Source organism: Streptomyces sp. CC53, assembly GCF_001865245.1.
In the GTDB taxonomy this organism is placed as follows: domain Bacteria; phylum Actinomycetota; class Actinomycetes; order Streptomycetales; family Streptomycetaceae; genus Streptomyces.
Genome location: NZ_MKXB01000151.1, coordinates 108,809 through 166,479 on the forward strand (window position 1 = coordinate 108,809; position 57,671 = coordinate 166,479).

At 74.9% G+C, this 57,671-nt stretch carries 48 protein-coding genes and 1 pseudogene (1 of these 49 cut by a window edge); 23 read left to right on the plus strand and 26 right to left on the minus strand.

Annotated elements, in window-relative coordinates; all coding sequences use genetic code 11:
• Positions 1-236 precede the first annotated feature (236 nt).
• The 6 genes from BJP40_RS16830 (at position 237) to BJP40_RS16855 (ending at position 11,637) form a co-directional block, all read left to right on the plus strand.
• On the plus strand, positions 237-668 hold the full coding sequence (locus tag BJP40_RS16830; protein WP_226962540.1) for a hypothetical protein: 432 nt from the start codon (positions 237-239) through the stop codon (positions 666-668).
• A 252-nt stretch (positions 669-920) separates the two neighbouring features.
• On the plus strand, positions 921-1,520 hold the full coding sequence (locus BJP40_RS16835) for a DUF1449 family protein (protein WP_071281138.1): 600 nt from the start codon (positions 921-923) through the stop codon (positions 1,518-1,520).
• A 112-nt stretch (positions 1,521-1,632) separates the two neighbouring features.
• Positions 1,633-3,720, plus strand: coding sequence for an SPFH domain-containing protein (locus BJP40_RS16840; RefSeq protein WP_071281052.1), 2,088 nt, complete (start codon positions 1,633-1,635; stop codon positions 3,718-3,720).
• 90 nt (positions 3,721-3,810) lie between these two features.
• Positions 3,811-8,784 (plus strand): DNA repair ATPase, encoded by a 4,974-nt coding sequence (locus tag BJP40_RS16845; protein ID WP_107416794.1) that lies wholly within the window; start codon positions 3,811-3,813, stop codon positions 8,782-8,784.
• Between the two features lie 152 nt (positions 8,785-8,936).
• Positions 8,937-10,808 carry a prolyl oligopeptidase family serine peptidase gene (locus tag BJP40_RS16850; RefSeq protein ID WP_071281140.1) on the plus strand — a complete coding sequence of 624 codons (1,872 nt, stop codon included), beginning with the start codon at positions 8,937-8,939 and terminating at the stop codon, positions 10,806-10,808.
• A 22-nt stretch (positions 10,809-10,830) separates the two neighbouring features.
• The gene (locus BJP40_RS16855; RefSeq protein ID WP_071281053.1) at positions 10,831-11,637 is read left to right on the plus strand and encodes an SURF1 family protein; all 807 of its coding nucleotides are present in this window, start codon (positions 10,831-10,833) and stop codon (positions 11,635-11,637) included.
• Positions 11,638-11,954: 317 nt separating this feature from the next.
• Here BJP40_RS16855 and BJP40_RS16860 read toward each other — a convergent pair whose 3' ends face one another.
• The 7 genes from BJP40_RS16860 to BJP40_RS16890 all read right to left on the minus strand — a co-directional run bounded on the left by BJP40_RS16860 (position 11,955) and on the right by BJP40_RS16890 (position 19,344).
• On the minus strand, positions 11,955-13,247 hold the full coding sequence (locus BJP40_RS16860) for a hypothetical protein (protein WP_177204407.1): 1,293 nt from the start codon (positions 13,245-13,247) through the stop codon (positions 11,955-11,957).
• A complete protein-coding gene (locus tag BJP40_RS16865) occupies positions 13,244-13,924 on the minus strand; it encodes a SigE family RNA polymerase sigma factor (RefSeq protein ID WP_371258650.1) in 681 nt (226 codons plus the stop codon). The genes BJP40_RS16860 and BJP40_RS16865 overlap by 4 nt, the downstream gene beginning before the upstream one ends.
• A gap of 256 nt (positions 13,925-14,180) precedes the next feature.
• Positions 14,181-15,374 carry an aspartate-semialdehyde dehydrogenase gene (locus BJP40_RS16870; RefSeq protein ID WP_079171244.1) on the minus strand — a complete coding sequence of 398 codons (1,194 nt, stop codon included), beginning with the start codon at positions 15,372-15,374 and terminating at the stop codon, positions 14,181-14,183.
• A gap of 19 nt (positions 15,375-15,393) precedes the next feature.
• Positions 15,394-16,665, minus strand: a complete 1,272-nt coding sequence (locus BJP40_RS16875; RefSeq protein WP_071269078.1) for an aspartate kinase — start codon at positions 16,663-16,665, stop codon at positions 15,394-15,396.
• A gap of 866 nt (positions 16,666-17,531) precedes the next feature.
• Complete coding sequence (locus BJP40_RS16880) at positions 17,532-18,197, minus strand: DUF5063 domain-containing protein (RefSeq protein WP_071269077.1); 666 nt, start codon at positions 18,195-18,197, stop codon at positions 17,532-17,534.
• Positions 18,190-18,789, minus strand: a complete 600-nt coding sequence (recR, locus tag BJP40_RS16885; protein ID WP_071269076.1) for a recombination mediator RecR — start codon at positions 18,787-18,789, stop codon at positions 18,190-18,192. Before recR ends, BJP40_RS16880 begins: the two co-directional genes overlap by 8 nt.
• A 216-nt stretch (positions 18,790-19,005) precedes the next feature.
• On the minus strand, positions 19,006-19,344 hold the full coding sequence (locus BJP40_RS16890; RefSeq protein ID WP_071273580.1) for a YbaB/EbfC family nucleoid-associated protein: 339 nt from the start codon (positions 19,342-19,344) through the stop codon (positions 19,006-19,008).
• 435 nt (positions 19,345-19,779) lie between these two features.
• On the opposite strand from BJP40_RS16890, the gene BJP40_RS16895 reads away from it, so the two are divergent.
• The gene (locus BJP40_RS16895) at positions 19,780-20,502 is read left to right on the plus strand and encodes an SLATT domain-containing protein (RefSeq protein ID WP_371258651.1); all 723 of its coding nucleotides are present in this window, start codon (positions 19,780-19,782) and stop codon (positions 20,500-20,502) included.
• Between the two features lie 45 nt (positions 20,503-20,547).
• On the opposite strand, the gene BJP40_RS16900 is transcribed toward BJP40_RS16895, so the two are convergent.
• Positions 20,548-21,198 (minus strand): hypothetical protein, encoded by a 651-nt coding sequence (locus BJP40_RS16900; RefSeq protein WP_071274305.1) that lies wholly within the window; start codon positions 21,196-21,198, stop codon positions 20,548-20,550.
• Positions 21,199-21,456: 258 nt separating this feature from the next.
• Here BJP40_RS16900 and BJP40_RS16905 point away from each other — a divergent pair, with 258 nt between their 5' ends.
• Entirely contained in the window at positions 21,457-22,029 is a 573-nt protein-coding gene (locus BJP40_RS16905) for a 1,4-alpha-glucan branching protein (RefSeq protein WP_071281055.1), read from the plus strand.
• A gap of 373 nt (positions 22,030-22,402) precedes the next feature.
• Here the strand turns inward: BJP40_RS16905 and BJP40_RS16910 are convergent, their stop codons facing one another.
• Positions 22,403-23,836 (minus strand): glycosyltransferase 87 family protein, encoded by a 1,434-nt coding sequence (locus tag BJP40_RS16910; RefSeq protein ID WP_079171245.1) that lies wholly within the window; start codon positions 23,834-23,836, stop codon positions 22,403-22,405.
• A 113-nt stretch (positions 23,837-23,949) separates the two neighbouring features.
• Between BJP40_RS16910 and BJP40_RS16915 the strand changes: the two genes are divergently transcribed.
• From BJP40_RS16915 to BJP40_RS16925, 3 genes are all read left to right on the plus strand, one after another.
• On the plus strand, positions 23,950-25,149 hold the full coding sequence (locus BJP40_RS16915) for a molybdopterin-dependent oxidoreductase (RefSeq protein WP_079171246.1): 1,200 nt from the start codon (positions 23,950-23,952) through the stop codon (positions 25,147-25,149).
• The gene (locus BJP40_RS16920) at positions 25,146-25,628 is read left to right on the plus strand and encodes a hypothetical protein (RefSeq protein WP_071281056.1); all 483 of its coding nucleotides are present in this window, start codon (positions 25,146-25,148) and stop codon (positions 25,626-25,628) included. The genes BJP40_RS16915 and BJP40_RS16920 overlap by 4 nt, the downstream gene beginning before the upstream one ends.
• Positions 25,629-25,934: 306 nt before the next feature.
• Positions 25,935-29,057: an FG-GAP-like repeat-containing protein gene (locus BJP40_RS16925; protein WP_143065961.1), complete on the plus strand. Its 3,123-nt coding sequence runs from the start codon at positions 25,935-25,937 to the stop codon at positions 29,055-29,057.
• Positions 29,058-29,185: 128 nt separating this feature from the next.
• On the opposite strand, the gene BJP40_RS35655 is transcribed toward BJP40_RS16925, so the two are convergent.
• The 6 genes and pseudogenes from BJP40_RS35655 to BJP40_RS16955 form a co-directional block, all read right to left on the minus strand.
• Positions 29,186-29,863: a bifunctional 2-polyprenyl-6-hydroxyphenol methylase/3-demethylubiquinol 3-O-methyltransferase UbiG gene (locus BJP40_RS35655; RefSeq protein WP_071281058.1), complete on the minus strand. Its 678-nt coding sequence runs from the start codon at positions 29,861-29,863 to the stop codon at positions 29,186-29,188.
• Complete coding sequence (locus BJP40_RS35660) at positions 29,860-30,528, minus strand: DUF2064 domain-containing protein (RefSeq protein ID WP_226962541.1); 669 nt, start codon at positions 30,526-30,528, stop codon at positions 29,860-29,862. Before BJP40_RS35660 ends, BJP40_RS35655 begins: the two co-directional genes overlap by 4 nt.
• Positions 30,525-31,256, minus strand: coding sequence for a glycosyltransferase family 2 protein (locus BJP40_RS16940; protein ID WP_071263716.1), 732 nt, complete (start codon positions 31,254-31,256; stop codon positions 30,525-30,527). Before BJP40_RS16940 ends, BJP40_RS35660 begins: the two co-directional genes overlap by 4 nt.
• A gap of 46 nt (positions 31,257-31,302) precedes the next feature.
• Positions 31,303-32,366, minus strand: a pseudogene (locus tag BJP40_RS16945) (NAD-dependent epimerase/dehydratase family protein).
• Between the two features lie 317 nt (positions 32,367-32,683).
• Positions 32,684-33,388, minus strand: a complete 705-nt coding sequence (locus BJP40_RS16950; RefSeq protein ID WP_071263712.1) for a GntR family transcriptional regulator — start codon at positions 33,386-33,388, stop codon at positions 32,684-32,686.
• Positions 33,389-33,458: 70 nt separating this feature from the next.
• A complete protein-coding gene (locus BJP40_RS16955; protein ID WP_071281059.1) occupies positions 33,459-34,826 on the minus strand; it encodes an aspartate aminotransferase family protein in 1,368 nt (455 codons plus the stop codon).
• A 110-nt stretch (positions 34,827-34,936) separates the two neighbouring features.
• On the opposite strand from BJP40_RS16955, the gene BJP40_RS16960 reads away from it, so the two are divergent.
• Both BJP40_RS16960 and BJP40_RS16965 read left to right on the plus strand, forming a co-directional pair.
• Positions 34,937-35,554 (plus strand): DJ-1/PfpI family protein, encoded by a 618-nt coding sequence (locus tag BJP40_RS16960; RefSeq protein WP_071281060.1) that lies wholly within the window; start codon positions 34,937-34,939, stop codon positions 35,552-35,554.
• Positions 35,554-36,357 (plus strand): putative protein N(5)-glutamine methyltransferase, encoded by an 804-nt coding sequence (locus BJP40_RS16965; RefSeq protein WP_071281146.1) that lies wholly within the window; start codon positions 35,554-35,556, stop codon positions 36,355-36,357. Before BJP40_RS16960 ends, BJP40_RS16965 begins: the two co-directional genes overlap by 1 nt.
• Before the next feature lie 75 nt (positions 36,358-36,432).
• On the opposite strand, the gene BJP40_RS16970 is transcribed toward BJP40_RS16965, so the two are convergent.
• Positions 36,433-36,888, minus strand: coding sequence for a hypothetical protein (locus tag BJP40_RS16970; RefSeq protein WP_371258652.1), 456 nt, complete (start codon positions 36,886-36,888; stop codon positions 36,433-36,435).
• Positions 36,889-37,044: 156 nt separating this feature from the next.
• Here BJP40_RS16970 and BJP40_RS16975 point away from each other — a divergent pair, with 156 nt between their 5' ends.
• From BJP40_RS16975 to BJP40_RS17000, 6 genes are all read left to right on the plus strand, one after another.
• Complete coding sequence (locus tag BJP40_RS16975; RefSeq protein WP_071281148.1) at positions 37,045-37,881, plus strand: helix-turn-helix transcriptional regulator; 837 nt, start codon at positions 37,045-37,047, stop codon at positions 37,879-37,881.
• Positions 37,878-38,180 carry a DUF397 domain-containing protein gene (locus tag BJP40_RS16980; protein ID WP_071281061.1) on the plus strand — a complete coding sequence of 101 codons (303 nt, stop codon included), beginning with the start codon at positions 37,878-37,880 and terminating at the stop codon, positions 38,178-38,180. The genes BJP40_RS16975 and BJP40_RS16980 overlap by 4 nt, the downstream gene beginning before the upstream one ends.
• Positions 38,177-38,407 carry a hypothetical protein gene (locus tag BJP40_RS16985; RefSeq protein ID WP_071263700.1) on the plus strand — a complete coding sequence of 77 codons (231 nt, stop codon included), beginning with the start codon at positions 38,177-38,179 and terminating at the stop codon, positions 38,405-38,407. The genes BJP40_RS16980 and BJP40_RS16985 overlap by 4 nt, the downstream gene beginning before the upstream one ends.
• A complete protein-coding gene (locus BJP40_RS16990; RefSeq protein WP_107416797.1) occupies positions 38,404-38,652 on the plus strand; it encodes a hypothetical protein in 249 nt (82 codons plus the stop codon). The genes BJP40_RS16985 and BJP40_RS16990 overlap by 4 nt, the downstream gene beginning before the upstream one ends.
• Positions 38,653-38,981: 329 nt before the next feature.
• Positions 38,982-39,284 (plus strand): hypothetical protein, encoded by a 303-nt coding sequence (locus tag BJP40_RS16995; RefSeq protein WP_071263698.1) that lies wholly within the window; start codon positions 38,982-38,984, stop codon positions 39,282-39,284.
• Between the two features lie 298 nt (positions 39,285-39,582).
• Positions 39,583-40,488, plus strand: coding sequence for an alpha/beta fold hydrolase (locus BJP40_RS17000; RefSeq protein ID WP_071281063.1), 906 nt, complete (start codon positions 39,583-39,585; stop codon positions 40,486-40,488).
• Positions 40,489-40,650: 162 nt separating this feature from the next.
• Here the strand turns inward: BJP40_RS17000 and BJP40_RS17005 are convergent, their stop codons facing one another.
• The gene (locus BJP40_RS17005; RefSeq protein ID WP_071281064.1) at positions 40,651-41,550 is read right to left on the minus strand and encodes a glycoside hydrolase family 19 protein; all 900 of its coding nucleotides are present in this window, start codon (positions 41,548-41,550) and stop codon (positions 40,651-40,653) included.
• Positions 41,551-41,888: 338 nt separating this feature from the next.
• On the opposite strand from BJP40_RS17005, the gene BJP40_RS17010 reads away from it, so the two are divergent.
• A complete protein-coding gene (locus BJP40_RS17010) occupies positions 41,889-43,817 on the plus strand; it encodes a serine/threonine-protein kinase (RefSeq protein ID WP_071281065.1) in 1,929 nt (642 codons plus the stop codon).
• Between the two features lie 210 nt (positions 43,818-44,027).
• On the opposite strand, the gene BJP40_RS17015 is transcribed toward BJP40_RS17010, so the two are convergent.
• Positions 44,028-45,311: an adenylosuccinate synthase gene (locus BJP40_RS17015; RefSeq protein WP_071270067.1), complete on the minus strand. Its 1,284-nt coding sequence runs from the start codon at positions 45,309-45,311 to the stop codon at positions 44,028-44,030.
• A gap of 174 nt (positions 45,312-45,485) precedes the next feature.
• On the opposite strand from BJP40_RS17015, the gene BJP40_RS17020 reads away from it, so the two are divergent.
• Complete coding sequence (locus BJP40_RS17020) at positions 45,486-46,343, plus strand: diacylglycerol kinase (protein ID WP_071281066.1); 858 nt, start codon at positions 45,486-45,488, stop codon at positions 46,341-46,343.
• A gap of 600 nt (positions 46,344-46,943) precedes the next feature.
• On the opposite strand, the gene BJP40_RS17025 is transcribed toward BJP40_RS17020, so the two are convergent.
• Positions 46,944-47,450 (minus strand): GbsR/MarR family transcriptional regulator, encoded by a 507-nt coding sequence (locus BJP40_RS17025; protein ID WP_071281067.1) that lies wholly within the window; start codon positions 47,448-47,450, stop codon positions 46,944-46,946.
• Between the two features lie 101 nt (positions 47,451-47,551).
• Between BJP40_RS17025 and BJP40_RS17030 the strand changes: the two genes are divergently transcribed.
• Both BJP40_RS17030 and BJP40_RS17035 read left to right on the plus strand, forming a co-directional pair.
• A complete protein-coding gene (locus BJP40_RS17030) occupies positions 47,552-48,448 on the plus strand; it encodes an ABC transporter ATP-binding protein (RefSeq protein ID WP_071281068.1) in 897 nt (298 codons plus the stop codon).
• Entirely contained in the window at positions 48,445-50,046 is a 1,602-nt protein-coding gene (locus tag BJP40_RS17035; protein ID WP_071281069.1) for an ABC transporter permease, read from the plus strand. Before BJP40_RS17030 ends, BJP40_RS17035 begins: the two co-directional genes overlap by 4 nt.
• 249 nt (positions 50,047-50,295) lie before the next feature.
• On the opposite strand, the gene BJP40_RS17040 is transcribed toward BJP40_RS17035, so the two are convergent.
• The 7 genes from BJP40_RS17040 to BJP40_RS17070 form a co-directional block, all read right to left on the minus strand.
• Positions 50,296-51,501: a cytochrome P450 gene (locus BJP40_RS17040; protein ID WP_071266011.1), complete on the minus strand. Its 1,206-nt coding sequence runs from the start codon at positions 51,499-51,501 to the stop codon at positions 50,296-50,298.
• A gap of 362 nt (positions 51,502-51,863) precedes the next feature.
• A complete protein-coding gene (locus BJP40_RS17045; RefSeq protein WP_071266013.1) occupies positions 51,864-52,526 on the minus strand; it encodes a response regulator transcription factor in 663 nt (220 codons plus the stop codon).
• Positions 52,523-53,824 carry a sensor histidine kinase gene (locus BJP40_RS17050; RefSeq protein WP_071281070.1) on the minus strand — a complete coding sequence of 434 codons (1,302 nt, stop codon included), beginning with the start codon at positions 53,822-53,824 and terminating at the stop codon, positions 52,523-52,525. The genes BJP40_RS17045 and BJP40_RS17050 overlap by 4 nt, the downstream gene beginning before the upstream one ends.
• A gap of 194 nt (positions 53,825-54,018) precedes the next feature.
• Positions 54,019-54,906: an alpha/beta hydrolase gene (locus tag BJP40_RS17055; RefSeq protein ID WP_071281071.1), complete on the minus strand. Its 888-nt coding sequence runs from the start codon at positions 54,904-54,906 to the stop codon at positions 54,019-54,021.
• A gap of 108 nt (positions 54,907-55,014) precedes the next feature.
• Positions 55,015-56,334: a kynureninase gene (gene kynU, locus BJP40_RS17060; protein ID WP_177204409.1), complete on the minus strand. Its 1,320-nt coding sequence runs from the start codon at positions 56,332-56,334 to the stop codon at positions 55,015-55,017.
• Positions 56,327-57,154 (minus strand): tryptophan 2,3-dioxygenase, encoded by an 828-nt coding sequence (locus tag BJP40_RS17065; RefSeq protein WP_071281072.1) that lies wholly within the window; start codon positions 57,152-57,154, stop codon positions 56,327-56,329. Before BJP40_RS17065 ends, kynU begins: the two co-directional genes overlap by 8 nt.
• A 126-nt stretch (positions 57,155-57,280) precedes the next feature.
• On the minus strand, positions 57,281-57,671 hold the end of the coding sequence (locus tag BJP40_RS17070) for a DUF3152 domain-containing protein (RefSeq protein WP_071281073.1). The gene runs 497 nt beyond the window's last position; the window shows 391 of its 888 coding nt (coding positions 498-888); its start codon lies off the right edge, out of view; its stop codon occupies positions 57,281-57,283.

Consider the following 57,671-nt stretch of genomic DNA (forward strand, 5'->3'; position numbering starts at 1 on the left):
CCTGTCCGCCCGTCCGCCCGTCCGCCTGTCCGCCCGTCCGCCCGTCCGCCCGTCCGCCGGTTCGCCGGTTCGCCGGTTCGCCCGGACGGCCCCCACCGGTCGCCGGGCGCATCCCGCCGCCGCAGGCTGGCTCGTACGCGTACGGCGAGAAGGGCGTGGAGCGGGCGATGAGTGAGCGCGGCGGACACGAGAGCGGTTCCGGTCGGCAGGGGCCCGGCCCCGGAGGGGCGCATGACATGGCGCCCGGGCACGCCCACGCACACCACGAGGGCGGCCCGCCGGCCGCGTCGCCGCCCGCCGGCACCGGATGGGCGTCCGCGGGCGTGCTGTTCGCCGGCGTGCTGCTGCTCGTGCAGGGCGTCCTCGGCATGCTCCAGGGCATCGTCGGCATCGCGGAGGACGACGTCTACGCCGTCATCGGCGACTACGTCTTCGAGTTCACCACCACCACGTGGGGCTGGACCCACCTGGTGCTGGGCGTGCTGCTGGCGGCCATCGGGTGGGGGATCCTCGCCGGGGCGTCCTGGGCCCGGGTGGGCGGTGTGGCGGTCGCCGCCCTGGCCGTCGTGGCGAACTTCCTGTGGCTGCCGTACCAGCCCCTGTGGGCCCTGGTGTCGATCGCGGTCGGGGTGCTCGTCATCTGGGCGCTGTGCGCCGCCGCCGACTGATGACACATCAGTAGCGGGCGTCCGAGTCGGCATCAAGACGTCATAAAGATTGCCGGAATCCGGCAATGCGTGGGCCATGCATCCCTTGCCAAGATGCATCACAACGGAAACGGGGGTCACCGAGCCGGTGCCGGGATGCGGCAGAACATGTCCGCTCCCGGCACCGGCGCGGTGTCCGGCTGCCCGCGTCCCCGGTTCATGGCGTCGCCCCGCCGTGTCCCGTACGTCGCCACGCTCGGAGGGAGCATCGGAATGCGCGAGTTCACCACTGCCGCCACCGGGTTCCCGACGCTCCTCCTCACCGCCGCGCTCGTCGTCGTCGTGGCGTTCTGGCTGCTGGCGCTGGTCGGCGCCGCGGACCGCGACGCCTTCGACGGCGACCTGCCGCTCACCGCACTCGGCCTGGGCGGTGTGCCGGCCGCGGTGGCCGTGTCCGTGCTGGTCCTGACGAGCTGGCTGACGGGCGTCACCGGGACCCTGGCACTGCACCGGCTGACCGCCCCCGGGCTGTCCCGCACGCTGCTGTCCCTCGCGGTGCTCGCACTGGCGCTCCTGGCCGGCCACCAGTCGGCCCGGCTGCTCGTACGGCTGCGCAGACGGCTGCGCCCGCACCCCCAGGAGCCGGCCCGCCCCGACCTCGTGGGCCGGACCTGCACCATCCGCACCGGCCGGGTGGACGACGGGTTCGGCCGGGCCGAGGTCGCCGTGCGGGGCGCCGCCCCCGCCGTCGTCCGGGTACGGCAACTGGGCGGTGAGCCACCGCTCGGCCGCGGCAGCCGGGCCCTGCTCTACGCCTACGACGACAGCGGCGGGTTCTTCTGGGTCACCCCGCAGCCCCTCGCGGCCGCCTGAACCCGCAAACCTCCCGCACGACACCACCCACCGCGCCCCGGGCCCGCACGAGACGGTCCGCGGCCCAGCCCGCCGCGGACGCGTGCCCGCGCCTCACCCGCAAGGAACTCCCATGGACGCCTTCCCCTGGGGCATCGGCGTGCTCATCGCCGCTGTCCTGCTGATCACCGCCACGGTGCTCCTCGTCGTCACGAAGCTCTTCCGCAAGGTGGAGCAGGGCAAGGCGCTCATCGTGTCGAAGATGCGCAAGATCGACGTGACGTTCACCGGGCAGGTCGTCCTGCCGGTGCTGCACCGCGCCGAGGTCATGGACATCTCGGTGAAGACCATCGAGATAGCCCGCACCGGCCGCGACGGCCTGATCTGCCGGGACAACATCCGCGCCGACATCCGCATCTCGTTCTTCGTGCGGGTCAGCAAGACCGCCGAGGACGTCATCAGGGTCGCGCAGGCCATCGGCACGGCCCGGGCCAGCGACAAGGCCACGTTGCAGGAGCTGTTCAACGCCAAGTTCTCCGAGGCGCTGAAGACCGTCGGCAAGCAGATGGACTTCACCGACCTCTACACCAAGCGCGAGGAACTGCGGTACCGGATCATCGAGGTCATCGGCGTCGACCTCAACGGCTACCACCTTGAGGACGCCGCGATCGACTACCTGGAGCAGACCCCGCTCAGCCAGCTCGACGCAAACAACATCCTGGACGCCCAGGGCATCCGCAAGATCACCGAGCTGACCGCCATCGAGCACATCCGCACCAACGAGACCCGCCAGCACGAGCAGAAGGAGATCACCCGCCAGAACGTCGACGCCCGCGAGGCCATCCTGGAGCTGGAGCGCCGCGAGGCGGACGCCGAGATCAAGCAGCGGCGGGAGATCGAGACGGTGCGGGCCCGCGAGGAGGCGGAGACCGCGCGGGTCGTGGAGGAGGAGCGGCTGCGGGCGCAGAGCGCCTTCCTGCGCACCGAGGAGCAGCTCGGCGTCCAGCGGGAGAACCAGGCGCGCGAGGTGGCGGTCGCGGAGAAGAACCGCGAGCGGGTCATCGCGATCGAGGACGAGCGGATCGAGAAGGACCGCCAGCTGGAGGCCATCGCCCGGGAGCGGGAGACGATGCTGACCCGGATCGCCGCCGAGCGCGAGGTGGAGGCGGAGCGCCGCGACATCGCGGAGGTGATCCGCGAGCGGGTCGCCGTGGACCGCACGGTCGCCGAGCAGGAGGAGTCCATCAAGCGGCTGCGGGCCGTCGAGGAGGCCGAGCGGGAGCGCCAGGCCGTCGTCATCGCGGCCGAGGCGGAGGCACAGGAGCGGCTCGTCAAGGACATCAAGGCGGCGGAGGCCGCCGAGCAGGCGGCCGTGCACCGGGCCGCGGAGGAGCTGACCCTGGCGGAGGCCCGGCTGAAGGCCGCCGACCTGGACGCGCAGGCCAAGCTGCGGCTCGCCGAGGGCGTCAAGGCCGAGCAGGCCGCCGAGGGCCTGGCCGCCGTGCGGGTGCGGGACGCGGAGGCGGACGTCATCGGGAAGGCCGGCCGGGCGGAGGCCGAGGCCACCGAGGCCCGGCTCAAGGCGGAGGCCGAGGGCGCGCGGACCCTGGCCCTGGCGGAGGCGGAGGGCCGGCGGGCGCAGGCGCTCGCCGAGGCCGAGGCGGTCGCGGAGCGGCTGAAGGCGGAGGCCCGGGGCATCCACGAGAAGGCCGCCGCGATGGCCGCCCTCGACGAGGCGTCGCGCGGGCACGAGGAGTACCGCCTGCGCCTGGAGGCGGAGAAGGACGTGCGGCTCGCGGGCCTCGACGCCCAGCGGCAGATCGCCGAGGCGCAGGCCACGGTGCTCGCGACCGGTCTGGAGAAGGCCGACATCAGCATCGTCGGCGGGGAGTCCGCGTTCTTCGACCGGATCGTCGGGGCGATGTCGCTCGGCAGGAGCGTGGACGGGTTCATGGACCAGTCGAAGACCGCGCAGGCACTGGCCGGGCCGTGGCTGGACGGGTCGGCGAGCTTCACCGAGGACCTGACGAAGGTGCTGGGCTCGCTGTCGACGGCCGACGTGCAGAACATGACCGTGTCGGCGCTGCTGATGAAGCTGATGGGACCTGCGGGCGGCGGGCAGGCCGGCCCCGAGCTGCGGAAGCTGCTCGACGCCGCCGAGCGGCTGGGGCTGTCCGAGACGCCGCTGACCGCACTGAACGGTACGCCCGCCGCCGCCTGACGGCGGATCACGCAGGCGTACGGGCCCGGAGCTGCCGTCACGGGGGGCAGCAGCTCCGGGCCGTTTCATCGATGAGGGGAACCCGCGAGGATGAGCACGCAGACCGGCACCGCCGCCCCGGGCGACGCACGCACCGCGCCCGGCACACGCACCGCAGCCGACGCACGTACCGCAGCCGCGGTGGGCGCCCCGGCCGGCACGCGTACCCCCTCCGACCCCGGCGACGGCCCCGGTGCCCCGGGCGGCCCGCGCGCCGGGATCGACGCCACCGCCTACGACGTGCTGCGCGGCCGCCTCGCCGCACAGGGGGCCGAGCTCGCGCGCCGGGCCGAGGAGCTCAACGCCCGGCGCGTGGCGGTCTTCGGGTCGGGTGAGCTGCGGCTCGCCGGGACGGAGCGGCTGCCCACCGCGGCCCCCGCGGTGGCACGGGACGTGGTCGCCGTCGGCGACGCCCTGCTGTTCGGCTACACCGGCCGCCCCGCCGCGCAGGAGGTCGAGGTCGGCGACGTCTTCTCGCTGCACGCCCGCGACGGACTGGCCGCTCTGCCGTACGACGCCCGGCCCGGACTGCTGGACGACCCCGCGTTCGTCCGGGAGTTCCAGGGGCTGCACCGCTACTACCGGGGCGCGCGGCTGCTGCGCCTGCGCGTCACGGACGGCAGGCTGCTCGCGGTCTTCCGGACCGGCGACACCGCCGCCGACATCCGCGTACTGCGCTGGCGGCTGCACGCCGACGGGGGCGTGGAGTTCCTCGACGCGCGGGGCGAACGCGACCACGTCCTGCCGGCCGCGCAGGACGTGGCGTGGACCGCGGCGACCCGCGAGGACCACAGGACCGTCGACGGCACGCCGTACGTACGGGTCCCCGGCGACGTGGAGCTGCTCGTCGGGACGACGGGCGGCACGCTCACGGTGCGGGCCGACGGCGCCGAGCCCTACACGGAGCCGGTCGCCGAGCCGCTCCAGTCGCTCGCGGACGCCGACATCGCCTACGCGCGCGTGGGCACCCTCGTCCTGCTCAAGGTGCGGCCGTACAAGGAGGACGCCGACCGGTACCTGGTGTGCCACGTCCCGAGCCGGGGGGTGGTCAGGCTCGACGGGATCGGCAGCGCCTGCCGCCGCCTGCCGGGCGACCAGGGCGTCGTCTTCCCCGGCGGCTACTGCCTGGCGACCGGCGCCCACAAGGTCTTCGACCTCGACACGGACGGGCTGGAGTTCGAGCGGGCCGCCGCCTCCCCCAACGGCGAGGACGTGCTGTACGCCTTCCACGCGCGCGAAGGGGGCCGCACGCTGCTGCTGCCGTACAACCGGGTCCGCGCGTCCGTCGCCACACCGGTCACCGGGCGGGGGTACGCGCTGTTCGACGACGGCACCCTCCACGTCCTGCGGTCCACGGCCGACGGCGACCACGCGCGCGTGCACCCGCTCCAGGTCTGGGACACCCCGTTCTTCTCCGACACCCACGCGGCCGCGCGGCCCGTCGGCGGCGGCCGGCTGGAGCAGATCGGCAACCCGGACCTTGTGCGGGGCGTGTCCGACTGCCTGAACCTCGCCACGACCGCCACCGCCGTGTCGTCGGGGCCCGCGACGGCCCAGGCGTACGAGGAGCTGCTCGCCGGCTGCGCGCGGGCCCTCGACGCCCACCACTGGCTGGACGACCCGGAGGTCGGCGGCGGCGTGCCGGAGCCGCTCGCGGGCGTGCGGGAGACCGCCGCGCAGGTGCTCGCGGAGCTCGCGACCGTACGGGACCTGAAGCGGCAGGCGGCGGAGGCACTGGAGGCCACCGCCGCCCGGGTCGCCACGCTGGTGCGGCGCACCCGCGGCGAGACCCCGCGCACGGCACCCGAGTGGGTGGAGCGGCTCACCGCACTGCGGCGCGCACAGGGGAGGCTGACGACTCTGAAGGAGATGCGGTACGCCGACACGGACCGCATCGACTCCCTCGCCGCGGACGTGGAAGGCAACCTCGCGGCCTTCGGCGGGCGGGCGGTGGAGTTCCTGTCCCGGGACGACGCCTTCACGTCGTACGACGAGGAGGTGGAGCGGCTCACCGCCCAGGCGGAGGGCATCGCCACGGCAGCCGAGGCCGGGCCGCCGGCCGGGCGGATCGACGCGCAGGCCGACGGGCTGCGCGCGGTCACGGAGGTCGTGACCGGCCTCGACATCGGCGACGCGACGCTGCGGACCGCCATCCTGGAGCGGATCTCCGCCGTGCTGGGCGGGATCAACCGGGCCCGGGCGACCCTCGACGCGCGCCGCAGGGAGCTGGCGGCGGGTGAGTCGCGGGCCGAGTTCGCCGCGGAGACGGCACTGCTCGGACAGGCCGTCACGGGCGCGCTCGCGGCCGCGGACACCCCGGAGGCGTGCGACGAGCAGCTCGCCGCACTGCTGCTGCGGCTGGAGGGCCTTGAGGCCCGCTTCGGGGAGTCCGACGAGGCCCTCGCCTCGGTGGCCGCCAGACGCGACGAGGTGTACGAAGCGTTCGCGTCCCGGAAGCAGGCGCTCCAGGACGAGCGGGCGCGGCACGCGGAACGGCTCGCGTCGTCGGCGGGACGCGTCCTGGAGACGGTGGCGCGGCGCATCACGTCGCTCGCCGACGCGGACGCGCTGCACACGTTCTTCGCGTCGGACCCGCTGGTGGCGAAGGTGCGCAGGTCCGCGCAGGAGCTGCGGGCGCTGGGCGAGACGGCGCGGGCGACGGAGCTGGAGGGCCGGATCACGGCCGCCCGGCAGGAGGCCGCGCGGGCGTTGCGGGACCGCGCGGACCTGTACGCGGACGGCGGGACGGCGATCCGGCTCGGCCGGCACCGGTTCCCGGTGAACACCCGGCCGCTGGACCTGACGCTGGTGCCGCACGGCGAGGACGCGCTGGCGTTCGCGGTGACCGGCACCGACTACCGGGCCCCGGTCGAGGACGAGGCGTTCGCCGCGACCCGCGCCTTCTGGGGGCAGAGCCTGCCGTCCGAGGACGCGGAGGTGTACCGCGGCGAGTTCCTGGCGGTGCGGCTGCTCGCGGAGCACGGCCCGCAGGCCCTCGCGGACGCGGAGGACCTGCCCGCCCTCGTACGGGAGGCGGCCAGGGAGGCGTACGACGAGGGGTACGAACTCGGCGTGCACGACCGGGACGCGGCGCTCCTCCTGGCCGCGCTGCTGCCGCTGCACGCGGACGCGGGGCTGCTGCGGCACCCGGCACGCGCGCGTGCCGCGGCGCAGGAGTTCTGGGCGGGCGCGGACGAGGCGGCGCGCGCGGGGTGGGCGGTGCGGGCGCGATCGCTGGCACGCGCGCGTGCCGCCTTCGGGGCGGCGCCGGGGCTGGACGCGCTGCGGGACGAGCTGGCCGCGGCGGCGGGGGACGAAGAGGTCGCCGCCTACCTGGTGGAGGAGCTGTCCACGGCGCCGGAGGGCTTCGTCACGGGCCGGGCGGCGCGCGCCCTGGTGGAGGGGTTCCGTGGCGCGGTGGACGCGGAGGCGTACGAGCGGGACCTCGCGGGGGTCGCGGACCCGGGGTCCAGGCGGCTGCTGGTCGAGTCGTGGCTGTCGGCGTACGCGGCGGCGACCGGCCGCCCGGCGGCCCCGGGGGACCTCGCGGAGGCGGTCGCCCTGGAAACCTGCCGGGAGCTGCCGCGCTACGACCGCGACGCGGAGCTGACGGCGACCGTGCACGGCTTGCTGGGCTCACATCCGCGGATCTCGGGGCGGTCCCTGACGGTGCGGCTGGACGAGCTGCTCGCGCGTGTGGGGCACTTCCGGCGGCACACCGCGCCCGCGTTCCGGGCGTACCGCAGGCGGCGGTCGGCGCTGGTGGCGGCGGAGCGTGCACGGTTGGACCTGGACGCGTACCGGCCGCGCGCCCTGGCGTCGTTCGTGCGGGGCCGGCTGGTCGACGAGGTGTACCTGCCGCTGGTGGGTGACAGCCTCCACCAGCAGATGGGCCCGGGCAGCCACGGGCTGCTGCTGCTCCTGTCACCTCCGGGCTACGGCAAGACGACGCTGATGGAGTACGTCGCGGAGCGGCTCGGCATGCTGCTGGTGAAGGTGGACGGCCCGGCGCTGGGCCATGAGGTCACGTCGCTGGACCCGGCGGAGGCCCCGCACTCGGCGGCCCGCCGCGAGCTGGAGAAGATCCGCTTCGCGCTGGCCGCGGGCAGCAACGTGCTCCTGCACGTCGACGACGTGCAGCACACCTCGCCGGAGCTGCTGCAGAAGTTCATCCCGCTGTGCGACGCGACCCGGACGCTGGAGGGGCACGACCTGCGCGGCAAGCGGTTCGCGGTGTGCATGACCGCGAACCCGTACACGGAGTCGGGCAGCCGCTTCCGGATCCCGGACATGCTCGCCAACCGGGCGGACATGTGGAACCTGGGCGACGTCCTGACCGGCAAGGAGGACGCGTTCGCGCTGAGCTTCGTCGAGAACGCGCTCACCGCGAACCCGGTGCTGGCGCCGCTGGCCGGCCGCGACCCGGGCGACCTGGACGTGCTCGTGCGGCTGGCGGCCGATGATCCGGCGGCGCCGGGCCCGGACCGGCTGAGCCACCCCTACACGGCGTCCGAGCTGGCCGAGGTCCTCGCGGTCCTGCGGCACCTGCTGGCCGCACGGCGGACGGTGCTCGCGGTGAACGCCGCGTACATCGCGTCGGCGGCCCGGTCGGACGAGGCCCGTACCGAACCGCGGTTCCAGCTGCAGGGCTCGTACCGCGACATGAACAAGATCGCGGCGAGGATCTCACCGGTGATGAACGAGGCGGAGCTCGACGCCGTCGTCCACGACCACTACACGGCCGAGGCCCAGACGCTGACGTCCGGCGCCGAGGCGAACCTGCTGAAGCTGACGGAGCTGCGGGGCACGCTGACGCCGCAGCAGGCCGACCGCTGGGCGGCGCTGAAGGCCGCCCACACCCGGGCCCGGGCGTTGGGCGGCCCGGAGGAGGACCCGGTGGTGCGGGCGGTGGCGGCGCTCGGGCTGCTCGCCGACCGCGTCGCGGCGATCGAGGCGGCGATCACACGGGCGGCGGACCCGCGGGCGGCCCCGGCCGGCCCGCGCGGCCGGCACGCGTCCCGCTGAGCTGCCGGGCGGGAGCCGTCCGCCGAGCGGGGCCGAGCCCCGGGTCGGGGTCGGGGTCGGGGTCCAGGTCCGAGCCGCCGGGTCGGGGTCCGGGTCCGGGTCAGGCCGGAGTTATCCACAGGCTCGGCGGGATGTCGGTCGCCCGGAGCATCATGGACGGCATGACTGATCCGAAGGACGTACAGACGACGAACCCGGCCGCCGTCGGCACGGACTCCGCCGCCGACGGCCCGGCCGCGGTGCCGGACTGGGAGCTGCGGTTCCGGGCACCGCGGGTCTCCCTGCCCGACTGGGCGGAGGACGCCCCCGATCGCGCGCTGTTCGAGTCGAACGCGACCGGGACGTACGAGCTGTACGCCTGGGACCGGACGACCGGGGAGCAGCGGCAGGCCACCGACCGGCCGAACGGCACGACCGAGGGCACGCTGTCGCCGGACGGCGAGTGGATCTGGTGGTTCGCCGACACGGACGGCGACGAGTTCGGGGTGTGGATGCGCCAGCCGTTCCGCGGCGGGCCGGACGAGCCGGCGGCGCCCGGTCTCGCCCCGTCGTACCCGGCGGGGCTCGCGATCGGCCGGGACGGCACGGCGGTGGTGGGCAGGTCCACCGACGAGGACGGCACCACGATCCACGTGGTGCGGCCCGGGCACACGCCCGTGGAGATCTACCGGCACCGCGAGTCCGCCGGGGTCGGGGACCTGTCGCGAGACGGGACGCTGCTGGCGGTCGAGCACACCGAGCACGGGGACGCCATGCACTCGGCGCTGCGGGTGGTGCGGCTCGACGGTTCGGCCGTGGCGGAGCTGGACGACACGAAGGGCGGCACGAAGGAGCTGGGCCTGGCGGTGCTCGGCTTCGCGCCGGTCGCCGGTGACACGCGGCTGCTGGTGGGGCACCAGCGGCGCGGCCGCTGGGAGCTGCTGCTGTGGGACGTGACGTCCGGCGAGGAGCGGGAGCTGCGGCTGGACCTGCCGGGCGACCTGAGCGCCGAATGGTTCCCCGACGGTTCCGCGCTGCTGATCGCCCACGACTTCGAGGCGCGCGGCGAGCTGTGGCGGTACGAGCTGGCCACGGGCGCGCTGGTGCGGCTGGACACCCCGCCCGGTTCCGTGTCGGGGGCGACGGCCCGCCCGGACGGAACCGTCGAGTACCTGTGGTCGTCGGCCGCGCTGCCGTCGTCGGTGCGGTCCACGGCGGGCGGGGTGGTGCTGGACCCGCCGGGGCACAAGGCGCCGGCGTCGGTGCCGGTCGAGGACGTGTGGGTGGAGGGACCCGGCGGCCGCATCCACGCGCTGGTGCAGCGCCCCGAGGGCGCGAGCGGGCCGCTGCCCACCGTGTTCGACATCCACGGCGGCCCCACCTGGCACGACAGCGACGCCTTCGCGGCCGGCCCGGCGGCCTGGGTCGACCACGGGTACGCGGTGGTGCGGGTGAACTACCGGGGCTCGACCGGCTACGGCCGGGAGTGGACCGACGCCCTCAAGCACCGTGTCGGGCTGATCGAGCTGGAGGACATCGCCGCGGTCCGGGAGTGGGCGGTGTCGTCGGGGCTCGCCGACCCGGAGCGGCTGGTCCTGACCGGCGGTTCCTGGGGCGGGTACCTCACCCTGCTGGGCCTGGGCACCCAGCCGGAGGCGTGGACGGTCGGCATCGCCGCCGTGCCGGTCGCGGACTACGTCACGGCGTACCACGACGAGATGGAGAGCCTGAAGGCCCTGGACCGCACCCTCCTGGGCGGTTCGCCCGAGGAGGTTCCCGAGCGGTACGCGGCGTCGTCGCCGCTCACGTACGTCGACGAGGTCCGCGCGCCGGTCTACATCTCGGCGGGCGTCAACGACCCGCGCTGCCCCATCCGGCAGATCGACAACTACGTAGAGCGGCTCGCGGCGCGCGGCGCGGTCCACGAGGTGTACCGGTACGACGCGGGCCACGGCTCCCTGGTGGTGGGCGAGCGGATCAAGCAGGTCCGGCTGGAGCTGGACTTCGCGGCCCGGCACCTGGGGACCCGGGCGGAGAGGAGGTGAGCGCGTTCCGTACCGTGGAGGGGTGTACCGGTTCCTGACGACACCCCGCTGGTGGGGGATCAACGTCTTCGTGCTGCTGGCGATCCCGTTCTGCCTGTACATGGGGACCTGGCAGCTCGGCAGGTTCGAGGACCGGGTCGACGCCCACCAGGCGGCCGCGGAGCGGCCCGCGAAGGCCGCGCAGGAGAAGGCGGTCCCGCTGGAGGAGCTGCTTCCGGTCGACAAGGAGACCTCCGGCCGCCAGGCGGAGGCCACCGGCCGCTACGGCAGCCAGTTCCTGGTCCCGGGCCGGGAGCTGGACGGGAAGACCGGTGCGTACGTGCTGACGCTCCTCGACACGCCCGCGGGCAAGGCCCTGCCGGTGGTCCGGGGCTGGCTGCCCGAAGGTGCCCGGCCCCCGGCCCCGCCGACCGGTGAGGTGACGGTCACCGGCGCCCTCCAGGCGTCGGAGCACGCCGGCTCCGGGGGCGTACGGGCGGGTGGCCTGCCGGAGGGCCAGGTCGGCATCATCAGCGCGGCCTCACTGGTGAACCTGGTGCCGGCGGACGTGGACGTGTACGACGCGTGGGTGACCCTCGCGGAGTCCCCCGCCGGGCTCACCCCGGTCCCGGCGACGGCGCCCGCGGGCACCGGCCTGGACCTGAAGGCGTTCCAGAACCTCGGCTACACGGGCGAGTGGTTCGCGTTCGCCGGCTTCGTCCTGTTCATGTGGTTCCGGCTGGCCCGCCGGGAGGCGGAGGCCGCCCGCGACCGCGCGCTGGGCCTCCCGGACCCCGACGAGACGCCGGCCTCCGCGGCCCCGTCTCCGGAGCCGGCAGCACGCGGCTGACACGGTTCCGCGGGGTCGGGCCGCGGAAGCGGGCTGCCGCACACCTTCCGGCCGATGGTGCCGACCCTGCCGACGACGCCCGCAGGTGGGCTCGCCACGGGCCCGGGCACGGCCCGGCACCGGGTGAGCCCCTCGCGGAGGCGGCACGCACCCGCGGGCGGGCAACGCGGTTCCAGTCCAGGGCGGGCAGCGCCGGGCCGCCGACCGTCCGCACACCGCCGCCGTGCCCGCTGCCGTCCGGCCGCAGCCGGCACCGGCCCGGCCCGCTGGAAGGTGCGGGGCGGGCGGTGCGTGCCTCGGGGAGGTGCGGGGGCGGGCTACTGGGTCGGGAGGAGACCGGTGTGGTAGATCGTTCCGGCGCAGGCCTGGGTGATGATGGCCTCAGCGGTCGGAGCGCCCGGCTGTGCCGTGTGGGTGACCGTCACGCTGCCCTCCGACCGGGTGGGCTCCTCCTCGGTGACCAGCTGGGCCTCCATGCCGGTCGCCGCCTCCGCCGTGCCGCCGTCGCCGCCCGTCTCGCCGGTGGCGCCCGTGCCGTCCTCGGGGGGCGTCTCCGGCTCCGAGGGCGTGGTGCTCGGTTCGCCGGTGGCTCCCCCCTCGACCGGGCAGCTGTCCGCCGGCACCCACGCGAAGCGGATCTCGTACGCTGCGGACGGCTTCAACGCCACGCCGTCGGCGTACGCCGACGGTCCGGGCAGGTCGGCCGCCGGGCCTCCTCCGGCATGCCGGACGGCGGTGATCCGGTCCTGGTCGGCGGCGCCGCCCACGCGGAAACCGATGCTGCCGGGGCCCTTGACGGCGCAGTCGCTGCCGGAGACGTTGCCGACGCGGAACGTTCCGTACACCACGCCATTGCCACCCGGCTGCGTCGTGGCCGACACCACGCCGAGCTGGCCGGCCGTGCACGCCGGCAGTTCCTCGGGCTCGGCGGTCGACGGGTCGGACGTACCGTTGTCGGCCGTGCCCTCGGAGGCGCCGGCGGTCGCCTTCCGCGACTGCTCCGGCCGGGCGCTGCCGCCGGGGCCGCCACCGCCGGCAGGGCCGGAGCTGCCGCCGCCGAGCTCGCCCGAAGGGCTGCCGGCCGCCTGCTCCCCACCCGTCCCGCCGCCGTCGTCACCGTTGCCGCCCTGGGCGTGCTGGCCGTGGCCGACGTTCACCGCGTTGCCGTCGGTACCGGTGTCGCCGGCGACCAGGAACGCCGGGACGCCGGTGCCGAGCAGCACGACCGCGGCGGCCGCCCCCACGAGGGCCTGGCGCTTGCGGGCCCGCCGCCTCGGCACGGCCGTCCGCAGGTGGTCCAGCGCGCCGTCGGAGGGCTGGAGGTCGCGCACCGCGCCCTGCAGGATGCTGCGCAGCTGGAGTTCGTCGGCGTCGAAGTCGCCGCTCAGGTCGCCGCTCGGGGCGCCGCTCAGGACGTTGCCGAGGTCGCCGCTCACGTCGGCGGCGTCGTCTGCGGAGCCGCCCCCGAGACCGGGGAGGGGCCTCGTGCGGTCGTCTGCGCCTTCGCCGTCGCCGGAGGCGCCGTGTCCGTGGTTCGCCATGCCGTTGCCCGCCGTGTCGCCTTCCGCGCGCTCGCCGTGTCCGTCACGCGCGTCGTGTCCGCCGTTCATGCCTTCGCCCCCATCGAGACGCGCAGGGCCGCGATGCCCCGGGAGCCGTACGCCTTCACCGAGCCGAGGGATATGCCCAGCGTCTCGGCGACCTGCGCCTCGGTCATGTCCGCGAAGTAGCGCAGCACCAGCACCTCCCGCTGGCGGCGCTGGAGCTTGCGCATGGCCTTGATCAGGTCGTCGCGTTCCAGCTGGACGTAGGCACCCTCCTCCGCGCTGGCCATGTCCGGCATCGGCTTGGAGAGCAGCTTCAGCCCGAGGATGCGGCGGCGCAGCGTGGACCGCGAGAGGTTGACGACGGTCTGCCGCAGGTAGGCGAGGGTCTTCTCGGGGTCGCGCACCCGCCTGCGGGCGGAGTGCACGCGGATGAACGCCTCCTGGACGACGTCCTCGCAGGACGCGGTGTCGTCGAGCAGCAGGGCGGCGAGACCGAGCAGCGACCGGTAGTGGGCGCGGTAGGTCTCGGTGAGGTGGTCGACGGTGGTTCCCGACGTCATCGTCTCGCCGGCGCCGTCACGTGCGGTCGGCACGCGGGAGCGTCCGCGCTTCGCGGCGGGCATGGGGGCGGTCACCGGCATGCCGCCGGCCCGCGGGCTCCGCTGGGGCCGCAGGAGCGGGAGTACGCCCGTGCCGCCGCGGAACGGGCCCGCTGTTCTGATGTCGAGTACCTCTGCCACGCCTGTTGGACACGTCGCCCCCCGTCAGGGTTGTACGCGCACGTCGCTCTTTTTGACGGTGCGTCGTTCGCCCTCATCGCGTATCCGTTCTCCCCCTGGCCCCAGTTGGCGTCCGGCACGTCGCCGGCGGCCTCTGGGGACGCTCGCCCCCGGCCCCTGTCCGCCAGGGGGCCAGCGCCCTCGAACATGCCATCGCCCCAGTTCAAGCGGCATCGGTCGAAGGCTTGCGCACAGGGCGTTCACTGATCCTACAAAGCTACGGCGACGGATCCAGTGGGTATCCGAGCGAGGGACCGTAACCGCCCGCGGTGGGCGATTCGTCGTCCTGTACGGGGTCCGCGGGAAGCCGCGCGGACGGTACGGAACGGCCCGGTGCGGGGCCGCGGGACGCGGCGGCGAGCTCCGCCGCCACGAGCTCGGCGATCTGCGCGGTGTTCAGCGCCGCGCCCTTGCGCAGGTTGTCGCCGCACACGAAGAACTCCAGGGCCCGGTCGTCGTCCAGGGAGCGCCGCACCCGCCCCACCCAGGTCGGGTCGGTGCCCACGACGTCGGACGGGGTCGGGAAGTCCCCGGCAGCGGGGTCGTCGTACAGCACGACGCCCGGAGCCGCCGCGAGGGCCTGGTGGGCCTTGGCGACGGTCACGGGGCGCTCGAAGCGGGCGTGCACGGCGACGGAGTGCGCGGTGACCACGGGGACCCGCACGCACGTGGCGGAGACCCGTAGCTCCGGCAGGTCGAGGACCCTGCGGGCCTCGGCGCGCACGCGCAGTTCCTCGGAGGACCAGCCGCCCTCCTGGGGGGTGCCGCACCACGGGACCACGTTGAGCGCGAGCGGCGCGGGGAAGGGCCCGTCGCGGTCGTCGCCGAGGGCCCTGCGCACGTCTCCGGGAGCAGCGCCGAGTTCCGTGCCGGCGACCGCCACGAGCTGGCCGCGCAGCGCGGTGACGCCGCCCTGCCCCGCGCCGCTCGCGGCCTGGTACGCGGAGACGACCAGCTCGGTCAGACCGAACTGGGCGTGCAGCGCGCCGACCGCGACGATCAGGGCGAGCGTGGTGCAGCCGGGGCTCGCGACGATGCCGCGGGGCCGCTCGCGGGCGGCTTCCGGGTTCAGCTCGGGGACGACGAGCGGGACGTCGGGGTCGGCGCGGAACGCCGGTGAGGCGTCCACGACGACCGCGCCCCGGGCGGCGGCGACCGGCGCCCAGCGGGCGGCGACCTCCTCCGGCACCAGGAACACGGCGACGTTGGTCCCGTCGAGGGAGTCCTCGCCCAGGGCGAGGACCTCGGTCTGCACCCCGCGCACGGCCAGCTTGCGGCCGGCCGAGCGCGGGGAGGCGAGCAGGCGGATGTCGCCCCAGACGTCGGCGTGCTGCGACAGGATCTGGAGCAGCACCGCGCCGGCGGCTCCGGTCGCTCCGACGACCGCGAGCGCCGGCTTGCGGCGGCTCATCGAGGTGGCCCGGACCGGTTTACCGGCCGGTGCCGCCGTAGACGACGGCCTCGGCCGAGTCGCTGTCCAGACCGAAGGCGGTGTGGACGGCGCGGACGGCCTCGTTGACGTCGTCGGCGCGGGTCACGACGGAGATGCGGATCTCGGAGGTCGAGATCAGCTCGATGTTCACGCCCGCGTTCGACAGCGCCTCGAAGAAGGAGGCGGTGACGCCCGGGTTGGTCTTCATGCCGGCGCCGACGAGGGAGATCTTGCCGATCTGGTCGTCGTACCGCAGGGACTCGAAGCCGATGGCGGCCTTCTGCTTCTCCAGGGCGTCGATGGCCTTGCGGCCCTCGGTCTTGGGCAGCGTGAAGGAGATGTCCGTGAGACCGGTCGAGGCGGCGGAGACGTTCTGCACCACCATGTCGATGTTGATCTCGGCGTCCGCGATGGCGCGGAAGATCGCGGCGGCCTCGCCCGGCTTGTCGGGCACGCCGACGACGGTGATCTTCGCCTCGGAGGTGTCGTGCGCGACACCGGAGATGATGGCCTGCTCCACCTTGCGGTCCCCTCGCGGTTCGTTGCTGACCCACGTGCCCTGGAGCCCGGAGAAGGACGACCGGACGTGGATCGGGATGTTGTAACGGCGTGCGTACTCCACGCAGCGGTGCAGCAGCACCTTGGAGCCGGAGCTGGCGAGCTCCAGCATGTCCTCGAAGGAGATCCAGTCGATCTTCCGGGCCTTCTTCACGACCCGGGGGTCGGCGGTGAAGACGCCGTCGACGTCCGTGTAGATCTCGCACACCTCGGCGTCCAGCGCCGCGGCGAGGGCCACGGCGGTGGTGTCGGAACCGCCCCGGCCGAGGGTGGTGATGTCCTTCTTGTCCTGGGAGACGCCCTGGAAGCCGGCGACGATGGCGATGTTGCCCTCGTCCAGCGCCGTGCGGATCCGGCCCGGCGTGACATCGATGATGCGCGCCTTGTTGTGGACCGAGTCGGTGATGACGCCTGCCTGGCTCCCGGTGAAGGACTGGGCCTCGTGGCCCAGGTTTTTGATCGCCATCGCCAGCAGGGCCATGGAGATCCGCTCCCCGGCGGTCAGCAGCATGTCGAACTCACGTCCGGCAGGCATCGGGGATACCTGCTCGGCGAGTTCGATCAGCTCGTCCGTCGTGTCGCCCATCGCGGAAACCACGACGACCACCTGGTGGCCGTTCTGCTTGGCTTCGACGATTCGCTTGGCGACGCGCTTGATGCCCTCGGCATCGGCAACGGAGGAGCCTCCGTACTTCTGCACGACAAGGCCCACGTGCGCTCCTCGCTCAGTCCGTTTGCGGTCGGCTCAGTCTAACGAGCGGCCGGGAAGAGACTCCGAAGTGTCACATCGTGAGATGTCCCGCTCAACCAGTGATCATCCGGTCGCACCCGGCCTCAGCCTGGGAACTCGCGGAGTCTCCGGACCGGCCCTTCCTGGCCGCTCACGCCGCCCCTGCCCCGGCCGGGGCGACCTAAGCGGAACGTGTCCCGAGTCACACGCAGGCGCCGGGTGGCGGCGTCTCGCCACGGGGCGCCGGAGGGCCGCCTCGGGGCTCCGCTCCGGGTGCCCGCGACCGGCCGCGGAACCCGCCGGGTACGACGCACCGCGAAGGGCGGCGGGGTGGCCGGACCCCGGGCGCCAAGGCGACGCCACCCCGCTGCCCCGGCCACCACACGACCGCCTGCCGGTCCCGGCGGGTCCGGCGCACCGCCGAGCGGCGGCTCCGGCCGTCGGGCACGGCGTGGCGCGGGCGGTGCCGCCGGGCGCTCCGCACCACGGAACGGCGAAGGCCCCGCACACAACGGGGGCGGCCAGAGACGCGGGGACGCCGGGCACGGGGGCTGACGGGATGGGTCGGATTTGCCGTAGGAGAAGCGCAGCGGGAGCCGTGGGCACCACAGGCACCACAGGCACCACAGGCACCACAGGCACCACAGGCACCACAGGCACCACAGGCCCTACGCGCGATCCTCCTCCCCGGTCCGGGATGCTGCGGCTGCCTCCCGCGGGCAGGGGCTCGGCCTCCGGGTTCCGCGGCCGGTGGTGCGGTCACCCGGAGCGTCGCCCCGGGGCGCCGAGGCGCCTGCCCACCGCTTCCGTACGGGCCCGCTCCGGAGGGAAGGGCCGGGGCGCGCCTCTCAGGAGGGGCGGCGGGAGCGCAGGCCCAGGGGGGCGGCGATCTCCCGCACCATGACGCGGCCCGCCTCCTCGGCGAGGTCCTCGTCCTCGCCGGCCTCGTCGGTGTCGAGCCCGTCCAGCGCTTCGAGCGGCTGGTCCAGGCGCACATGTGCGACGAGCGACTGCAGGGCGCGGAGGGTGGCGGAGGCGGTCGGGCCCCAGTTGGAGAAGTACGAGAACTGCCACCACCACAGGGCCTCGGTGGTGCGGCCCGCGCGGTAGTGGGCGAGGCCGTGCCGCAGGTCCATGACGATGTCGGCGAGGCTGTCGGAGATCCGCGACGGCACGGGCGCCCTGCGCGGCTCGTAGGGGTCGAAGACCTCGGAGAAGACATCGACCGGGTCGAGCATCACGGCGAACCGCTCCCGCAGGTCGTCGACGTCCACGTCGGGTCCCGTGTCGGGTTCGTAACGCTCGTCCGGGACGATGTCCTCGTGCGCGCCGAGCCTGCCACCGGCCAGCAGGAGCTGCGAGACCTCCAGCAGCAGGAACGGTACGGCACTGTCGGGTTCGTCCCCCTTGGCCACTTCCGTGACGGCCACGATGAAGGACTCGATGGAGTCGGCGACCTGGACCGCGAAGCTGTCCGGGTCGAGGGAGTGGGCATGGAGTGTGGCGTCAGACATCGAGGAGTCGTCTCCCTTCGAACGCCCGTCCGAGCGTGACCTCGTCGGCGTATTCCAGGTCGCCGCCAACGGGGAGCCCGCTGGCGAGACGCGTGACCTTCAGGCCCATGGGCTTGACCATCCGCGCCAGGTAGGTCGCGGTGGCCTCCCCCTCCAGGTTGGGGTCGGTCGCCAGGATCAGCTCGGTGACCGTGCCGTCCGCGAGCCGGGCCAGCAGCTCCCGGATCCGCAGGTCGTCGGGGCCGACACCCTCGATGGGGCTGATCGCGCCGCCGAGCACGTGGTAGCGCCCGCGGAACTCGCGGGTCCGCTCGATGGCGACGACGTCCTTCGGCTCCTCGACGACGCAGATGACGGCGTCGTCGCGGCGAGCGTCCCGGCAGATGCCGCAGCGCTCCTCCTGGGCGACGTTGCCGCACACCACGCAGAACCGGACCTTCTCCTTGACCTCCAGCAGGGCGTGGGCGAGCCGCCGTACGTCGGTGGGCTCCGCCTGCAGGATATGGAAGGCGATCCGCTGCGCGCTCTTGGGACCGACGCCCGGCAGCCTGCCGAGCTCGTCGATGAGGTCCTGGACCACGCCTTCGTACAACGGAACGCCTCTCCGGGAGTGCAGTCTTGGTGCTTACGGTAGTTGGTGGGGGACCGGCGGCAGAAGACCGGACGGCGCGGTCACCGCCCGCGCGCGCCCCCGGGCCGGTGCGGAGCGGCCGCCGCCCGCACCCCGGCCGGGCCGCTCCCCGCGGGCGGGTAGGAGCCGGGGGGCGCCGCACCACGGGGGCCTGACGGGTCCTGGTGCACGTGCGGGTCAGAAGGGCAGACCGGGCATCCCGCCGCCGAGGCCCTGCGCGAGCGGGCCGAGCTTCTGCTGCTGGAGCGCCTGCGCGTTCTCGTTGGCCGCCTGCACGGCGGCCACGACGAGGTCGGCCAGCGTCTCGGTGTCCTCCGGGTCCACCGCCTTCGGGTCGATGACGAGGGAGCGCAGTTCGCCCGCGCCGGTGACCGTGGCCTTCACGAGGCCGCCGCCCGCCTGGCCGTCCACCTCGGTGCGGGCCAGTTCCTCCTGCGCCCGCGCGAGGTCCTGCTGCATCTTCTGGGCCTGCTGGAGGATCTGCTGCATGTTGGCCTGGCCACCACCGGGGATCACGGTCACTCCTGTCGGTATCGACGACACGTCTTCATCACTCACCGCCGAGCCTACGTGGTCCGCGGGCGGCCCGCCCGACGCACACCGATGCACTCTTTGGGGTGAAGCCCGGGCGCGTCCTCTACCTGATCACGCCCCTCTTGCGGGCGGAAATCCCGTGATTTCGCTCCCGCGACCCACCATTCGGAGGTAGGAAGGGCCCTGCGTGTCGCGCAGCAGCCGCACCACCGCCCGCGGCGGCACCGCGCCCGCACCGCACCCGTCCGACCCCGCAGCCCGCCCGACACCGCACCGCAGCCCGACGCCACAAGCCCGTCACCGCAGCGGACCCGGGACCACGGCACGCCACCGCGCGCCGCGGCCGGGCCCGACCGTCCGTGACCGTACATCGCCGCACGTCACGCAGTGTGACGCTGAGCGCAGAGGAGTGCCCCGGTGAGCCAGCCGGAGATGCAGCCCGGGGGCCCCGCCCGGGGGGAGGACCTGACCGGGCGACCGTTCCCGCTGGGCGACTGGGGCGAGCCGGCCGAGCGGCTGCACGAGCTCTACCGCTGGGTGGAGGAGACCGCCCTGCGCACCGCGGACTGGTACCTCGCCGACCGGGTGTGGAAGCGCCGGGGCGCCCGCGCGCTGCGCGGCGGTACGGCGCTGTGCGCGGTGCTCGGCGCGGCGCTGCCGCTGCTCGACCTGACCGGCGCCGTCGCGGGCGCAGCGGGCTGGGGCTACCTGTCGCTGCTGCTCGCGGCGGCGTGCATCGCGGGCGACCGGTACTTCGGGCTGACGTCCGGTTGGATGCGGGACGTGGCCACCGCTCAGGCCGTGCACCGGCGGCTCCAGGCCCTCCAGTTCGACTGGGCGTCGGAGAGCGTGCGGGAGGTGCTGGGCCCGGCCGAGGGCACGGCGGGTGAGGCGGCAGAGCGGTGCCTGACCATCCTGCGGCGGTTCACGGAGGACGTGACGGAACTGGTGCGGTCGGAGACGGCCGACTGGATGGTCGAGTTCCGCTCCGGCCCGGCGCCCCTCATGACGCAGTTCTTCAACGGGCCCGGGGCGCGCCCCGAGACGCCCGCCGACCGGAGCCACCTGAACGGCCGCTTCCCGCTGCCGCCCCCCACCCGTCCCAACATGCCGCGCCAGCGGCCTCCGGAGCCCCGCTGACGGCGCCGGAAGCACCCGCGGGCCCTCCGGCCCCCGGCGGCCGCCTCAACTGAAGATGATCATGGAGCCCTGGCCGAGGCTCCGGGTGGCCGCGGCGTGCAGCCCCAGCCAGACGTGCCGCTCCCGCGCGAACGGGCTGTCGTCGTGCGGCACCGGGGCGGCGGGCTCCTCCAGGGCCGTCGGGCGCTGGGGCGGCTCCGGTGCGGCGGGCGGGTTCGCGGGGTCGATGCCGATGGCCGGTGCGACGTACTCCAGTTCGCGCAGCAGGCCCTGGGCGGAGCCCAGCGGGCCGCCCCCCGAGAGCAGTTCCTCGGTGGACAGCGGAGCGGCGAAGTCGACGGGGACGTACGCCCCCGCGTGGTCGTAGTGCCAGACCAGGTGGGACTGCTGTGCGGTGGACTCGAACATCTCCAGCAACTGCTCGTAGTCGCCGCCCAGTTCGTCCACGGGTGTGACGGCGAGCCCGCACAGCTGGAGGAGGTAGGCCCGGCGCAGGAAGTGCAGCGCGTCGTAGTCGAAGCCGGCCACGGGCGCCACGTCCCCGGACAGTCCCGGCATGTAGGCGAAGACCGGCACGGCCGGAAGCCCCGCTTCCGTCAACGCCCGGTCGTAGGCGGCGATCTCCTCGGCGAAGGGGTTGTCGGGGCTGTGGCACAGCACATCGACCAGGGGGACCAGCCACAGATCACAGGCCAACGGTTGACTCGCTCTCGCATCGGGGTGGTGGCGGCACCGGCACAGGTTAGCCGGGCCGTACCGCCCCCGGCCCCGCTCCGGCACACGTGCTACCCGAATACCCAGCCCACTCCCGCCCCAAGCCGTCCTTCCCCCCCTCCCCGCACGCCGCACCCGCACGCCGTGACGGCCCGTGCCGTCCGCCCCGCCCCGCCCGAGTTCCGCGACCGCCCCCACGCGACGGGAACGCCGGGGCGGGGCACGGGTGTTGTCCCGGGTATGGCGATCATCCACAAGACCACACTGACCCCCACGAAGCTGGAACTCGTCCAGGCGTGGCTGCCGCAGCAGCCGTGGTACGCCGGGGCGGGCGCCCCCGCACTGGAGAAGGCCGGAGGCTTCCGGCTCGACGACCCGGAGGGCGAGGTGGGCATCGAGTTCATGGTCGTCGCCGACACGTCCGGTGACGCCCCCGTGGCCTACCACGTGCCGCTCACGTACCGCGGGGCTCCGCTCCACGGGGCCGGCGGTGAGGCGCTCGTCGGGACGGCCGAGCACGGGGTGCTCGGCAAGCGCTGGGTCTACGACGGGGTCCGGGACCCGCTGCTCGTCGACCAGGTGCGGGAGCTGCTGCGCGGGCGGGCCGTCCCGCAGGCGCAGAGCCTGACGGACACGCCCGACCCGACCGTCGAGCCGTGGCTCGACGAGACCCTCGCCCGGGACGGAGGCGACCTGGACCTCGACTTCGTACGGGTCCTCCGGGAAGGCCCGGCCGAGGGCCGCGGCGGTGTCGTGGCCGGTTGGGGCGAGGCGTCGCGGGGCGTCTTCGTCCGGCTGCGCGACGCCCGGTAGCCGTTCGGCACCGACCGCTGCGCCCGACCGTCCCGCCGGGGCGCCGCGCCCGGCGGAAGGGGTGCGCCGGTCGGCCCCCGCCGGTCCTCGACGCCACCGGCCCGCCGTCGGGGGCCGTGGACCCGGGCTGCGCCGGGTCGGCTCCCGGGCGGGGGTGCCGCGCCCGGGCCGGGCCCGCAGGTACGGAGGGCGTGCCCCGGCGGCAGCGCGTACCGGGGGCTCCCTCAGCAGTCGCCTTCGTGCGGCTGCCGTCCTCTCCGGTGCCGGCCCGGTCGCCCGCGCGGCGGGGCCGGCGGGCCGCGGGCGACCGTGCGTGCCCCGCCCGGTCGCTCAGGGGCGAGGCGCGCACGTGAGCTGCCGGAAGCGCCCGCCCTCAGCCCGTGGTGACCCGGTCCGGGGCGGAGACGGGTCGGGGGGCGGCCGGGGCGGCGGCTCGGGCGGGCCGGTGGCGGTGGCGGAGGGCCCAGCCGGCGAGGACCGCGAGGAGGGCCGCCGCGTACACCGTCGTACCGACCACGTCCCGTTCCTCGAAGCCCTGCGCCGTGACGTAGCGCGCCGCCCCCGCCACCGCCACGCCCAGCCACTCCCACCGGCCGTCGAGGGCGACCAGCGCCACCAGCAGCAGCGCGTACCAGGAGTACCCGGGCGTAAGCAGCAGGAAGGCGGTGCCCGTCACGAGGAGCGCGCCGGACCAGGGGCGCTCCGGGTCGCCGCGCCACAGCACGTACCCGCACACCGCGGCGGCCCCCGCGACCAGGCCGAACACCGCCCAGTCGTCGGGCAGCACCAGCCGCAGCAGGGCGTACCGGTCGCGGGCGGCGGCGTCGCCGTACCCCTCCTCCTCCACGTAGCCGCCGAGATAGCCGAAGACGGAGTCCCGCGCCAGCAAGGCGTACGGCACGTAGCTGAGCACCGTGACGGCGGCGGCCGGGACGAGCACCGCCGCCGCGTCACGCCATCGCCGCACCCCCGCGAGGGCGCCCGGCAGCACCACCGCGGGCATCAGCTTCGCGGCGACGGCCGCACCGAGCACGGCGCCGCCCGACAGCCGCCGCCGCGCCGCCACCAGGCCGAGGCCCGCCACGGCCAGCAGCACGCCCACCACGTCGACGTGGGCGTTGTTCACCGCCTCGACCGGCACGGCCGGGCACCACCCCCACAGCGCGGCCCGGGCGGGCGGGGCGCCCCGGCGGCGCAGGATGAGCAGCACCGCCCCCGTCACGCCGACCGCCGCCACGGCGCCCCCCACCTGGAACGGCTTCAGCCGCGCCCCTTCCGGGGACAGCACGTGCACACCCAGGAAGTACGCCTCCGCGACGGGCGGGTAGATGGTGTGCACGGACGGCCGGTTGATGCGGGTGCACCGCACCGTGCCGTCCTCCGCGGGCGCGATCCGGGCCCGGCCCGGCCCCGCACAGCCCTCCTCGCCCTCGGGGAACAGCCACGGGTCACGCAGCGGGACGAGGGCCGCGTCGGCGGGGGCGTGGTCGTACGGCGACGCGGTCCCCGACGCCTGCACACGGCCGTCCCAGGCGTACCGGAAGGCATCGGTGCTGGTGCGCGGCGGCGCCACCAGGCCGGTCGAGGCGACCGCTGCCGACCCGGCGAGCACCAGGGCCGCGACGTGCCGCGCGGGCACTGCCCGCAGCGCCCACACGGCCGCGCCGAACAGCGCCCACGCCGCGCCGTACCACCACGACAGGCCCAGGGGGTCGGTGTAGTAGCCGTCGTAGCGGACCGTCAGGACCAGGACGGCGACGAGCGCGGCGAGCAGGACGGCGGCGAGCGCGGTGCGGAGCTTGGTCACCGCGCCAGACTGCCAGCCACGACCGGCCCGGACGCGTCCATCAGCGGGGATGTCCGCGTTTCGTAAGGGGCGGTTGCGGCCCGTGGGGCCGGTCGCGGCGGTCTGATGGAGGCATGAGGCCACCCCATCCCGAGCCCGAGCCCCCGACCCCGCCCCGTGCGGGCCTGCTGTCCCGGCTGCCGCGCGTCGCCGTCCCCTGGCCGCGCTTCACCGGCCGGCTCCACGACCCCCGCACCGCGACCGCCATCGGACGGTGGCTGGGGCTGGCGGTGCTGGTGTGTTTCCTGACCGGTGTGCTCAGCCATTACGTGCAGCGGCCGCCCGACTGGCTCGCGGACCGGCTGCCGAGCCGCCCCGTGTGGGGCTACCGCGTCACCCAGGGCCTGCACGTGGCCAGCGGCATCGCCGCGATCCCGCTGCTGTTCGCGAAGCTGTGGACGGTCTACCCGCGGCTCTTCGTGCGGCCCGCGCTGCGCGGGGTGCGGCACGCGCTGGAGCGGCTGTCGGTGGCGGTGCTCGTCGCGGCCTCGCTGTTCCAGCTCTTCACCGGGCTGATGAACACGGCCCAGTGGTACCCGTGGCCGTTCTCGTTCGTGCCGGTGCACTTCGCGGTGGCCTGGCTGCTGGCGGGCGCGCTGCTGCTGCACGTGGCCGTCAAGTGGCCGGAGATCCGCGACCACTGGCGCGCCCGCTCCCCCGGCACGCTGGCGCTGCCGCCCGAGGAGGGCCCGGACCGGCGGTCGCTGCTGGCCGGGGCGGCGGTGGCCGTCGGCGCGGTCACGGTGACGACGATCGGCCAGTCCTTCACGCCGCTGAAGAACCTGAACCTGCTGGCCCCCCGCCACCCGGACCACGGCCCCCAGGGGCTGCCCGTCAACCGGACGGCCGCCGCCGCCCGCACCGGGTCGGTGTCCGGGGCGGCGTGGCGGCTGTCGGTGACGGGCCCCCGCCCGTACGCGCTGACGCTCGCGGAGCTGCGGGCCCTGCCTCAGGCGGAGGCGGAGCTGCCGATCGCCTGCGTGGAGGGCTGGAGCGTCAGCGCGCACTGGGGCGGCGTGCGGATCAGGGACCTGATGGAGCGGGCCGGTGCGCCGCCCGGCTCCCGGGTGCGGGTGGTGTCGCTGGAACGGAGCGGCGCGTACCGGGTGATGGAGATGGGCGCCGAGTACGCCGAGGACCCGCTGACGCTGCTGGCGCTGCGGCTGAACGGGCAGGTGCTGTCCCCCGACCACGGCTTCCCGGCGCGGATCATCGCCCCCAACCGGCCGGGCGTGTGGCAGACGAAGTGGGTCGGCAGCCTGGAGGCGCTGTGAGCGCGGGCCGTTGGGTGCTGGGCGCGGCGGGCGTGACCCTGATGGGCGTGGGCGCCTGGCTGCTGGCGGACACGCGCACCCCGTGGGACGTGGTGGTGTGGCTGGCGGGCGCGGTCGTGCTGCACGACGCGGTGGTGGCGCCCCTGGTGCTGGGCCTGGGCCTGCTGGTGGCGCGCACCGGCACGGCGCGCGGGGTGGTGCGGGGGGCGCTGGTCGTGGCGGGCGGTCTGACCCTGGTCGCCCTGCCTGTCCTGCTGGCCCCGCGGCGCCCGTCGAACCCGTCGGTGCTGCCGCTGGACTACACCCGGAACTGGGCGCTGCTCATGGCGGCGGTGGCGGTGGGCGCACTGCTGGTCGCCGGGGCACCGGCGGTGGGCAGGCGGCTGCGGGGGTGGCGGCCGGGCGGGCGGATGCGGGTGTGGATGCGCCGGTGGCGATCGGGAAGGCGGCTGCGCGGGGGAAGGCGCCGCGTGCCGTGAAGCCGGGGACGGTGGCCGCGGCAGACAGCAGACGGCCATCGAAGCGGACCGCAGATCGCCGTGAACCGGCGCAAAGTCCTTCCCCCGGACGGTTCACGGGCCCTGACGGCCGGCCGGCGCCCGACCGGCAGCGCCAAACGGCTTGATCGATCGGATTTTCGACCGGATAGGATCTGCCGACTCGCACGGGGAGGGGGGAGCGGCGACACGCCCGGGCCCGGGCGCGCCGCACGCTCAGCGCAGCCGGCCTCACGCATCCAGCTCCCGCCCTTGTGCCGCAGGCACGTACACGGGGAGGGACCCGATTTGACGCACTATGTCCGCGCCCGCAAGAGACCCTCGCTCGACGGGGAGAGGCGCCGGGAAGGGCGTCGTCTCGGCCGTTCGGCGGCGGTCTTCGGGCTCAGCGCCCTGATGGCCCTCTCGGGCCTGGCCCTGGGCACGGCCACCCCCGCCGCGGCGGCTCCCGCCTCCGCCGGGGAGGTCACCATCCCGGCGCCGCCCCACGCGACACCCGCCACGGAGTACCTGTACGCGGCCGGCACGGGCGTGCAGACCTACGACTTCCGAGAGAAAGGGAGGCTCTGGCAGAGCCTCGCGGACGGCCGGGTGGCCCACGACACCGACTGCAGGTACGACAACGGCATCTTCAGCGGCGACACCGTCGCCTGCGCCGGCTTCTCCACCCCGTCCACCTACACGCTGCACGACTTCGCGGCGGGCACCACGGCGCAGCGGACCACGCCCGAGGGCCACCAGTGGGCCAAGGCCCACTCCTCCACGCAGGTCCTCAGCTACGTCCCCGGCGCGGCCGGCGCCGACACGGCCCTGCACCTGCTGGGCATCGGCGACGGCGCGCCCGCGGACGTGCGGGTCACGGTGCCGGGCTCGGTGGTCGGCGCGCCCACGGTCGTCACGTTCGACCACAAGGGCGCCGTCGTCACGTACTACGACGGTGAGGCGAAGCGCACGGGCCTGGTGGACTTCGCCACGGCCAAGCTGATCCCGCTGCCGCAGCACCCCGACGACCCGTCCTACCTGGACGCGACGCTGAGCGCCGACCGGGTCGTCCTCTACGACGACCTCATCCCGCAGAAGGTCCTCCTCGTCTCCCGCGCGGACGGGTCCACCATCCGCACCGCGACGATCACCAAGCCGGGCGGCTGGACCGTGGGCGGCGAGGTGCGCGTGCTCGGCGACTGGCTGGTGGTCGCCCACAAGCCGAGCGGTGACACGGCGCCACTGTGGGGCACCTCCCTCAGCACGGGCACGCAGCGGACCATCCTCCCCGCCGCGACGGAGCAGCTGGTGGCCGCTCCCGACGGCAGCGTCTACGCGGTGGGTGGCGCGGACTCGACCGCCTGGGGTGTCCAGCGCATCACCCTCGACGCCACCGGGCTTCCCACTACCGAGCGTGTCATCGAGACGCCTCCGGACCCGGCCGAGCGGTCGACGCCGAGCCTGGCCCAGGGGCAGTTGTCCTTCCAGCAGGACAACGGCCGGTCCAAGGTGCTCCAGGGCTACGACCTGCCCGTCACGCCACCGCTGACGGTGCCGCAGGAGCTCAGCTGGTCCCGCACGGACTTCACGGCCGGGTCATACCTCACCGGTGACGGGCGGATGGTCGGCCTCACCTTCGGTGACGACGGGACGAACTGCTACAGCTGCGTGGTCCTCATCAACATCACCGACGCGTCCCCGGACGGCGTCACCCGCACCGTGCGGCTCCAGAGCACCGCGAAGCTGAAGCCGACCGGAATCCTGGGTGCTTCAGGCCGCTACCTCCACTTCCTGGCGACCGAGAACTCCGCCACCCGCTCGGTCGTCGCCGACATCGAGACAGGCAAGGTCCTGCGGGTCTCCGGCTCGGCGTTGGAGGCGCTGTGGGGCGGCAAGCTGTGGACCGCGGGCAGCGGCATGGCGTCGGTCTCGGCGCTGGACCTGGCCACGGGCAGGACGGCGGACCCGGTCCCCCTCGAAGGCGAGTGCACCGCTCCGTACAACAACTTCCAGGTGGTCGGCGAGTGGCTGCACCGCAGCTGCGGCTACGCACTGCCCGGCCAGGTGTTCAACCTGCGCACCGGTGAGCGGATCGACGTCCCGGCGAACGGCTCCCGCCACGTCCGCCTGGGCGACGGCTTCCTCGCGTACGCCGGATACGGCATGGGTTCCAGCCTGAAGCTGGTCGACTTCCGCTCCGGCGCGGCCGTCACCGAGGAGCTGACCACCGAGCTGGCCTCCACGAACGCGGGCCAGGGCTGGACCGTGGACCGCTTCGGCAGCACCGTCGCCTTCGTCGACCAGGCCCAGACCGTGCACCTGGTCACCGTCGGCGGCGACATGAGCCCCCTCACGACGACGGACGTGCGGGCCGGCGCGACGCTGGACCTCCGTACCAGCGCGCCCTGGCAGGGCACGTGGTGGCTGTCCAAGCCGGCCGCGTCCTGGCAGGTCACCGTCACCGACAAGGCCACGGGACGCGAGGTGCACCGCGCGAGCGGCGGCGAGGCCCGCGGCGTGGTCGCGACGCAGTGGACCGGCAAGGACGCCCAGGGCGGGCAGGTGCCCGGCGGTACGTACACCTGGACGCTCACCGCGACGGCGGCGGACGGCGCGGGCTCCCCGCTCACCCGGAACGGCGACCTGACGGTCATCGGCACGTCGAAGGCGTGGCACGACTTCTCCGGTGCCGACGGCATCGGTGACCTCCTCGCGGTGGACTCCACCGAGGGCGCGGCGTACGTCTACCCCGGTGCGGGCGACGGGACCCTCGCCGCGCCGCGCCTCGCCGGGATGTCCTGGCCGCGGTCGTCGACCTTCGTCCCGTTCGGGGACATGACGGGTGACGGCTGCAACGACGTGCTGGTCCGCAACCCCGACGGCACGCTGTGGCTCTACGAGCCGAAGTGCGGCGGCGACGCCTCCATCGACCACGGGCTGACCAAGCAGGTCGGCTCGGGCTGGACCGGCTACACCCTCATCAGCAGCGGTGACATGGACAGCGACGGCATCGCCGACCTGCTCGCCCGCAAGGACGCGACCGGGGAGCTGTTCCGCTACTCCGGCACCGCCTCCGGCGGGCTGGCCAAGCCCGCGAAGATCGGATGGGGCTGGTCCGGCTACACCCTGATCGGGTCCGGCGACCTGAACGGCGACGGCCACAACGACGTGCTGGGCCGTGACTCCCAGGGCCGCCTGAACCGCTACGACGGCAAGGGCGACGGCACGTTCGGCACCCGCACCCAGATCGGCTGGGGCTGGTCCGGGTACACGATGGTCGGTGTCGGCGACCTGAACGGTGACGGCACCAACGATGTCGTCGGCAGCGACCCCGAGGGCCGTCTGCTCCGCTACGACGGCACCGGCGAGGGAACGCTCACCGGCCGCACCCTGATCGGCGAGGGCTGGAGCAACCGCACGGTGTCCTGACGCCCCGGCACCCCGGCCCACACGGCGGGCCCGTACCGCAGCCTGTGCGGTACGGGCCCGTCGCCGTATCCCCGCCCGGGCGCGGTCGCCGGTCGGCCGGCCCCGCCCAGAAAGGCCCCCCGAGGCCGTCAGAGCCGGTGCAGCGCGGCGAAGGTGCGGCCGGAGGCGTGCCACTGCGAGAGGGCCGTCCAGCCCGTCGCCTCGGCGTGCCGCAGCAGCGCGCGCGGCCCGACGCGGGCCCAGGGGAAGGCCGCGCCCCGGCCCCCGCGGCCGTCGTCGACGCGGACCTCCACCCGCTCGTCCACCTCGTACGCCGCCGATTCGACGATCAGGAGGCCGCCGGGCCCGGCCAGTTCGGCGGTGCGGCGCAGCAGCGCCGCCGGGTCGCCGCCGATGCCGATGTTGCCGTCCATGAGCAGCACCGTGCCCCACTCGCCCTCCTTGGGCAGCGGGTCGAACACCGACCGGCACAGCGCCGCGCCCCCGGCCCGTATGGTCCGGTCCACCGCCTCCGGGCTCACGTCCACGCCCAGCGCGGGGCGCCCCAGCGCGGCGAGCGCGACGACCAGCCTGCCGGGGCCGCAGCCCACGTCCAGCACGGGGCCGCGGCAGCGTTCGAGGACCGTGGCGTCGGCCCGGTCGGGCGCGGCGCACCAGCGTTCCACGTCGAGTGGCAGCAGCCAGCCGTCGCCGCGCCGCAGGAAGAGCGGGCCCCGCCCGGCGCGGAGGGCCGCCGCGTACGGGTCGGCGTCCCGCCAGGCCCGTACGGCGCCGACCGCGTCGCCCGCGGTGCCGACCGCGGTCACCGGGCCGCCCCCTCCACGGCCGCGCCGAGCAGTGCGGCGTGCAGCGCGGCGAAGCGCCCGCCCGGTGCGAGCGCGGCGACCGCCCGGGCGTCGTCCGCGCGGTCCACGTCCCGCAGGACCGGCAGGTCCCGGACCGTCAGGCCGGCGTCCGTGAGGCGCCGCCGCTGCTCGCGTCCGGTCTCGGGCACGGACATCGGCACGCCCCGCAGGAGTTCCGGATCGGGGGCGGCCAGGCCGAGCGCCCAGAAGCCGCCGTCCTCGGCGGGGCCGAACCACGCGTCGGCCGACGTGAAGTCCAGCCCTTGGAGCAGCAGTCCGGGGGTGACCTGCGGGGTGTCCATGCCGATGACCAGCGCCGGGCCGTCCGCTCCGGCGAACGCCGCCGCGAGCCGCTCGTCGAGGCCGCCCGCGGCCTGCGGGACCACCTCGAAGCCGGGCGGCACCCACGGGCCCGGCCTGCCGTCGAGCACCAGCACCCGGCGCGCGACCGGGGCGGCGGCCGCGGCGGCCAGGGTGTCCGCCAGGGCCGCCTCGGCCAGCCGGGCGGCCTCCTGCGGGGTGAACGGCGGGGTCAGCCTGGTCTTCACCCGCCCCGGTACGGGCTCCTTGGCGATCACCAGCAGCGTTCCCTGCGGCGTCTCCCGCCGCGTGTCCGGCACGGTCACTGCGCCATCCCCTTCGCCTCGGCCTTCGCCTTCGCCTTCGTCGGGCGGGGCGGCTCCGCCAGCACCGCCCGCATGTCCCGCACCGCGTGCCAGGTGCCCCGCCAGGTGCCGGTCACCTTCGACCTGCCCGCGCGCGGCAGGTAGGGCACGTCCCGCTCCCGGACCCGCCATCCGGCGTCGGCCGCGCGGACCACCATCTGCAGCGGGTAGCCGCTGCGGCGGTCCGTCAGGTCCAGGTCCAGCAGGGCCGTGCGGCGCGCGGCCCGCATCGGCCCCAGGTCGTGCAGGCGCAGTCCGGTGCGGCGGCGCAGCATCCGGGACAGTGCGAGGTTCCCGGCCCGGGCGTGCGGCGGCCACGCGCCCCGGGCGGTGGGGCGGCGGCGGCCCAGCACCAGGTCGGCGCGGCCCGCGGCCACCTCGGCCGCGAACGGCACGAGCAGGCCCGGGTCGAGCGACGCGTCGCAGTCGCAGAAGCAGACGATGTCGGCGTCGGACGCGGTGAGGCCCGCGTGGCAGGCGGCGCCGAAGCCGCGCCGGGGCTCGGCGACGACGGTGGCGCCGAGGGCGCGGGCGAGGTCGGGGGAGCCGTCGCGCGAGCCGTTGTCGACGACGACGGCCCGCCAGCCGGGCGGGATCCGCTCCAGTACCCAGGGCAGCGCCTCCGCCTCGTCCAGGCACGGCAGGACGACGTCCACGGTGAGGTCCGCGGTCGGGTTGTGTTCGGTCACCCGCCCACCGTATGGACCAACGGACCGTCAGGGGCCGCCTTGGGGCTTACGAAACGCGGACATCCGCCATCCCGCGCAGCCCGCTCGCCGCGAACTCGGCCATTCCCTCCGCGAAGCCGACGGCCGGCCGCCACCCGAGGTCGGCCCGCAGCCGGGAGGAGTCGGCGGTGATGTGCCGGACGTCGCCGAGCCGGTACTCGCCCGTGACCCGGGGCGCGGGTCCGCCGGAGGCCGCCGCGAGGGCCGCCGCCATCTGGCCGACGGTGCGGGGGTCGCCGCTGCCGGTGTTGTACGGGGTGAGGGTTCCGCCGGGGCGCTCGCCGAGCGCCTCCAGCGCGGCGACGTTGGCGGCGGCGACGTCCCGTACGTGCACGAAGTCGCGGAGCTGGCCGCCGTCCTCGAAGACGCGGGGCGCCTCGCCGCGGGCGAGAGCGGAGCGGAAGAGGGAGGCGACCCCGGCGTACGGGGTGTCGCGCGGCATCCGCGGCCCGTACACGTTGTGGTAGCGCAGGGACACGGCCCGCCCGCCGGTGGTGCGCGCCCAGGACGCGGCCAGGTGCTCCTGGGTCAGTTTGGTGGCGGCGTACACGTTGCGCGGGTCGGCGGGCGCGTCCTCGCCGACGAGCCCGGGCAGCAGTGCGGTGCCGCAGCGGGGGCACGGCGGTTCGAAGCGGCCTTCCCGCAGGTCCCGCTCGGTGCGCGGGCCGGGCCGGACGGGGCCGTCCTCGGGGCAGTCGTAGCGCCCCCGCCGTACACGACCATCGACCCGGCGAGCACCAGCGCCGCCGTCCCGGCCTCCGCCATCGCGGCGAGCAGCACGGCCGTGCCGAGGTCGTTGCAGCCGACGTAGTCGGGGGCGTCCGCGAAGTCCTTGCCGAGGCCGACCAGGGCGGCCTGGTGGCACACCGCGTCCACCCCGCGCAGCAGGGCCCGCACGGCGTCGGCGTCCCGCACGTCGGCTCTCACGACGCCCGGCGGCGCCCCGGCGCCCTCGCCGTGGGCGCGCGCGAGGAGGGCGTCCAGGACGACGGGCTCGTGCCCCCGCTCCGCGAGGGCGTCCACGATGTGCGATCCGATGAATCCGGCTCCGCCGGTGACCAGTACACGCATGCGCCCGACGCTAGGCCCGCCGCCGCCGCGTCGGCGCCCGCCGCGCCCGCACGTCACGCATCCGTAAGACCTGCGGGCGGCGGCGGCCGCACCCGACCGCGCCCGGGTGCCGCGGACCGCGGGACCGGCGCATCGGCGGCCCGGTGGGACCGGTAGGACCCGTGGGACCCGTGGGACCCATGCGACCCGCGCGGGACCCGTGCGACCCGCGGGACCCGCGGGACCCATGCGACCCATACGACCCATACGACCCGCGGGACCCGTGCGACCCATGCGACCCATGCGATCCGTGCGACCCGTGCGACCCGTGTGACCGGCTACCGGTGGCCCAGGACCTCCAGGTGGTCCGCCCAGGTCAACGCGTGCGCGTTGTACGCGTCCATGACCGCGATGACCTGCTCCGGCATGCCCTCCGTCACCGCGTCGACCAGCTCCACGTGGCCGTCCCACAGCCAGTCGTGCAGCCGCTGGTCGCCCCGCAGGTACGGCACGGCGAAGACCCACGCCTGGACGCGCAGCCGGTGCAGGAAGTCCGCGACGTAGCGGTTGGCGGCGAGCCCGCTGAGCTCCCGCCAGAACCGCAGGTCGTACGTGATGAGGATGTCCAGGTCGCCGGCGCGGGCCGCGCGCGCGGCGGCGTCCGCCCGGCGCCGCACGGAGACCAGGGTGGCGTCCCGCAGGCAGGAGCGGCGCCCGCCGGGCGCGGCCCCGTACCGCTCGGTGAGCCGCCGGTAGAGGCCGTCCACGACCAGCGACCGGGCCTCCACCATGCCCCGGTAGTCGGCCACGGTGAACTGGTGGACGCGGAACCCCTTGTGCTGGTCGGAGTCGAGCAGGCCCTGCGCGGACAGGTCGACCAGTGCCTCCCGCACGGGCGTGGCGGACACGCCGTACTGGTCGGCTATCTGCTTGACGGTGAACTCCTGCCCCGGCTGGAGACGCCCCGCAAGCACTTCGTCACGCAGCGCATCCGCGATCTGCTGCCGCAGAGTGCTGCGCGTCACAGATCCGCTCGCGACCATCGGCAGGTCCCCTCCGTCCGGTTTCGGACACCTTAAGCCAGTCGGAGGGGGTCACTAGAAGGGGTCTGCGTCACACTGTGTGCCCGTCCGCCACGGCGAGCGCCGCGTCGAGCGCCGCCAGGCCCTCCTTCGCCTCTGCCTCGGTGAGCGTGCACGGCGGAGCGACGTGGACCCGGTTCATCGCGAGGAACGGCCACAGGCCGGCCCGCTTGCAGGCCGCGCCGACCGCCGCCATCGGCGCGTTCGCCTCCCCGCTCGCGTTGTACGGCACGAGGGGTTCGCGGGTGGCCCGGTCCCGGACCAGCTCCAGCGCCCAGAACGCGCCGAGGCCGCGCACCTCGCCCACCGACGGGTGCCGCTCGGCGAGCGCCCGCAGGCCGGGGCCGAGGACCTTCTCGCCCAGGTCGCGGGCGCGCTCGACGACCCGCTCCTCCTCCATCACGCGCAGCGTCGCCACGGCGGCGGCGCAGGCCAGCGGGTGCCCGGAGTAGGTGAGCCCGCCGGGGTACGGCCGGTTCTCGAAGGTGGCGGCGACCGCGCCGGAGATCGCCACCCCGCCGAGCGGCACGTACCCGGACGTCACGCCCTTGGCGAAGGTCAGCAGGTCGGGCACCACGCCGTAGTGGTCGGCGGCGAACCACGCGCCGGTCCGCCCGAAGCCCGCCATCACCTCGTCCAGCACCAGCAGGACGCCGTGCCGGTCGCACAGCTCCCGCACCCCCGCCAGGTAGCCGGGCGGCGGCGGCACGACCCCGGCCGTGCCGGGCACGGTCTCCAGCACGACCGCGGCGATCGTCTGCGGCCCCTCGAAGGCGATCACGTCCTCCAGGTGCGCCAGCGCCCGCGCGCACTCCTGCGCCTCGTCCTGCGCGTAGAACGCCGACCGGTACGGGAAGGGGCCCCAGAAGCGGACCACGCCCGCCGACGCGGTGTCGGACGCCCAGCGCCGCGGGTCGCCGGTCAGGTTGATCGCCGTCGACGTGGCCCCGTGGTACGACCGGTACGCGCTGAGCACCTTGGGGCGCCCGGTGTGCAGCCGGGCCATCCGCACCGCGTTCTCGACGGCCTCGGCGCCGCCGTTGGTGAAGAAGATCCGGTCCAGGTCCCCGGGCGTCCGCTCCGCGATCAGCCGGGCCGCCTCGGACCGCACGTCCACGGCGAAGGCGGGCGCGAAGGTGGCCAGCTTCGCGGCCTGCTCCTGGATCGCGGCGACCACCTTCGGGTGCTGGTAGCCGATGTTCGTGAAGACGAGCCCGCTGGCGAAGTCGAGGTAGCGGCGGCCTTCATAGTCCCAGAAGTACGCCCCGTCGGCCCCGGCCACGGCCAGCGGGTCGATCAGCCCCTGGGCGGACCAGGAGTGGAAGACGTGCGCGCGGTCGGCGGCCTTGACGGCGGCGCCCTCGCGCGGGTCGGGCTGCGGGTGAGGATGAGGAGTCATACGCGCCAAGCTAAAAGCGTTGGCGCCCCGGTGACATGTCCAACTTGTATGGCGGAGGCCGTACGGGTCGGCACAGTGTCGCCCCCAGCCACCGACAGCAGGAGGTCGCGATGCCCGCCACCGCACCCGGCACCACCGGCCGCAACCCGGTCCATCTGGCCGTCTACGACACCTTCGCCGACTGGGAACCCGGCCACGCCACCGCCTGGCTGGCCCGCACCGGCCACGAGATCCGCACGGTCGGTCCCTCGACGGCCCCCGTCACCAGCATCGGCGGTCTGCGCGTCACCCCCGACCTGGCCCTCGCGGACCTGCGCCCCGAGGACAGCTCCCTGCTCATCCTGACGGGCGCCGACCTGTGGGACGCGGGCGACGACCTGGCGCCCTTCGCCGCGACGGCCCGCGCGTTCCTGGAGGCGGGCGTGCCGGTCGCCGCGATCTGCGGCGCGACGGCGGGCCTGGCCCGCGAGGGCCTGCTCGACGACCGCCCCCACACCAGCTCCTTCGGGCCGTACCTCGCCGCGACCGGCTACCGGGGCGGGCAGCACTACGTGGAGGCCGACGCGGTCGCGGACGGCGACCTGATCACGGCGGGCGCGACCGAGCCCGTCGCGTTCGCCCGCGAGGTCCTCGGCCGGCTGGGGGCCTTCGAGGGCGGCAGGCTGGACGCGTGGTTCCGCCTCTTCCACGACTCGGACCCCACGGCGTACGAGGAGCTCACCGCTTGATCCCGGCCGAGACCGCCGACGCCGTCGCGGCCCGCCTCCGCAGGGCGGGCTGCGTGTTCGCGGAGGAGGAGGCCGAGCTGCTCCTCGCCGCCGCCCGCACACCCGCCGACCTGGACGCCCTGGTGGCGCGCCGGGCCGACGGCCACCCGCTGGAGCACGTCGTCGGCTGGGCCGCGTTCGGCGGTCTGCGGGTGGCCGTCGACGAGGGCGTGTTCGTGCCGCGCCGCCGCACCGAGTTCCTCGTCGAGCGGGCGGCCGGACTGGCCCCGCCCGCCCCCCTGGTGGTGGACCTGTGCTGCGGTACGGGCGCCCTGGGCGCCGCGCTGGCCGCCGCGCTCGGCGGGCGGGCCGCCGTGCACGCGGCGGACATCGACCCGGCCGCGGTGCGCTGCGCCCGCCGCAACCTGGCGCCGCTGGGCGGGACGGCGTACGAGGGCGACCTGTTCGCGGCGCTGCCCCCGGCCCTGCGGGGCCGCGTGGACGTCCTGCTGGCGAACGTCCCGTACGTGCCGACCGCCGAGCTTCCCCTGCTGCCGCCGGAGGCCCGGCTGCACGAGTCCGCGGTGGCCCTCGACGGCGGCCCGGACGGCCTGGACGTGGCCCGCCGCGTGGCGGCCGAAGCCCCGGCCTGGCTGGCGCCCGGGGGCGCGCTGCTCTTCGAGACGAGCGATCGCCAGGTGGCCGCCGCGGTGCGCGCGGTCCGGGACGCCTCCGCCGGGGCCCTGGAGGCGCGCGTCCTGACCTGCGACGAGCGCGACGCGACGGTGGTCGTGGCGAAGGGCCACGCAGGCCCCGGGGCTTGACGGGGACGGGTGCGGCAGGGCCTGCGGGGCCGGAGTGGGCCGCCGACGCTCTCCCCTCAGCGGCGGGCCGGTCCCTCACCCTGCCCCGGCCGCCCGCCGCACGTACTCCTCCGCCGCCGGGGCCACCACGAGCACGGCCACGATCGCGTTGCACAGCAGCAGCGGGTGCACGAACCGCCCCGGTTCGGTGGGCGGACACAGCCACGACAGCGGCCACGTGTCACCGGCCAGGGCGGGCACCGGCACGTAACTCCGCTCCGGCCCGGCCCCGTTGAACCGCACGGCCGCGGCCGGCCAGCGGTTGCGCACCGTGCTGCCGGGCGGCAGCAGGAAGTACGTACCGCGCCGCCCGTTCCCCTCGGCCACGATCGGCCCCGGGTCGCCGTTCGTCATCCGCTCCAGGCACCCGGCCACCCGGCGCCCGTCGTCCCCGTCCACACGCACGGCGTCGAATTGCACGCCTGCCTTCCGCAATTGGATACCGGAGGCGGGGACCCAGCCGAGTTCTCCCCGGCGAATCGAAGCATTCACGGGACCATTGTGGACCCTTGTCGCTACCGTCTCCCTTACCTGCCGGACAGTCGTCATTGCCCGCTTGACCTGCGGCGACGCCCTGTCAGGCAGTCGAAATCGACGGCGATCGGTTGAGTCCGGTTGAGACCGGTAGAGTCCGAGTGGGGAGCGGAAATTGCGGGTCGCGAGAACAAGGAAAATGCCACCCCGACAGCCAGGCTCGTCGCGCACATGACGCGCGAATTGCGCAAGCGGAAGGGCCTCACGCAGGAAGAGCTGGGCGAGCTGATCGGCTACTCCGGCGCGGCCGTCAGCGGCGTGGAGACCTGCGCCCAGCCCGCGAGCGACCAGATGCTCGTCAAGCTGGAGCAGTCCATCGGCGGCGGCATGGGCTTCTTCGAGGAGGCGCGGGTGCCGATGCGGGTGGAGAAGTACCCGCAGCAGTTCAAGAAGTACGCCCTGCTGGAGCGCGAGGCGGTGAGCCTGCACCTCTTCGCGACGCCGGTGATCCACGGGCTGTTCCAGACGGAGGAGTACGCGCGGGCGCTGATCCGGGGCAGCTTCCCCATCGTCTCCGAGGAGCGCGTGGAAGAGCTGGTGGATGCCAGGATGGCCCGGAAGGAGATCTTCGACCGCGATCCGGTCGCCCACATCGAGCTGGTGCTGGATGAGGCGGCCCTCCACCGCTCCATCGGCAGCCAGGAGTCCATGCGGGGGCAGTTGCAGCACCTCGCGGCGTATGCCCGGAAGCGAAACGTAACGATCCAAGTACTGCCCCTGGACTGCGGGCTGCACGGCGAGTACGCAGGAGACCGAGGCCAGCTCAACGTCCTGGAGACCCCGGAGCACCAGCACGTGGTGTACCTGGAGCCCCAGGACGAGAGCCTCCTGATCAGCGACCCGGCGAAGGTGAGCACGTACATGCAGCGGTATGCGAGGATCCGGTCACAGGCCCTGGATCCGAGGGAATCGCTGGGTCTCATCGAGCGGTTGGCAGGAGATCAGCCATGAGCAGCACCCTCCAGTGGTTCAAGTCGAGCTACAGCAGCGGCAGCGGCGGCGACTGCGTCGAAGTGGCCTTCGACTGGCGCACGTCGTCGTACAGCAGTGGCAGCGGCGGCAACTGCGTGGAAGTCGCCGCCCCCTGGCGCACGTCGACCCGCAGCAGTGACAGCGGCGGCGAGTGCGTCGAGGTCGCTGCCTGCGCGGATGCCGTGCACGTGCGGGACTCCAAGAACCCTGACGGCGGGACGTTCGCCGTCGCCCCGTCGGCCTGGGTGGCGTTCCTCGCGGGCGCCACGGGTTCTTGAGAACCGTCATCGCCGGGCAGCTCGTGGAGCTGCCCGGCACCATCGCCGCCATCCGCGCCGCGCTGGACGAGGACCGGGCGAAGGCGTTCGACGCGGAGATCCCCCATGTCCCGGTCGCCGAGCTGCCGTTGACGCTGGCCCGGTGGGCGCTGTCGACGACGGACGCGGACGCGGAGGACGCGGAGCTGTTCGCGCGCCTGGCGCGCGGCGAGGACGTCGGCGCGTGACCGGGTACCGCCTCCAGTACGCACCTCCCGCGGACCTGGCCCTGGACTCGATGGAGGCGCAGCTGCGCGCCCGCTTCGACGCGGGGATGCTCGCGTGGCTGGCGCCCGACCCGTACGGGCACGGCTCCGCGCCGATAGACCGCGACGAGGACCGCCGCGAGGCCACCGTGTCGGGCGTGGTGATCCGCTACTACGTCAGCCGCAGCGTCTCGACCGTCACCGTCGTGCGCCTGGTCTTCGTCTGAACGGTCACCGCGGGCGTTCCGCACGGGCGGACTGTTCCCGGCCACGTCTGGTCCGAGTGGGTGAGAGGCGATCCGCCAGGCCGGGGCGGCACGGATGGTGCGGCGGAGGCAGGAGGCAACCGGTGCGGTGAGGCGGGGCGTTGATCGCGGACCGGCCGCACCCGGGCACCGGCGGCCGAATGTGGCGGGTCCGCCGGGGGTGTTCCCGCCACCCTGCGGCAGCCCAGAGCGGAGGGGTCCGCGACAGGACAGGCTGTTCCCCGAGCGCCGCACCGCGGGGTCCGCGGCGGCGCCGTCCCGTTCCGCACAGGCAGTAGGGAGACAGCTCCATGAGCATGATCCAGTCCGGCAAGGTGACCCTGCGCTCCGACCACGCCACCGAGACGACGGGCGGCCGCACCAGCACGTTCACCCGGATCGACTTCCCGACGCCCTTCCCGCAGGGCGCGGACGTCGTCGTGCAGACCACCGTGCAGACGTTCAACGGGCCGGAGACGCCGGGCGTGCGACTGCACCACGTGGACAGGACCGGGTTCCTCATCCGCATGAACGAGCTGTACAGCGCCCGCACCGGCGCGAGCGACGGCAAGCACGTGGACGAGGTCATCGGCTGGACCGCCTACACCGTCTGACGAACCGCACACGACCATCCGACGGGATCTCCTCCACCGCCCTCCCCGGCCCGCGGGCCCGCCGCACGCCGCTCCCCCGGCCGCGGCGGGCCCGCGCAGCTTCTGCGGGCGCCCGGCGGCTCCCCCGCTTCGAGGCGCGCCGGTGCCGAGCCCGACACCGCGGGCCGGCGCCGTCCGTCCGGCCCGCCGCCCCTGCGGCTCTCCGGCCGTCCGGGCCCGCCGCTCGGGCCGCCAACACCCGCCGGGCGCTGTTACGTTGGGGAGGGCAAACGATCACCGCACGTCAGGGGGACACGGCATGAGGCGGGAGCACGTCGTCGAGGTGGCGGCAGGTGTCAGCCTGTGGGTGGAGGAGACCGGTGACGCCCAGGCGCCCCCGCTGCTGCTCGTCATGGGTGCGGCCGCGTCGGGGCTGGCCTGGCCCGACGCCCTCGTGGACGCCCTCGCGGTACGGCACCGGGTGATCCGCTACGACCACCGGGACACGGGTAGGTCCACGTGGTCTTTCGAGGAGGAGCCGTACGCCGTCGCCGACCTGGCGGGGGACGCCCTCGCCGTGCTGGACGCGCTCGGCGTCGAGCGGGCGCACCTCGTGGGCATGTCGATGGGCGGGCTGCTGGTGCAGCTGCTGATGGCCGACCACCCGGAGCGCGTGGCGACGGCCGTGCTGCTGGGGACGGGCGCCCTGAGCAGCACGCCGTACGTACGGCCGGACGGCACGCGGACCCCGCCCGGGGAACTGCCCCACATGGACGCGCGGGTCATGGAGATGTGGGCGCAGCGCGGTTCCGAACAGCTCGACCTGGAGGCGGAGCTGGCCTGGCGGGTCGCGCACTGGCAGCTCATCGGCGGCGACGAGATCCCCTTCGGGGAGGCCGAGGCGCGCGCCCTGGAGCTGCGGATCATCGAGCACACCGGGCACCACCGGGCGGGCACCGCGCACGCGCAGGCCGACCCGTCGGGCCTGGACCGCACGGAGGCCTTGGCCCGCAACGAGGTGCCGACGCTGGTCCTGGAGGCGCCCGCCGACATCGTCTGGCCGCCGGTGCACGCACACCACATGGCGCAGGTGATCGGGGCGGCCCGCCTGGTGCGGATCCCCGGCATGGGCCACGCCCTGCCCGCCCCGGTCGTCGCCCCGCTGGCCGCTGCGGTCCTGGAGCACACGGCCGCCCACGACGGGCCCGCCGGGACCGGGGACTGACGCCCCGGCGGCGCCGCCGGGAGGATCCGGCGGCCTGGCCCGTACGCCACCTGCGGCCCGCAGCGCACCGCGGCGGCCGCGTCGTTCCGCGGCCGCCGCGGTGTCCCGGGCGGGGAGGCGCCCCGGTGCGCCCGGCAGGCCCGGGAGCGGGCCCGGGACGGGTCAGCAGTACAGGTTCGCGCCCGTCGGGACGCCGAGGACCTGCGTGAACTGCTGGTACTTCGTGACGCGGCTCTGCACCTGGGCCGGGTTGCGGCCGTCGCATTCGAGGGCGCCGTTGATGGAGCGGATCGTCTGGCCGAAGCCCGCGCCGGTGACCATCGCGTGGTGCCCGGTCATCGTGCCGGGGCCGGACTGCGTGTTCCAGTACCAGAGCGCCGTCATCCAGGCGACGGCCGCGTCCCGCTCCACGCGGTACGGGTCGCGGAGCAGGTCGATGCCGAGGGCGTCGCCCGCCGCCTTGTAGTTGAAGTTCCAGCTGAGCTGGATCGGGCCCCGGCCGTAGTACGCGGCCTGCCCGGCCGGGCAGCCGTAGGGCCGGCCGCTGTCACAGTAGTGCGGGTAGTTGGCGGTGTTCTGCTCCACGATGTGGACCAGGCCGCCCGTCTCGTGGCTGACGTTCGCCAGGAACGCCGCCGCCTCCTGCCTGCTCACCGTGGCGCCGCCGGTGTTCGCGAACGCCGGGTACGCCGCCAGGGCCGCCTTGAGGCCGTTGTACGTGTAGAACGGGTTCCGGTTCGGGAACATCTGCTGGAACTGCGCCTCGGAGACGACGAAGCCCGACGGGTCCGGGTCGCCCGGGTCACCGGGGTCGGGGGTGCCGGAGCCGCAGGCCCCCTGGTCCGCCCACACGTCGGCGGAGCCGGGACGCTCGTTCTGGGTCCACCACTTGGCCTGCCAGTTGCGGCCGCCGTACGAGGCGTTGTTGCCGCCCCAGTAGACGGACGAGGAGTTCCAGGGGGCGGCGCACTCGGCGGCTTGCGCGGGGGCGGCGGGGAGGAGGGCGGCGAAGCCGAGCGCCAGCGCGAAGGCGGCCAGCACCGCTCCGAAGCGTCGTGACATGACATCACTCCTTCGTGTGGGGGTGCCGCACACCCTCCCGGGATTGGTCTGGACCTGTCAAGGTCTGGACCAGGATTCGCCCTTCGTCGGACGAACCCCGGCCGCCGGCCGCCCCCGGCTCGCCCGTACGGCCACCTCGCGGCACCCGCCCGCACACCCCCGACGTCCCGGCGCACCCACCGCCCGCCGCACGCCACCCCACTGGTACGACCACGCAGCGGCACCCGGCCGCACGCCCCGGCGGCCCCCGGCGCTCCGGCCCCCGCCGCACCCGGCCCCGCACCCCCTCACCCGGCTCCGGCCGTTTCGCCGCGCGCCCGCTGTGCGAGGATCCGGACGTGGAAGCCCTGACGACCGAAGACCCCGCCACGATCGGCCCCTTCCGCCTCCTCGGCAGGCTCGGCACCGGCGGCATGGGCCGCGTCTACCTGGCCCGCTCGGCGGGCGGCCGCACCGTCGCCGTCAAGGTGGTCCACCCCGAGCTGGCGGCGCAGGACGAGTTCCGGCGCCGGTTCGCCCGCGAGGTGGCCGCGCTGGAGAAGGTCGGCGGCACCGGCACCACACCCGTGCTGGGCGCCGACACGGAGGCGGAAGCCCCCTGGGTGGCGATCGGGTACGTGGCGGGCCCCTCCCTGAAGTCCGTGGTCGGCGCCGAGTACGGCCCGCTGCCGCCCGCCACCGTCCGCGCCCTCACCGCCGGAGTCGCCCGCGCCCTGGAGCGCGTCCACGCCGCCGGGCTGATCCACCGGGACCTGAAGCCCGCGAACGTCCTCCTCGCCGTCGACGGGCCCCGCATCATCGACTTCGGCATCGCCCGCGCCGTCGACACCGTCACGGACGGCGGCCTGACCAGCACCGGGGCCGTCGTCGGCTCGCCCGGGTTCATGTCGCCCGAGCAGGTGCGCGGCGAGCGGCTGACCCCGGCGTCGGACGTCTTCTGCCTCGGCTCCGTCCTGGCGTACGCGGCGACCGGCCGCGCCCCGTTCGGCACCGCCGACAGCGGGGTCCACGCCATGATGTTCCGCATCGCGCACGACGAGCCCGACCTGGCGGGGCTGCCGCCCGAACTGGACGGGCTCGTACGGCCCTGCCTCGCCAAGGACCCCGCCGACCGGCCGACCGCCGGCGAGCTGGCCGCCGCGGCCGACGAGGCCGCCGACGCCCCCACCACCCACGACGGCGCGCCGCACGGCACGTGGCTGCCCGCCGAGGTGCTCGCCGGGCTCGGCCGGCACGCCGCCCGACTGCTCGACGCGGACGGCGACCCGACGCCCACCGACCACCCGGCCGCACTCGACCCGCGCGCGGACACCCCGGCCGACCCGGGCCCGGCCCGAAGGCCCCGCAGGCCACGGCGCCGGACCCTGCTCGCCGGGGCCTGCGCGGCCCTCGCGCTCGCCCTCGGCGGCACGGCCCTCGCCGTCGCCTACTGGCCGGAGGGGGACGCCCCGGGCGGCAACGGCGAGGGGACGGACAGCACGGGCGGCATCGGCACGGGCGGCGGGAAGGAGGTGCCCGCAGCGTTCGCCGGGGCGTGGGAGGGCGCCGTCCGCGGCGCAGCCGACCACCCGCAGGAGACCCTGCGCATCGAGATCGGCCCCGGTGACACCACCGCCTCCTACAGCAACCTCACCGCCGACCGGCTGTGCCTGGGCCGCTCCGCCCTCACGGACAGCGGCAGCGACGGCCGGAGCATCACCCTGACCGGGAGCGACGTGACCCTCAGCCTGCCCGCCGAGCGCTGCACGCCCGCCCCGCGCCACACCCTGACCCTGCGCTCCGCACAGGTCCTCGAATGGCGGTCCGGCACGGCGAGCGCGACCCTCCGGAAGGTGGAGTCCGGCCCGGAGGTCGTACCGGACCGGTTCGTCGGCACCTGGGAGCGCAAAGCGGAGGAGGAGGTGCCGGACACCCCGCCGGACCTCTACGACGAGCGGCTCGTCATCACGCAGGGCCCGATCGGCGCCCCCGTGCTGCGACTGGTGCAGAGCAACCCCGAGCTGGACGAGGAGACCGGCGAGCGGACCGGCCGCACCCTCACCTGCGCGAGCACCGGCGTCCTCGCGGGCAGCGGGGACCTGGTGCTCGTCGGGCCGCTGCAACTGGACGCGGACGCGTCGGACAGGGAATGCCGGCCGAACTCCCTCAACGCCGCGCCGAGCAGTCCCGGAGTGCTGAGGGTCGAGCGCGTCGACGGCGAGGAGCGGCTGCTGTCCGCCCCGTTCGGGGAGGACACGTCGTACGCCGTGTTCGCCCGCAAGTACTGAGGAGCCGACGCACGCGACGACGTGAGCGGAGGCCCGGGGGCAGTGCCCCCGGGCCTCCGCTCACGGCCTATCGGTCAGCCGGCCGGCCGGCTCACCGGCCGGCGGGCCGCACGGACCGTGCCCGCACGACCGCCACCACTGGCGCCACCAGCACCACCGGCTACCGGCTACCGGCTACCGGCTACCGGCTACCGGCTACCGGCTACCGGCTCACAGGAACGAGTTGATCTCGATCGTCTCGTCGCGGCCCGGGCCGACGCCGATCGCGGAGATCGGCGCACCGGACATCTCCTCCAGCGCCTTGACGTACGCCTGGGCGTTCTTCGGCAGCTCGCCGAAGGTCTTGGCCTTCGAGATGTCCTCGGACCAACCGGGCAGGTACTCGTAGACGGGCTTCGCGTGGTGGAAGTCCGTCTGCGAGTACGGCAGCTCCTCCACACGCCGGCCGTCGATCTCGTACGCGACGCACACCGGGATCTGCTCCCAGCCGGTCAGCACGTCCAGCTTCGTGAGGAAGAAGTCGGTCAGGCCGTTCACGCGGGTCGCGTAGCGGGCGATGACCGCGTCGAACCAGCCGCAGCGGCGGTCACGGCCGGTGGTGACACCGCGCTCGCCGCCGATGCGCCGCAGCGCCTCGCCGTCCTCGTCGAAGAGCTCCGTCGGGAACGGGCCGGCGCCGACGCGGGTCGTGTACGCCTTCAGGATGCCGATGACGCGGCTGATCTTCGTCGGGCCGACGCCGGCACCGGTGCAGGCACCGCCGGAGGTCGGGTTCGACGAGGTCACGAAGGGGTACGTGCCGTGGTCGACGTCGAGGAGGGTGCCCTGACCGCCCTCGAAGAGGACGACCTTGCCCTCGTCGATGGCGTTGTTCAGGATCAGCGTGGTGTCCGCGACGTACGGCTTGATCTGCTCCGCGTACTGGAGCATCTCCTCCACGATCTTGGAGGACTCGATCGCCCGCCGGTTGTAGAGCTTGGCGAGGAGCTGGTTCTTGACCTCCAGGGCCGCCTCGACCTTCTGGTGGAGGATCGACTCGTCGTAGAGGTCCTGGACGCGGATGCCCACACGGTTGATCTTGTCGGCGTACGTCGGGCCGATGCCGCGACCGGTCGTGCCGATCTTGCGCTTGCCGAGGAACCGTTCCGTCACCTTGTCGAGGGTGACGTTGTACGGCGTGATCAGGTGCGCGTTGCCGCTGATCAGCAGCTTGCTGGTGTCCACGCCGCGATCGTTCAGCCCGCTCAGCTCGGAGAGCAGGACCGCCGGGTCGACGACGACACCGTTTCCGATCACCGGGGTGCATCCCGGGGAGAGGATCCCGGAGGGAAGGAGGTGGAGCGCGTACTTCTGGTCGCCTACGACGACCGTGTGACCGGCGTTGTTACCGCCCTGGTAACGCACCACGTAGTCGACGGATCCACCGAGGAGGTCGGTGGCCTTTCCCTTGCCCTCGTCACCCCACTGAGCACCGAGCAGCACAAGTGCGGGCACAGGCGTACACCCCTTCCGGGCGGGGCATGTCCAAGGCCAGGGGCGCAAAACGTCGTACGGCGGTGTACGACAGCAGCCTGGAACCGCTGAACCGGTGCCCCGGAATAGACGAAGCCCCTGGCTCGACGGCGCAAGGGGCTCTTGCACAAAGATGCTACCCGAGGAAGGACCGAGGTGTCGGCTCCCGACCAGCTCCTGGTGGTCATCGACCCGGTCGCCCGCCGCTGTGACGGCGAGTCCGTGCGGATCGCGAAGGACGTGTTGTGCGGCGGCGCCGCCGCGAAGGTGTGCCTGCCGGCGACCCCGCAGGAGTTCGCGCGGGCACTGGCCCGGCGCGGTGGCCGGCGGCCCGTGGTCGTCGGCGACGACCGGGCACTGGTGCACGCCGTGCGGCTGCTGCACCGGGACGGCGAGCTGGACGGGGAGCCCCTGGCGCTGGTGCCGGTCGGGCCGGACGACACGGTGCGGCTCGCGGCGGCGCTGGGTGCGCCGCTGGGCGCGGTGACGGCGGCGCGGGCGGTGCTGGACGGGGTGGAGCGGCGGCTGGACCTGCTGGTGGACGAGCACGGCGGGGTCGTGGTGGGCGGGCTGCGCATCCCCGACGGGACGGCCGCGGCGGTGCCGGACGCACCGGAGGACCCTACGCACACGGTGTGGGGTACGGCGAGGACCCTGGTCCGCACCCTGGTGGGCCCGCAGCCGGCCGCGGCACCCCGGGTGCCGCAGATGCGGGGGCACCGGCTGCGCGTGGAGGCGGACGGGCGGGTGGTCTGCGACGTGGAGGATCCGGTGGAGGGCGTGGCGGTGACGGCGGAGGACGGCGTCGCGGTGGTGGAGGTGCACCCGCGCGCCGGGGCACCGGTCCGGCACACCGCGCGGGCGGTCCGCGTCTCGGCCGCGCCCGGCGCGGACTTCCGCTACCACGCGGACGGGCAGGTCAGGGGCCCGCTGGAGACCCGCACATGGACGCTGCACGCCGCGTCCTGGTCCCTGCTGGTCCCGTCCCCGGCGCTCGCCCCGGAAGCCCCCTGACCCACGGCCTCGCCCCGGAAGCCCGCCGACTGACCGCGTCGGCGCTGCTGCCGCTCTGACCCGCCGGGTCGGCGCTGCCACTGCCCCAGCCTGCACGTCGAAACCCCCACCAGCCCGGCCGGCCCCACCGAGACGGCCACGGCCGCCGCTCCGGCCCACCGCCGCTGCTCCAGCTTGCGGCTCAGCGCCGTCGTTCCGCTCTCCCGGGGGCAGGGCCATCAGGGCCGCCGCGGGGCCCCGGGCCCGCCGGTCTTGTGGACCGCCCCGGTCGCCGCGGGCCGGTGGTCTTCGACCGTGTCCCGCCGCCGCGCGCCCCTCGGCGTGCCGGCCCGCCCCGCTGCCCGGTCGCCCTGCCGGCCCGCACCCGTCGCCAGGCGAACCGGACCCGCGGGGCCCGCCGGGCTCACCAAGGGCCGGCCGGCCTACGCCCCACCCCAGGTCACCACGAGCACACCGGCCCTCCGGCCCCGCCCCGGTCACCGACGGGTACACCGACCCCGCGGCCACACCCCGGCCACGGCGGGGGCATCGCCCCTCCGGCCCCGCCCGGTCGCCGACGGGGACCGCCGTCCTGGCCGGCCCGGTCGCCCTCGGCGGGCGTCAGCCCGCCTTGCGGGCCCGCCAGCGGGCCATGATCTGGGTCATCTCCTGGTGCAGGAACGCGAAGAACTCGGCCGTCTCGGCGATCCGGTCGCCCGCGGGCGTGCCCCGCCCCAGGGTGTCGGCGCCTTCGCGCAGGGTGTTCTCCCAGCGGGTCAGCACCTGGTCCCGCCGGGTGAAGACCTCGTACCACATCTCCTCGTGCAGGACGTACCGCTCGCGGCGCGAGCCGGGGTCCCGCTCGCGGCCGATCATGCTGACCTGCGTCAGGTACCGGACCGCTCCCGACACGGCGGCCGGGCTGATCCGGAGCCGCTCCGCCAGCTCGGCGGAGGTGAGGGCTCCGGTCTCGGAGACCAGCAGCGCCGCGAAGACACGGGACGCCATGCGCGGCATGCCGGCCTGCGCGAGTTCGCCGGCGAAGCGTTCGAGGAAGCGGCCGACCGCCCCCTCGCCCCGCCCGCCGTCCGCCGCGGTGTCGTACGCCGTCTCGCCCGTGCTCCCCATGCGCCCATCGTCTCCCGTCGTCCGGAGCGTCCCGCCACGACCCCCGATTTTATACAGTTCCTTAACTTCACAAGTTTGTGAACGTCGCTTAGCGTCGAAGCATGACGAACGCCATCACCGTCGCCGGACTGCACAAGTCCTTCGGGCGCACGCACGCGCTGGCCGGTCTCGACCTGACCGTCTCGACCGGCGAGGTCCACGGCTTCCTCGGCCCCAACGGCTCCGGCAAGTCCACCGCCATCCGCGTCCTCCTCGGCCTCCTGCGGGCCGACTCCGGCGAGACGCGGCTGCTCGGCCGCGACCCCTGGCGGGACGCCGTCGAGCTGCACCGGCGGGTGGCGTACGTCCCCGGGGACGTGACCCTGTGGCGCAACCTGTCCGGCGGGGAGGTCATCGACCTGTACGGCAGACTGCGCGGCGGCCTCGACCCGGCGCGGCGCGCCGACCTGATCGAGCGCTTCGAGCTGGACCCGACGAAGAAGGGCCGCACGTACTCCAAGGGCAACCGCCAGAAGGTGGCCCTGGTCGCGGCCCTTGCGTCCGACGTGGACCTGCTGATCCTGGACGAGCCGACGAGCGGCCTCGACCCGCTCATGGAGGGCGTCTTCCAGGACTGCGTCCGCGAGGAGCAGGCCCGGGGCCGCACGGTCCTGCTCTCCTCGCACATCCTCAGCGAGGTGGAGAGCCTCTGCGACCGGGTCAGCATCATCCGCAAGGGCGTCACCGTGGAGTCGGGCTCCCTGGCCGAGCTGCGCCACCTGACCCGCACCAGCGTCGAAGCCGAGCTGGCCGCGCCGCCCGACGGCCTCACCCACCTGCCCGGCGTCCACGACCTGGCGGTCGACGGCCACCGGGTCCGGCTCCAGGTCGACTCCGACAAACTGGACGCGGTGCTGCGCTCGCTCACCGCGTCGGGCGTGCGGTCGCTGGTCAGCTCGCCGCCCACGCTGGAGGAGCTGTTCCTGCGCCACTACGAGGACGGGGAGGCCACCCGATGACCGCCGTGGCCCTGGCCCCGGGGCGGCCCCGGCACCTGGCGGGCACGGGCGCGCTGCTGCGGCTCGCACTGCGCCGCGACCGGGTGATGCTGCCGCTGTGGGTGCTGGTGCTCGGCACGATGGTGGTGAGCGGCGGCGGCTCCATCGAGGCGCTGTACGACACCCCGGAGTCCCGCGCCCGGCTCGCGCAGTCCATGTCGGCGAACACCTCGCTGCGCTCCCTCTACGGCCCGGTCTTCGGGGACTCCGTCGGCGCGCTGGTCGCGTGGCGGTTCGGCGTCTTCGCGGCGACGCTCGCCGCCGTGATGAGCCTGGTCGTCGTCGTGCGGCACACCCGCGAGGAGGAGGAGACGGGCCGGCAGGAGCTGCTGTCGTCGGCGATGGTGGGCCGCCGGGCCCCGCTGACGGCGGCCCTCCTGGCGGCGCTCGTCGCGAACACGGCGCTCACGCTGATCATCACCGTGGGCCTGGCCGGCAGGGGCGCCGCCGGCGCCCTGGCGCTCGGGCTGGCCGTGGGCCTGACCGGCATGGTCTTCGCGACGATGGCGGCGATCGTCGCACAGGCGACGGAGAGCGCGCGGCTCGCCAAGGGCGCGACGTCGGCGGTGCTCGGCCTCGCGTTCCTGCTGCGAGCCGCCGGCGACGCGGGGGAGGACGCGGGCGGCTCGCCGCTGACCTGGCTGTCCCCCGTCGGCTGGGCCGAGAACGTGCGGGCCTTCGCCGGGGACCGCTGGTGGGTGCTGCTGCTGTCCGCCGCCGCGGTCGTGGCGCAGGGCGTCGCCGCGTACGTGCTGACGGGCCGCCGCGACATCGGCATGAGCTTCGTCCCGGCCCGTCCCGGCCCCGCCGAGGGGCGGCTCGCGACCGCGGGCGGCCTCGCCTGGCGGCTCCAGCGCGGCAGCCTGATCGGCTGGACGCTGGGCTTCCTCGTGGCGGGGCTGGTGTTCGGCGGCATGGTCGAGGGCGCCGCCGACCTCGTCGGTGACAACCCGCAGGCCCGCGAGATCTTCGAGCGGGTGGGCGGGGCACAGGCCCTGACGGACGCCTTCCTGGGGGCGCTGCTGGGCATGTTCGGCATGGTCGCGTCGCTGTACGCGGTCGCCGCGGTGCTGCGGCTGCACGGCGAGGAGACCTCGCAGCGGGCCGAGCCGGTGCTCGGATGCGCCGTGGGACGGTTGCAATGGGCGGCCGGTCACCTGCTGATCGCGTTCGCGGGACCGGTGCTGATCATGGCCGTGGCCGGGGTCGGCATGTACCTCACGTACGGCAGGGACCTCGGCCCGGTCCTGGGCACGGCGGCGGTGCAGCTCCCCGCCGTGTGGCTGCTGGGCTCCCTCGCCGTCCTGCTGCACGGCGCGTTCCCGAAGGCCGCGGTGGGCGCGTGGGGGGTGGCGGGCCTGTCGCTGGCGATCGGCTGGATCGGTCCGGCGCTGAACCTGCCGCAGGCCGTGCTGAACCTGTCCCCGTTCGGCCACCTGCCGAAGCTGCCGGGCGCGGACATGGCGTGGCCGCCGGTGGTGGTCCTGCTGGTCCTGGCGGCGGCGCTGACGGCCGCGGGCCTGGTGGGGCTGCGCCGCCGCGACCTCGTCACGTCGTGACGGCCCGGGCGGGGCGGTAGGCGTGCGGGGGCGCGGCTCACGGGGCGGCGCGCGGCGCGGCTGCTCACGGCGTGCCTCGTGTTGCGGCAGCGCACACGGAGGCGGTGCACGGCGTGGCGGCCCGGGCGGATACGGCTCGCGTGCGGCGCACGTGGGGGCGGCTCACGGGGCGTTGCGCGGCGCGGCGGCTCGCGCGGGCACGGCTCGCGCGGGGGCGGACCCTGCCGTGCCGCCCCCGCTCTCGGCGGCTCACGGGGTGACGAGCAGTTCCTTCAGCCCGCGGATCACGTAGCCGCCCTGCCACTGCGGCTCCCGCACGAGCCGCAGCGCGGGAGCCCGCCGCAGGAGCTCGCCGAAGGACGCGGTGAGCTCCAGACGGGCGAGCGGCGCGCCGAGGCAGTAGTGGATGCCCGCCCCGAAGGCGAGGTGGGGGTTGTCGGCCCGCCCGAGGTCCAGGCGGTCGGGGTCGGAGAACCGGGCGGGGTCGCGGTGGGCGGACCCGAAGAGCAGGGCGACCTCGGAGCCGCGCGGCACCGTCACGTCCCCGATCTCGATGTCGTCCAGGACCCAGCGCTCGAACATCTGCAAGGGCGTGTCGTAGCGCAGCAGTTCCTCCACGGCCGTGGACAACGCCACCTCGCCGGAGCGCAGCGCGGCGAGCTGCTCGGGGTGGCGCAGCAGCGTCCACCAGCCGTTGGCCGTGGTGTTGACGGTGGCCTCGTGCCCGGCGTTCAGCAGCAGCACGCAGGTGGACACCATCTCCTGCTCGCTGAGCCGGTCACCGCCGTCGTGGGCGGCGACCAGCGCGGAGACCAGGTCGTCCCCCGGGTCCTTCCGGCGGGCGGCGATCAGCTCCCGCAGGTACGCGGAGAACTCGACGGACGCGGTGACGGCCCGCCGCGCCGTCTCCTCGTCCGGGCGCAGCTCGAACATCCCGCAGATGTCCGCCGACCAGGGCCGCAGCAGATGCCGGTCGCCCGCCGGAATGCCGAGCATCTCCGCGATGACCGCCACGGGCAGCGGCTCCGCGACCCGCGCGAGCAGGTCGCCTCCCCCGTCCGCCACGAACGCCTCGACGAGTTCGGCGGCCAGCCGCTCCACGGTCGGCTTCAGCCGCTCCACGGTCCGGGGCGTGAACGCCTTGGACACGAGCCGCCGGATCCTCGTGTGGTCGGGGCCCTCCAGGTCCAGCAGCCCGTGGCCGTTCAGCACGTGGAACGGCTCGTGCTCGGGTGGCGGCGGGGTGCGCCCGAACTCCTCGTGGCCGAAGCGGTGCAGGTACGTCCGCCCCAGCCGCCGGTCCCGCAGCAGCGCGGACACGTCCGCGTGGTGGGGGACGAGGTACTGGCCGCTCGCCGGGAACCAGTGCACGCGCCCCGCGGCGCGGAGCTCCTCGTACGCGGGGTACGGGTCCGCGACGAAGGCGGGCGACCAGGGGTCGAATGCGGTGTCCATGCCGGGACGGTACTCCCCCGCCCCGCCGCACGGACCGGGCCTGCACCACATCCCGCACAGCACACCCGGGCGCCGCGTCCGCCCGGCTCCCGCTACGAGACGCGCCCGCGCGACTCCCACACGCCACGGAACCGCGCCACTCCCGCACGAGACGCGCCCGCGGCGCCCGCCGGGACCCGTCCGCGCGGCTCCGGCCCTCGGCGGACCCACACGACCCCCACACGCCACGGACCCGCGCCGCCCCCGCACGCCACGGACCCACGCCGTCCCCGCACGAGACGGGCCCGTGCGACTCCCGCACGCCCCAGAGCTGTCCGCCGGCGCCAGGGACCCGCGCCGCTCCCGCACGGGGCGGGCCCGCGCTACCCGCCCGGGTGGACCAGCCTCGCCTCGTACGCGAAGACCGCCGCCTGGGTGCGGTCGCGCAGGCCCAGCTTCACGAGGATGCGGCTCACATGGGTCTTGATCGTGGACTCGGCCACCACCAGGTGGGAGGCGATCTCGGCGTTGGACAGGCCCTGGGCGATCAGCACCAGCACCTCCGTCTCGCGTTCCGTCAGGTCCCCCACCTGGTGGAGCGCCGAGGCCCGCGGCGCCTCCGCGCGCTGCGCGAACTCGGTGATGAGCCGCTTGGTGACCGTCGGCGCCAGCAGCGCCTCGCCCGCCGCGACCACCCGCACCCCGTCGGCGAGCTGCCGCGCGGAGGCGTCCTTCAGCAGGAAGCCGGACGCGCCGGCGCGCAGCGCCTCGTACACGTACTCGTCCAGGTCGAAGGTCGTCAGCACCAGCACCTTCGCGTGCGTCTGCGACGCCGTGATGCGGCGGGTCGCCTCGATGCCGTTCATCTCCGGCATGCGGATGTCCATCAGGACGACGTCCGGGGCGAGCTCCTCGACCCGCGTGATCGCCTCCCGGCCGTTCACGGCCTCACCGACCACCTCGATGCCCGGCATCGCGTTGAGGAGCACCGAGAACCCCTCCCGCACCATCATCTGGTCGTCCACGACCAGGACGCGGATCGTCACGGCGCCTCCTCCTTCGCCACCGGGAGGAACGCCGCCACCTCGTAGCCCCCGTCCTCCGTCGGTTCCGCGGTCAGCTCGCCGTTCAGCATCGCCACCCGCTCCCGCATGCCGGTGATGCCGTGGCCGGCGCCCGGGGACGGCTTCACCAGGCCCCTCGGCGGGCCGTTCAGCACCCGCAGGCCCAGGCCGCCCAGGACGTAGCCCAGTTCGACGCGGGCCGAGGCGCCCGGCGCGTGCCGCAGCACGTTGGACAGCGCCTCCTGCACGATGCGGTACGCCGACAGCTCCACGCCCGGCGGCAGCTCCCGCACGGCACCGGTCACCGTCTTGTCGACCACGAGACCGGCGTCCCGCACGTTCGCCAGCAGCGCGTCCAGGTCGGCCAGCGTCGGCTGCGGCGCCTCCGGGGCCTGGTAGTCCTCGGCCCGTACGACCCCGAGGACGCGGCGCAGCTCGGTCAGCGCCGCCACCGCGTTCTCGCGGATCGTCGCGAACGCCTGCTCCAGCTCCGGCGGCGGGTTCTCCACCCGGTACGGCGCGGCCTCCGCCTGGATGGCGACCACCGACATGTGGTGGGCCACCACGTCGTGCAGCTCCCGGGCGATCGTCGTCCGCTCCTCCAGCAGGGTCCGCATCGACCGCTCCTGCGCCGTCACCGTGCGCTCCGCCGTCACCTCGCGCTGCGCCTCGCGCCGCACGTGCAGCAGCGTCACCGTCAGCAGGGCCAGGGCGGACGTGAAGAGCAGGGCGGCGGTGTTGCTGTCGTACCCGTAGCCCAGCACGGTCCCGGTGACCGCACTGAACAGCGCGGTCACCAGCCACATCCACGCCGCCGTGCGCGGCCGGGTCCGCGCCGCGACCACGGTCGTCACCACCAGGTGCGCGAAGAACACGACGGGCGGCCAGGGCCAGCCGTCCCCGCTCGACCCGAAGAAGGCGTACGGCAGGGGGCTCGCCAGCGACACCCAGAACGCGGCCACGGGCCGCACCAGGGTGAGCAGCACCGCGGCCGCCGGGACGAGGCCCGCTCCGATGAACAGGCCCATGTCCTGCACACCGGCGAGGATCAGCAGCGCGGCGGACGCCACCGCCGCGTGCCGCAGCCACACCGCGTACCCGCGGACCCGGTGCGGCAGCCGCCGCACCAGGCGGCCGTCCTCCGGCAGCGGCGGCAGCGGCCGGTACGCGAGCGCGTCGTCCAGCAGGTCGGCGCGCAGGCTCTGGAGTACTCCCCTGGCGTGGTCCAACTCGGGGCTGCGGCCCCCGGCGGGTATGCGCCGCGTCGTCGTCTCGTTCACGTCGGAAACGGTACGGGGGCGGGCGCGGGGCCCGCGTCGGCTTGCAGACGGGTCCTGACACGTCCGTCCTGAGTACTACACGGGCCGCGACGAGTCGTACACGCAGGGCCGCGGAGGCCGGGCGCGGTGGCACGGCACGCTCCCGCGCGCCGCGGGCCCGCCGGGCCCGCGCGGTGGCGGCCGCGGCCCGGCGGCTACCACGCGAGCTGGGCGATCTCCTCCGCGACCACCGCGCACGCGTCGGCCGCCGGGTCGATCAGCGGGAAGTGACCGACGCCGTCCAGCACCGTCAGCCCCACCATCTCGCCGGCCTGCGCCGCCGCGTCCGCGTACGCCTCGGCGACGTCGAGCGGTACGACGGAGTCGGCCCGGCCCTGGACGACGGCCGTCGCGATGCCCGTGGGCAGCAGGACCGCCGGGTCCACCACCGCCGAACGCTCCGCGAACCCTCCTTCCCCGCCCAGGAGTTGCTGCACGGCGCCGCCGCACACCCCGAGCTCCGCGGCCCGCCCGAAGTGGGCGATCGGGGCGAGGGGCACCACCCCGCGCAGCTCCGGCGGCTCGGACAGCCGCCACGGCGACCCGGCGGGCAGCACATGCCGGGCCGCGGCCCACAGCGCCAGGTGCCCGCCCGCGGAGTGCCCCGTCAGGACCGTGCGCCGCAGGTCGCCCTGCGGCAGGTGCTCGGCCGCCAGGGCGGGCAGCGCGTCCATCGCCGCCGCCACGTCGTCGAACGTGTCGGGCCAGCGCCCGGCGAGCGGACCGTCGCCCGACCCGCCGCCGGCGGCCCGCGGCGCCGGGATCTCCGCGCCCCGCCGGTACTCGACGCTGGCCACGGCGAAGCCGCGGCGCGCGAGGAAGTCCGCCAGCGGGGAGACGTGCCGCCGGTCGTACGGCGCCCGCCACGCGCCGCCGTGGAACAGCACCACCACGGGGACGCGGTCCGCACGGTCCCGGGGGGCGTAGAAGTCGACGATCTGGTCGGGGTGGTCGCCGTACGGGGCGGTGGAGTCGGGGTCGACGGCCGGATGCGACAGCGCCGATGCTTCCTCGGCGGCGTCGCGCGCGGCGGGGTCGGGCATGCTGCTCAACCTTTCGGTGACGGGGCCGAATTGGCCTGACCTGCGGGGACGGTATCAGGACCGGAGTCCCGACGGCCGCCCCCGCCGGATCAGGGCCGAACACGGGCGCTACGCCCCCGAACACACCTCCGCGCACACCTCGGCCAGCACGCGTGCCGCCCGCTCGGTGTCCGCGAACCCGACGTACAGCGGGGTGAACCCGAAGCGCAGCACGTCAGGGCGGCGGAGGTCGCCGACGACGCCCCGCGCCACGAGCTCCCGCATCACCGCGGGCGCCTCGGCGCAGGCCAGCGCGACCTGGCTGCCGCGCTCCGCGTGGGCCGTCGGCGTCAGGGACCTGACCGTGCCCTCCGGGACGTACGCGGCGACGCACTCCAGGAAGAAGTCCGTCAGCGCCAGGCTCTTGGCCCGCACCTCCGCGAGGTCCACCCCGTCCCACACGTCCAGCGCCGACTCCAGCGCCAGCATGGACAGGATGTCGGGCGTCCCGACCCGGCCCCGCAGCGCGCCGTCCGCCGCCGCGTACCCGGGGGTCATCGCGAACGGGTCGGCGTGCGAGTTCCAGCCGGGCAGCGGCGAGTCGAAGTCCTGCTGGTGCCGCTCGGCGACGTACAGGTAGGCCGGCGCGCCGGGCCCGCCGTTCAGGTACTTGTACGTGCAGCCGACCGCCAGGTCCACGCCGTGCTCGTCCAGGCCGACCGGCAGGGCGCCCGCGCTGTGGCACAGGTCCCACACCGCGAGGGCGCCCGCCTCCCGGACGGCCGCGGTGATGCCGGGCAGGTCGTGGAGGCGGCCGGTGCGGTAGTCGACGTGGTTGACCAGCACGGCGGAGGTGCGCGGCCCCACGGCGGACGGCACGTCGGCGGGCTCGACGGGCACGAGACGGCAGCCCGTCATGCGGGCGGCGGACTCGGCGATGTACCCGTCGGTCGGGAAGGTGGTCGCGTCGACGAGGATCTCGTCGCGCGACGCGCCGCCGCCCGCGAAGTCCCTCAGCCGTACGGCTCCGACCAGCGCCTTGAAGACGTTCACGCTGGTCGAGTCGCCGACGACGACCTGCCCGGGCGCGGCCCCGACGAGCGGCGCGATCCGCTCGCCGATCCGCTCGGGCGCGGTCCACCAGCCGCTCTCGTCCCAGGAGCGGATGCGCAGCTCGCCCCACTCGTGGCTGAGGACGTGCGCCATCCGCGCGGGCACGTGCCGGGGCAGCGCGCCGAGCGAATTGCCGTCCAGGTACACCACCCCGTCCTCCAGGGCGAACAGGTCCCGCCGCTTCGCGAGGGGGTCGGCGGCGTCCAGCGCGGCGGCCTTCGCCCGCAGGTCGGCGGCGTGCGGGGGCGCGGCAGCGGTCCCCGGCGGCGGGACGGCGGCCCGGGGGCGCGGTGCGTCGGGCATGGCGGCGGTCTCCGTGCGGGGGGCGTCAGACATGGCTGCGGGCCGTCCAGAGCTCGGGGAACACGTTCTTGCGGGCGCGCTTCTCCAGCCAGGCCACCCCGGCGGAGCCGCCCGTGCCGGTCTTGGCGCCCATCGCGCGGCGGGTGGCCACGAGGTGGTCGTTGCGCCAGCGCCACACCAGCTCGGCCACGTCGGTGAGCAGCTCGCCGAGCCGGACGAGCTCACTGTGCTGGTCCCGGTCGGCGTAGACCCCGGCCCACACGGCTTCCACCTCGGGCGACGGCTCGTAGCGCTGCGACAGGTCCCGTTCCACGGCCTCCGCCGGCACGGGCAGCCCGCGCCGGGCCAGCAGCCGCAGCACCTCGTCGTAGAGGCTCGGCTCGTGCAGGGCCTTCTCCAGCTCGGCGTGCACGCGGGGCGCGCCCCGGTGCGGGACGAGCATGGACGCGGACTTCTCGCCGAGCAGGAACTCCATGCGGCGGTACATCGCGGACTGGAAGCCGGAGCCCTCACCGAGGGCGGAGCGGTACGCGTTGAACTGGGCGGGGGTGAGCCGCGCCAGGGGCTTCCACGAGGCGTTCAGCGACTCCAGCTCGTACACCGAGCGCTGGAGCGCGTCCATCGCGACGGGCAGGTCGTCCTCGCGCAGGGCGCGGGACGCGGTCTCCCACTCGTGGACGATGACGGTGAACCACAGCTCCATGACCTGGGTCGTGACCAGGAAGACCATCTCTCCCGGGTCGTCCGAGAGAGGGTGCTGGAGGTGGGTGAGGACGTCCGCCTGGACGTAGTCCTCGTAGGGTGTGGTGCCCCCGAAGTCAAGGTTCGGTGCGGGGGTCGACGAAGCAGACATCGCTGTCTCCAACAGTGTGTGCTACCGGGTAGCGGTCCGCTCCTTCCGTGACGGTGGTGGAGCCCCGGTCCCCTCGGAACCCGGCGTGCGCGCTCCTTGTGCGCCGTGCACGCGGTCCCGGTCGCATCATGGCACGATCGGACCGGTGATGTAACGGCCGTCCTCGTCATACGGCCACGCGTTGGAGACGCACCCCTTCAGCCCCTTGATCTGCTGCATCATCACCGGTGCGGGCTTGCCTGGCCCGGGGCAGCCCATGTGCGAGCGGATGCCGATCTCGTGGCCCACCTCGTGGTTGATGATCAGGTGCCGGTACTCGGCGGGGGTGCCGGAGAAGGTCGGGGAGCCGAGCATCCACCGCTTGAGGTTCACGACGACGCCCTGCCGGGTCTCGCAGTTCAGCTCGCCGCGGGTGTTGAGGCCCTCGGCCAGGCACAGCCGGTCCGCGGTGGCGGGCGTGGCGATGAAGACGACGAAGTCGGCCCCTTCGTCGACGAGCTGGAACGATCCCCTGCCG

Excerpts from the sequence above, each read along its gene's own strand:
- BJP40_RS16830 (WP_226962540.1), top strand. The coding sequence starts at position 237 with ATGGCGCCCGGGCACGCCCACGCACACCACGAGGGCGGCCCGCCGGCC.
- BJP40_RS16835 (WP_071281138.1), top strand. The coding sequence starts at position 921 with ATGCGCGAGTTCACCACTGCCGCCACCGGGTTCCCGACGCTCCTCCTC.
- BJP40_RS16840 (WP_071281052.1), top strand. The coding sequence starts at position 1,633 with ATGGACGCCTTCCCCTGGGGCATCGGCGTGCTCATCGCCGCTGTCCTG.
- BJP40_RS16845 (WP_107416794.1), top strand. The coding sequence starts at position 3,811 with ATGAGCACGCAGACCGGCACCGCCGCCCCGGGCGACGCACGCACCGCG.
- BJP40_RS16850 (WP_071281140.1), top strand. The coding sequence starts at position 8,937 with ATGGACGGCATGACTGATCCGAAGGACGTACAGACGACGAACCCGGCC.
- BJP40_RS16860 (WP_177204407.1), bottom strand. The coding sequence starts at position 13,247 with ATGAACGGCGGACACGACGCGCGTGACGGACACGGCGAGCGCGCGGAA.
- BJP40_RS16870 (WP_079171244.1), bottom strand. The coding sequence starts at position 15,374 with ATGAGCCGCCGCAAGCCGGCGCTCGCGGTCGTCGGAGCGACCGGAGCC.
- BJP40_RS16880 (WP_071269077.1), bottom strand. The coding sequence starts at position 18,197 with ATGTCTGACGCCACACTCCATGCCCACTCCCTCGACCCGGACAGCTTC.
- BJP40_RS16905 (WP_071281055.1), top strand. The coding sequence starts at position 21,457 with ATGGCGATCATCCACAAGACCACACTGACCCCCACGAAGCTGGAACTC.
- BJP40_RS16915 (WP_079171246.1), top strand. The coding sequence starts at position 23,950 with ATGAGGCCACCCCATCCCGAGCCCGAGCCCCCGACCCCGCCCCGTGCG.
- BJP40_RS16950 (WP_071263712.1), bottom strand. The coding sequence starts at position 33,388 with ATGGTCGCGAGCGGATCTGTGACGCGCAGCACTCTGCGGCAGCAGATC.
- BJP40_RS16955 (WP_071281059.1), bottom strand. The coding sequence starts at position 34,826 with ATGACTCCTCATCCTCACCCGCAGCCCGACCCGCGCGAGGGCGCCGCC.
- BJP40_RS16960 (WP_071281060.1), top strand. The coding sequence starts at position 34,937 with ATGCCCGCCACCGCACCCGGCACCACCGGCCGCAACCCGGTCCATCTG.
- BJP40_RS16980 (WP_071281061.1), top strand. The coding sequence starts at position 37,878 with ATGAGCAGCACCCTCCAGTGGTTCAAGTCGAGCTACAGCAGCGGCAGC.
- BJP40_RS16995 (WP_071263698.1), top strand. The coding sequence starts at position 38,982 with ATGAGCATGATCCAGTCCGGCAAGGTGACCCTGCGCTCCGACCACGCC.
- BJP40_RS17000 (WP_071281063.1), top strand. The coding sequence starts at position 39,583 with ATGAGGCGGGAGCACGTCGTCGAGGTGGCGGCAGGTGTCAGCCTGTGG.
- BJP40_RS17005 (WP_071281064.1), bottom strand. The coding sequence starts at position 41,550 with ATGTCACGACGCTTCGGAGCGGTGCTGGCCGCCTTCGCGCTGGCGCTC.
- BJP40_RS17025 (WP_071281067.1), bottom strand. The coding sequence starts at position 47,450 with ATGGGGAGCACGGGCGAGACGGCGTACGACACCGCGGCGGACGGCGGG.
- BJP40_RS17030 (WP_071281068.1), top strand. The coding sequence starts at position 47,552 with ATGACGAACGCCATCACCGTCGCCGGACTGCACAAGTCCTTCGGGCGC.
- BJP40_RS17035 (WP_071281069.1), top strand. The coding sequence starts at position 48,445 with ATGACCGCCGTGGCCCTGGCCCCGGGGCGGCCCCGGCACCTGGCGGGC.
- BJP40_RS17040 (WP_071266011.1), bottom strand. The coding sequence starts at position 51,501 with ATGGACACCGCATTCGACCCCTGGTCGCCCGCCTTCGTCGCGGACCCG.
- BJP40_RS17055 (WP_071281071.1), bottom strand. The coding sequence starts at position 54,906 with ATGCCCGACCCCGCCGCGCGCGACGCCGCCGAGGAAGCATCGGCGCTG.
- kynU (WP_177204409.1), bottom strand. The coding sequence starts at position 56,334 with ATGTCTGACGCCCCCCGCACGGAGACCGCCGCCATGCCCGACGCACCG.
- BJP40_RS17065 (WP_071281072.1), bottom strand. The coding sequence starts at position 57,154 with ATGTCTGCTTCGTCGACCCCCGCACCGAACCTTGACTTCGGGGGCACC.